This window comes from Micromonospora sp. MH99 (assembly GCF_021442385.1).
Taxonomy (GTDB): Bacteria; Actinomycetota; Actinomycetes; order Mycobacteriales; family Micromonosporaceae; genus Micromonospora.
In genome coordinates, this window is sequence record NZ_MUZA01000011.1 from 57,533 (window position 1) to 115,203 (window position 57,671).

General features: G+C 71.4%; 47 protein-coding genes (1 of these 47 cut by a window edge). 16 read left to right on the forward strand and 31 right to left on the reverse strand.

The annotated features are described in order from the left end of the window. Positions 1–128: 128 nt before the first annotated feature. Positions 129–1,463: a PHB depolymerase family esterase gene (locus B0E54_RS08630; RefSeq protein WP_234582749.1), complete on the reverse strand. Its 1,335-nt coding sequence runs from the start codon at positions 1,461–1,463 to the stop codon at positions 129–131. 363 nt (positions 1,464–1,826) lie between these two features. Here B0E54_RS08630 and B0E54_RS08635 point away from each other — a divergent pair, with 363 nt between their 5' ends. After that, a complete protein-coding gene (locus B0E54_RS08635) occupies positions 1,827–3,893 on the forward strand; it encodes a cellulose binding domain-containing protein (protein WP_234582750.1) in 2,067 nt (688 codons plus the stop codon). Positions 3,894–3,979: 86 nt separating this feature from the next. Here the strand turns inward: B0E54_RS08635 and B0E54_RS08640 are convergent, their stop codons facing one another. The 6 genes from B0E54_RS08640 to B0E54_RS08665 all read right to left on the reverse strand — a co-directional run bounded on the left by B0E54_RS08640 (position 3,980) and on the right by B0E54_RS08665 (position 9,620). Further along, positions 3,980–6,322 (reverse strand): VWD domain-containing protein, encoded by a 2,343-nt coding sequence (locus tag B0E54_RS08640; protein ID WP_234582751.1) that lies wholly within the window; start codon positions 6,320–6,322, stop codon positions 3,980–3,982. Between the two features lie 5 nt (positions 6,323–6,327). Next, positions 6,328–6,939: a hypothetical protein gene (locus tag B0E54_RS08645; RefSeq protein WP_234582752.1), complete on the reverse strand. Its 612-nt coding sequence runs from the start codon at positions 6,937–6,939 to the stop codon at positions 6,328–6,330. A 137-nt stretch (positions 6,940–7,076) separates the two neighbouring features. Next, positions 7,077–7,670 (reverse strand): hypothetical protein, encoded by a 594-nt coding sequence (locus B0E54_RS08650; protein ID WP_234582753.1) that lies wholly within the window; start codon positions 7,668–7,670, stop codon positions 7,077–7,079. 5 nt (positions 7,671–7,675) lie between these two features. Beyond that, complete coding sequence (locus tag B0E54_RS08655) at positions 7,676–9,007, reverse strand: EndoU domain-containing protein (protein ID WP_234582754.1); 1,332 nt, start codon at positions 9,005–9,007, stop codon at positions 7,676–7,678. 12 nt (positions 9,008–9,019) lie between these two features. Continuing rightward, positions 9,020–9,316 (reverse strand): WXG100 family type VII secretion target, encoded by a 297-nt coding sequence (locus B0E54_RS08660; RefSeq protein ID WP_234582755.1) that lies wholly within the window; start codon positions 9,314–9,316, stop codon positions 9,020–9,022. Then, complete coding sequence (locus B0E54_RS08665) at positions 9,309–9,620, reverse strand: hypothetical protein (protein WP_234582756.1); 312 nt, start codon at positions 9,618–9,620, stop codon at positions 9,309–9,311. Before B0E54_RS08665 ends, B0E54_RS08660 begins: the two co-directional genes overlap by 8 nt. A 171-nt stretch (positions 9,621–9,791) precedes the next feature. Between B0E54_RS08665 and B0E54_RS08670 the strand changes: the two genes are divergently transcribed. After that, on the forward strand, positions 9,792–12,335 hold the full coding sequence (locus B0E54_RS08670; RefSeq protein ID WP_234582757.1) for a WD40 repeat domain-containing serine/threonine protein kinase: 2,544 nt from the start codon (positions 9,792–9,794) through the stop codon (positions 12,333–12,335). Between the two features lie 10 nt (positions 12,336–12,345). Then, positions 12,346–16,611, forward strand: coding sequence for an FtsK/SpoIIIE domain-containing protein (locus B0E54_RS08675; protein WP_234582758.1), 4,266 nt, complete (start codon positions 12,346–12,348; stop codon positions 16,609–16,611). On the opposite strand, the gene B0E54_RS08680 is transcribed toward B0E54_RS08675, so the two are convergent. The 3 genes from B0E54_RS08680 to B0E54_RS08690 all read right to left on the reverse strand — a co-directional run bounded on the left by B0E54_RS08680 (position 16,538) and on the right by B0E54_RS08690 (position 21,274). Continuing rightward, positions 16,538–17,596: an endonuclease domain-containing protein gene (locus B0E54_RS08680; protein ID WP_234582759.1), complete on the reverse strand. Its 1,059-nt coding sequence runs from the start codon at positions 17,594–17,596 to the stop codon at positions 16,538–16,540. The genes B0E54_RS08675 and B0E54_RS08680 overlap by 74 nt on opposite strands. Positions 17,597–17,812: 216 nt before the next feature. Further along, on the reverse strand, positions 17,813–18,259 hold the full coding sequence (locus B0E54_RS08685; RefSeq protein ID WP_234582760.1) for a hypothetical protein: 447 nt from the start codon (positions 18,257–18,259) through the stop codon (positions 17,813–17,815). A gap of 213 nt (positions 18,260–18,472) precedes the next feature. Continuing rightward, on the reverse strand, positions 18,473–21,274 hold the full coding sequence (locus tag B0E54_RS08690) for a M14 family zinc carboxypeptidase (RefSeq protein ID WP_234582761.1): 2,802 nt from the start codon (positions 21,272–21,274) through the stop codon (positions 18,473–18,475). A 168-nt stretch (positions 21,275–21,442) separates the two neighbouring features. Here B0E54_RS08690 and B0E54_RS08695 point away from each other — a divergent pair, with 168 nt between their 5' ends. Further along, entirely contained in the window at positions 21,443–21,814 is a 372-nt protein-coding gene (locus B0E54_RS08695; protein ID WP_234582762.1) for a hypothetical protein, read from the forward strand. A gap of 45 nt (positions 21,815–21,859) precedes the next feature. Here B0E54_RS08695 and B0E54_RS08700 read toward each other — a convergent pair whose 3' ends face one another. The 4 genes from B0E54_RS08700 to B0E54_RS08715 form a co-directional block, all read right to left on the reverse strand. Beyond that, positions 21,860–23,185: a glycoside hydrolase family 18 protein gene (locus tag B0E54_RS08700; protein ID WP_234582763.1), complete on the reverse strand. Its 1,326-nt coding sequence runs from the start codon at positions 23,183–23,185 to the stop codon at positions 21,860–21,862. A 120-nt stretch (positions 23,186–23,305) separates the two neighbouring features. Next, positions 23,306–23,725, reverse strand: coding sequence for a PPOX class F420-dependent oxidoreductase (locus B0E54_RS08705; protein WP_234582764.1), 420 nt, complete (start codon positions 23,723–23,725; stop codon positions 23,306–23,308). 101 nt (positions 23,726–23,826) lie between these two features. Next, positions 23,827–24,294 (reverse strand): pyridoxamine 5'-phosphate oxidase family protein, encoded by a 468-nt coding sequence (locus B0E54_RS08710; RefSeq protein ID WP_234582765.1) that lies wholly within the window; start codon positions 24,292–24,294, stop codon positions 23,827–23,829. Between the two features lie 136 nt (positions 24,295–24,430). Next, positions 24,431–24,841 (reverse strand): VOC family protein, encoded by a 411-nt coding sequence (locus tag B0E54_RS08715; RefSeq protein ID WP_234582766.1) that lies wholly within the window; start codon positions 24,839–24,841, stop codon positions 24,431–24,433. A gap of 119 nt (positions 24,842–24,960) precedes the next feature. Between B0E54_RS08715 and B0E54_RS08720 the strand changes: the two genes are divergently transcribed. The 5 genes from B0E54_RS08720 to B0E54_RS08740 all read left to right on the forward strand — a co-directional run bounded on the left by B0E54_RS08720 (position 24,961) and on the right by B0E54_RS08740 (position 30,683). Continuing rightward, positions 24,961–25,854 (forward strand): NAD(P)-dependent oxidoreductase, encoded by an 894-nt coding sequence (locus B0E54_RS08720; RefSeq protein WP_234582767.1) that lies wholly within the window; start codon positions 24,961–24,963, stop codon positions 25,852–25,854. 48 nt (positions 25,855–25,902) lie between these two features. Continuing rightward, positions 25,903–27,276, forward strand: coding sequence for a hypothetical protein (locus B0E54_RS08725; RefSeq protein WP_234582768.1), 1,374 nt, complete (start codon positions 25,903–25,905; stop codon positions 27,274–27,276). A gap of 79 nt (positions 27,277–27,355) precedes the next feature. Beyond that, on the forward strand, positions 27,356–28,555 hold the full coding sequence (locus tag B0E54_RS08730) for a low temperature requirement protein A (protein ID WP_234582769.1): 1,200 nt from the start codon (positions 27,356–27,358) through the stop codon (positions 28,553–28,555). A gap of 164 nt (positions 28,556–28,719) precedes the next feature. Next, positions 28,720–29,616 carry an acetyltransferase gene (locus B0E54_RS08735; RefSeq protein WP_234582770.1) on the forward strand — a complete coding sequence of 299 codons (897 nt, stop codon included), beginning with the start codon at positions 28,720–28,722 and terminating at the stop codon, positions 29,614–29,616. An 80-nt stretch (positions 29,617–29,696) separates the two neighbouring features. Then, entirely contained in the window at positions 29,697–30,683 is a 987-nt protein-coding gene (locus tag B0E54_RS08740) for a carboxylesterase (RefSeq protein ID WP_234582771.1), read from the forward strand. Between the two features lie 73 nt (positions 30,684–30,756). Here the strand turns inward: B0E54_RS08740 and B0E54_RS08745 are convergent, their stop codons facing one another. Further along, entirely contained in the window at positions 30,757–31,872 is a 1,116-nt protein-coding gene (locus tag B0E54_RS08745; RefSeq protein WP_234582772.1) for an aldo/keto reductase, read from the reverse strand. Positions 31,873–31,980: 108 nt separating this feature from the next. On the opposite strand from B0E54_RS08745, the gene B0E54_RS08750 reads away from it, so the two are divergent. The 3 genes from B0E54_RS08750 (at position 31,981) to B0E54_RS08760 (ending at position 34,665) form a co-directional block, all read left to right on the forward strand. Beyond that, positions 31,981–32,595, forward strand: coding sequence for a TetR/AcrR family transcriptional regulator (locus tag B0E54_RS08750; protein ID WP_234582773.1), 615 nt, complete (start codon positions 31,981–31,983; stop codon positions 32,593–32,595). A gap of 54 nt (positions 32,596–32,649) precedes the next feature. Continuing rightward, the gene (locus B0E54_RS08755; protein WP_234582774.1) at positions 32,650–32,829 is read left to right on the forward strand and encodes a hypothetical protein; all 180 of its coding nucleotides are present in this window, start codon (positions 32,650–32,652) and stop codon (positions 32,827–32,829) included. 201 nt (positions 32,830–33,030) lie between these two features. Then, on the forward strand, positions 33,031–34,665 hold the full coding sequence (locus tag B0E54_RS08760) for an ABC-F family ATP-binding cassette domain-containing protein (protein ID WP_234582775.1): 1,635 nt from the start codon (positions 33,031–33,033) through the stop codon (positions 34,663–34,665). 50 nt (positions 34,666–34,715) lie between these two features. Here the strand turns inward: B0E54_RS08760 and B0E54_RS08765 are convergent, their stop codons facing one another. From B0E54_RS08765 to B0E54_RS08775, 3 genes are all read right to left on the reverse strand, one after another. Next, positions 34,716–35,324 (reverse strand): DUF305 domain-containing protein, encoded by a 609-nt coding sequence (locus tag B0E54_RS08765; protein WP_234582776.1) that lies wholly within the window; start codon positions 35,322–35,324, stop codon positions 34,716–34,718. Between the two features lie 74 nt (positions 35,325–35,398). Continuing rightward, positions 35,399–36,292: a DUF1996 domain-containing protein gene (locus B0E54_RS08770; protein WP_234582777.1), complete on the reverse strand. Its 894-nt coding sequence runs from the start codon at positions 36,290–36,292 to the stop codon at positions 35,399–35,401. 272 nt (positions 36,293–36,564) lie between these two features. Continuing rightward, on the reverse strand, positions 36,565–37,326 hold the full coding sequence (locus B0E54_RS08775; protein WP_234582778.1) for an SDR family oxidoreductase: 762 nt from the start codon (positions 37,324–37,326) through the stop codon (positions 36,565–36,567). A gap of 184 nt (positions 37,327–37,510) precedes the next feature. Here B0E54_RS08775 and B0E54_RS08780 point away from each other — a divergent pair, with 184 nt between their 5' ends. Next, on the forward strand, positions 37,511–38,398 hold the full coding sequence (locus B0E54_RS08780; protein ID WP_234582779.1) for a helix-turn-helix transcriptional regulator: 888 nt from the start codon (positions 37,511–37,513) through the stop codon (positions 38,396–38,398). Positions 38,399–38,404: 6 nt separating this feature from the next. Here the strand turns inward: B0E54_RS08780 and B0E54_RS08785 are convergent, their stop codons facing one another. After that, complete coding sequence (locus B0E54_RS08785; protein WP_234582780.1) at positions 38,405–40,288, reverse strand: Xaa-Pro dipeptidyl-peptidase; 1,884 nt, start codon at positions 40,286–40,288, stop codon at positions 38,405–38,407. 318 nt (positions 40,289–40,606) lie between these two features. Here B0E54_RS08785 and B0E54_RS08790 point away from each other — a divergent pair, with 318 nt between their 5' ends. Continuing rightward, positions 40,607–43,957, forward strand: coding sequence for a S8 family peptidase (locus tag B0E54_RS08790; RefSeq protein ID WP_234582781.1), 3,351 nt, complete (start codon positions 40,607–40,609; stop codon positions 43,955–43,957). Positions 43,958–44,008: 51 nt separating this feature from the next. On the opposite strand, the gene B0E54_RS08795 is transcribed toward B0E54_RS08790, so the two are convergent. Next, positions 44,009–44,494: a DUF2231 domain-containing protein gene (locus tag B0E54_RS08795; protein ID WP_234582782.1), complete on the reverse strand. Its 486-nt coding sequence runs from the start codon at positions 44,492–44,494 to the stop codon at positions 44,009–44,011. Between the two features lie 85 nt (positions 44,495–44,579). Continuing rightward, positions 44,580–45,596, reverse strand: coding sequence for an SEC-C metal-binding domain-containing protein (locus B0E54_RS08800; RefSeq protein ID WP_234582783.1), 1,017 nt, complete (start codon positions 45,594–45,596; stop codon positions 44,580–44,582). 117 nt (positions 45,597–45,713) lie between these two features. Between B0E54_RS08800 and B0E54_RS08805 the strand changes: the two genes are divergently transcribed. Continuing rightward, complete coding sequence (locus B0E54_RS08805) at positions 45,714–47,783, forward strand: phosphocholine-specific phospholipase C (protein ID WP_234582784.1); 2,070 nt, start codon at positions 45,714–45,716, stop codon at positions 47,781–47,783. 48 nt (positions 47,784–47,831) lie between these two features. Here the strand turns inward: B0E54_RS08805 and B0E54_RS08810 are convergent, their stop codons facing one another. From B0E54_RS08810 to B0E54_RS08855, 10 genes are all read right to left on the reverse strand, one after another. Beyond that, entirely contained in the window at positions 47,832–48,323 is a 492-nt protein-coding gene (locus tag B0E54_RS08810; RefSeq protein ID WP_234582785.1) for a DUF2231 domain-containing protein, read from the reverse strand. Between the two features lie 112 nt (positions 48,324–48,435). Beyond that, the gene (locus B0E54_RS08815) at positions 48,436–49,626 is read right to left on the reverse strand and encodes a HAMP domain-containing sensor histidine kinase (RefSeq protein WP_234582786.1); all 1,191 of its coding nucleotides are present in this window, start codon (positions 49,624–49,626) and stop codon (positions 48,436–48,438) included. Between the two features lie 4 nt (positions 49,627–49,630). Then, positions 49,631–50,299 (reverse strand): response regulator transcription factor, encoded by a 669-nt coding sequence (locus B0E54_RS08820; protein WP_234582787.1) that lies wholly within the window; start codon positions 50,297–50,299, stop codon positions 49,631–49,633. 41 nt (positions 50,300–50,340) lie between these two features. Then, complete coding sequence (locus B0E54_RS08825) at positions 50,341–51,177, reverse strand: aldo/keto reductase (protein ID WP_234582788.1); 837 nt, start codon at positions 51,175–51,177, stop codon at positions 50,341–50,343. A gap of 59 nt (positions 51,178–51,236) precedes the next feature. Beyond that, positions 51,237–53,036, reverse strand: coding sequence for a glycoside hydrolase family 15 protein (locus tag B0E54_RS08830; RefSeq protein ID WP_234582789.1), 1,800 nt, complete (start codon positions 53,034–53,036; stop codon positions 51,237–51,239). 30 nt (positions 53,037–53,066) lie between these two features. Continuing rightward, positions 53,067–53,543, reverse strand: coding sequence for a hypothetical protein (locus B0E54_RS08835; protein WP_234582790.1), 477 nt, complete (start codon positions 53,541–53,543; stop codon positions 53,067–53,069). 300 nt (positions 53,544–53,843) lie between these two features. Next, complete coding sequence (locus B0E54_RS08840; RefSeq protein WP_234582791.1) at positions 53,844–55,754, reverse strand: DUF2075 domain-containing protein; 1,911 nt, start codon at positions 55,752–55,754, stop codon at positions 53,844–53,846. A 137-nt stretch (positions 55,755–55,891) separates the two neighbouring features. Next, complete coding sequence (locus tag B0E54_RS08845; RefSeq protein ID WP_234582792.1) at positions 55,892–56,227, reverse strand: nucleotide pyrophosphohydrolase; 336 nt, start codon at positions 56,225–56,227, stop codon at positions 55,892–55,894. Positions 56,228–56,268: 41 nt separating this feature from the next. Further along, a complete protein-coding gene (locus B0E54_RS08850) occupies positions 56,269–56,472 on the reverse strand; it encodes a DUF397 domain-containing protein (protein WP_234582793.1) in 204 nt (67 codons plus the stop codon). Next, entirely contained in the window at positions 56,465–57,352 is an 888-nt protein-coding gene (locus B0E54_RS08855; protein ID WP_234582794.1) for a helix-turn-helix transcriptional regulator, read from the reverse strand. Before B0E54_RS08855 ends, B0E54_RS08850 begins: the two co-directional genes overlap by 8 nt. A 232-nt stretch (positions 57,353–57,584) precedes the next feature. On the opposite strand from B0E54_RS08855, the gene B0E54_RS08860 reads away from it, so the two are divergent. Then, a protein-coding gene (locus tag B0E54_RS08860; protein WP_234582795.1) for a DivIVA domain-containing protein crosses the window boundary here: on the forward strand, positions 57,585–57,671 show its 5' end (the start). 210 nt of this gene lie beyond the right edge of the window; 87 of the gene's 297 nt are visible here — the first part of the coding sequence; its start codon is at positions 57,585–57,587; its stop codon lies beyond the right edge, outside the window.

Genomic DNA, 57,671 nt, shown 5'->3' on the forward strand with positions numbered 1-57,671 from the left:
CCAGGACATTTGTCCCGCGGATGGCCGTCCGTCCACTGTGCGGCCGGGTCGGGTCGCCGATCCCCGGGGGACCGCGGGCCCGACCCCGGACGGATCTCGGGGCCGGGCCGCACGGTCGGGCTACCGCGTCAGCTTCTGGTCCACCGCTGGCTGGTCCCGCCGTTGCAGGTGGAGAGGACCACCGGGCTGCCGTTGGCGGTGCCGGCGGAGTTCGGGGTGAGGCACAGACCCGACTGGACCCCGGTGACCGTGCCGTCGGATCCGAGGTTCCACTGCTGGTTGGCGCCACCGTTGCAGTCCCAGATGATCACCCGGGTGCCCGAGGTCGTCCCGGCGCCCTCGGCGTCCAGGCACTTGGTGCCGTACACCTGGAGTTGCCGGCCGGCCGTCGACGTCCACTGCTGGTTGGTACCGCCGTTGCAGTCCCACAACGCCACCTGGGTGCCGTTCGTCTGCGAGCGGGACGGGACGTCCAGACACCGGCCGGCGTTGACGTTGCGCAGCGGCGCGGCCGTGCCGCCCGGCGGCGGGGTGGTGGGGGTGGTGGTGTCGAAGCCGAGGAAGCGGATGGCCTGGGCGGCGTCGAACGGGATCGAGTGGCCGTAGCCCTGGAAGCTGATCGCCTCGACCGGGGCGGTCGGGCCGGTGCCTCCGTAGCGGGTGCGGGTGGCGCTGGTCTGCGGGTAGTCGGTGTAGCTGGGGGTCTGCGAGACGCCCAGCACGTTGGTCCACTGTTTGATCTGTTCGCCGAAGTTGACGTAGCTCAGCGTGGTGTCCGTGGTGCCGTGCCAGATCTGGACGCGGGGGCGGGCGCCGGTGTAGCCGGGGTAGGCGTTGCGGACCAGGTCACCCCACTGCTGGGGGGTGCGGGTGATCCGTCCGCCGGAGCATTCGCTGTTCCATTCCGCGCCGTTGGTGGTGGCGAAGCAGCCGAACGGGACTCCCGAGGAGCTGAAGCCGGCGCTGAACAGGTCCGGATAGAGGCCGAGCATGACGTTGGTCATCATGGCGCCGGAGGAGAAGCCGCCCACGGCGATCCGGGTCGGGTCGACCGGGTAGCGGGCGCGGACGTAGTCGAGCATGGACTTGAGGCCGACGGGGTCGCTGCCGCCGTCGCGGCGCAGGGCCTGCGGGGAGGAGACGTCCCAGCACTTGCTGCTGCGGGTCACCGACGGGTAGATCACGATGAAGCCGTAGCGGTCGGCCAGGGCGCTGAGGCCGAAGCCGGTGTGCACGGCCGGGCCGCTGCCCGTGCAGTAGTGCAGGGCGAGCAGCAGCGCCGGGCGGGCCGCGACCCGGTCCGGCACGTACAGGTGCATCTGCAGGTTCGTCGGGTTGGTGCCGAAGTTGCTCACCTGGGTGAGCGTCGCGGCCGACGCCGGCGTGGCGAGCGTGACCACTGCCGTCATCGTCGCCAGGGCCGTCGCCAACCCGGCGGCCAGCAGCGCGAGCCTTGTTCTCATCGGCGGTTCCTTCACAGTGTGCGTGCGGCGGTGGCGGTGGGGCGTGCGGGAAGAAGGCCCGGACGCATCGACTGTGAGCGATAACATTCGGTTCGTCAAGGCGTGACGTATGACGTCAATTCACCCGTGCGAGCGGGTCCACTTGAGATCCCCGATTCGACCATGACATTCTTGGCCGTCGATAACTCGCTGCGCGCGGGGCTGACGCCCGTCCACTGGGCAGCCGGGACCGGACCACGGATCCCGGGGGACGGAGCACGAGCGATGGGGCGCCGGGGCCTGTCCGTCCACGAGTCCGCCCGCCGCCGCGCCGCTGCATGCCGGCCGGGTGACCCACTGTCGTTCACGCAAAGGAACCCGACCATGCGCAAACCGATCCGCCGTGCGGCGCTCCTGGCGGGCGTGCTGCTCGCCGCGACCGCACTCCCCGGCATCGACCCACCCAACGCCAGCGCGGCAGCCGATCCCGACACCGTCGCCGTGACCGTGAACGCCCGCGCCGGGCTGGCGCGGGTGTCCGACACCGCGTTGGGCGTCAACCACGCCATCTGGGACCAGAACCTGGGCACCGCCGAGACGTCCGACCTGCTGCGCGACGCCGGTGTGCAGATGATGCGCTATCCCGGCGGCTCGTACGCCGACATCTACCACTGGAAGGACCACACCGCGCCCGGTGGGTACGTCGCCCCGGACACCGACTTCGACACGTTCATGGCGGCGGTCAGGCGGGTCGGCGCCCAACCGATGATCATCGCGAACTACGGCACCGGTACGCCGGCCGAGGCCGCCGACTGGGTGCGCTACGCCAACGTGACCAAGGGCTACGGCGCGAAGTACTGGACGGTCGGCAACGAGAACTACGGCAACGGCCATTACGGGTCGGCGTGGGAGGCGGACGACCACCCGGACAAGAGCGCCAGCCAGTACGCGCGGCTGGTCGTCGAGTACGCCGACGCGATGAAGGCGGTCGACCCGAGCATCAGGGTGGGCGCGGTGCTCACGATGCCGGGGAACTGGCCGGACGGGATCACCGCCGGCAGCGACCCCGGCTCCTGGAACCAGACGGTGCTCTCAATCGCCGGCCCGAAGATCGACTTCGTGGACGTGCACTGGTACCCGGGTGGCACCGCCGCCGAGTCGCTGACCCGCACCAACCAGCTCCCGGACGCGACGTACCTGCTCCGGCAGCAGCTCAGCAGGTACGCGGGCCCGAACGCCGATCGGATCGGCATCAGCTTCACCGAGCTGAACGTCGGCGCCGGCCAGAACACCCAGCCCGGGGCGCTGTTCCTGGCCGACGCGTACAGCGGGCTGCTGGAGAACGGCGTCTTCACCGCCCAGTGGTGGAACGTGCACAACGGCATCGGCACCGTGAGCGAGGTGGCGGGCCAGACCGACTACGGCGACTTCGGCATGCTGTCCAGCGGCGGCTGCACGGCGGACGGTTCGGTGTGCGAGCCGCCGTTGAACACGCCGTTCGCGCCGTACCACGCTCTGACGATGATGAAGCTCTTCGCGAAGACCGGCGACCAGTTCGTGCGCGCCGGCACCGACGAGCCACTGGTCAGCGCGCACGCCGCCCGGCGGGGCAACGGCGACCTGGCCGTGCTGCTGATCAACAAGGACCCGGAGGCGGCCCACGACGTCGCCATCGACTACGCCGGGTTCACGCCGTCGACGGCCGCGCCGACGGTGTCCACCCTCACCAACGGCGCGACGGGCATCGCCACCGACCAGTCCGGCTCGGCGACCAGCCGGACGCTGCCGCCGTACTCGCTGACGACGCTCGTGCTGCGCCCGGCCGGCACGACCGCCGGGCGGCCGTCGGCCCCGGGCCAGCCCACCGCCAGCGGGGTCACCGACCGGGGCGCGACGATCACCTGGCCGGCGGCCACCGCCGGCAGCAGCCCGATCGCCAAGTACGAGGTGTACCGGCAGAACGGTGCGGTCAGCGAGCAGCTCGGCGAGACGGCGACGACGTCGTTCACGGTCGGCAACCTGGTGCCGGGCAGCAGGTACACCGTCAACGTGCTGGCCCGTGACACGGCCGGCCGGGTGTCCTGGGCCTCACCGCCGTTGACGTTCGCCACCGGCAGCCCGGCGACCAGCGCGTGCACGGTCCGCTTCACCGCCGCCAACGACTGGGGCAACGGCTACATCGGGGGCGTCGAGATCACCAACAACGGGACGAAGCCGATCACCGGTTGGACGCTCACCTGGACCTGGCCGACCGGCTGGCAGCAGGTGAGCAGCGGCTGGAGCGCCGGCTGGGAGCAGGTCGGCACGGCAGTGCGCGTCACGCCGACCGACGACAACCGGCAGATCGCTCCGGGCGCGAGCGTGAGCGCCGGCTTCGTCGGCGCCTACAGCGGGCCGAACGTGCTGCCCACGGCGTTCACCCTCAACGGCACCGTCTGCACGAGCGGCTGACACCGCCGCGATGAGCGTGATGCCTGTGCGTCATCTAGATGACGCACAGGCATCACGCTCATCAGGACAGGAACTGCCCGCCATGGTCAGCCCGCCTGTCGTACGGTCACCGTGGCCGACCCGGTGTCGTCCGCCCACGGGTCGAGAACCAGGGTGTACGTGCCCTTCTTCGGCAGCGGGCCCGCCTCGAACCTGCCGCTGCCGCCGATCACACAACCGGTGGCCAACGTCGCACCGTCCGGACCGTTCAGCAGCAGGATTCCGCACCTGTCGGACAGGCTGGCGCCGGTCACCTCGACGGTGACGCGGCGACCGGCGTCGGCGGGGAACCGCAGCCGGCTCACCGCGCCCGGCCGGCCGACGGTCAGCGTGACGGCCCGCCCGTCCGCGACGGTGTCGGCCTGCTCGTCGTGCGCGTCGCGCAGCCGCACGTCCGCCCAGCCGGTGTCGGTGGAGGTCCCGTCGACCTCCAGGACGTAGCGGCCCGTCGCCGGTAGGACGAACCCGTCCACGTAGCCCTGGCCGCCGATCACGCAGCCGGTGGCCACCTCCACTCCCGCCGGGTCGCGCAGGCCCAGCACGCCGCACCGGTCCGGCAGGGTGGCGGCGGTGACCTGGAGGAAGACCTTCTGGCCGGCACGCCCGTCGAACGCCAGGCGGCTCACCGCCCCCGGTTGGGCGAGCGTCGCCCGCACCGCCGGCCCGTCCAGCGTGAGTGTCTTCTCCTCGTCGGTGACGGTGACGACCCGTACCGTCGCGCGGCCCAGGTCGGCGTCGGCCGGGTCGAGCACCACCTGGTGGTCGCCGGTCTCGGTGAGCGTGGTGGTGTCGATGAAGCCGACACCGGAGATGACGCAGCCGGTCGCCAGTTGACGCCCCTGCGGGTCGAGCAGCAGCAGGATGCCGCACCGGTCCGGCGTGGTGGCGGCCGGCACCTCGACGAAGATCTTCTGACCGGCGCGGCCGGGCACCTTCAGGGCGGCGGTGGCACCGGGTCGGGTGACCTCCAGGGTGACGTCACCGACGCCGGGGACGTCCCGCTGGGCCCGCGCGGCGTCGGTGGCGAACGCGACCTGTCCGGTGAGGGCGACGTCGAGCGTGCAGTCGGCGAGGGTCCGCGGGTCGGTGACGCCGGCCCGCCGGCAGACGAGTTCGGCGGTGGCCCGGTTGGGCAGGTCGCCGACGGTGAGCAACCGGTCGGGGAAGCGCCGGTCGGTGAACGTGCCGGTGTCCTGACCCGGTTCGTAGTCGAACAGCGACCGGGGGGCCGCGACGCGCCAACTGTCGGCGAAGCCGGGGTAGAGCGCCTCGAACGTGGGCGGCTGGGCCACCCGCTTACCGTCGCGGACGGTCAGATCGTCGCCCGGGTCACCGTCGTGGTCACCGAGCAGACCCTCCAACGTCCCGGCCCGGGCGTCCGGAGCGCTGACGCTCACGCTCAGCCCCCACACGCCGAGGGGGTGCGCGGTGAGCCGGGTGCCGTCCGGCCAGTCCGCCGTCACCGTGCCGTCCCACCAGGTGGTGACCGTGCCGCCGTGCGGGAGCTTCGTCCCGGTCGGCGCGACGATCGCCGGTGCGCCGTTCACCCGGACGACCGGGCCGCCGGGCGTCGCGTACACGGTGACCCGGTCGCCGCGCACCCGTGCCGCGACCGCGGAGTTGACGGCCACCGTCGAGCTGGCCGGGAACATCGTCTGTCGGGTCTGGACCTCGAAGTCGTCGGTCGTCGAGCGGCTGAGCACGAACTCCCCGGCGGCCTGGAAGTCGTACCGGAGGCCGTCGTAGGTCAGCAGGTGCGGGTCACCGTTGCTGTTCGCGCAGCGGTAGCCCTTGCCGATCACGGAGATCGAACAACCCCCGCCCGAGGGCGGTCGCGGCGCAGGCGGGTCGCAGTCCTTGCCATTCGACGGCAGCTTCATGCCGCTGTACGTCGTGCGCAGCGGCAACCCGGCGCCTGCGCGGTACGCGTTCTCCGCCAGGACCGCGTGCACCTCGCCGGGATCCACGCCGCTGGCGAACTGGCCGCCCTGGGTGCAGAACTGACCCCGATCGGTGTCGTTGGCCAGGTCGAGAGCGTGGTTCATCTCGTGGATGAGGGTGGCGCACTGGTCCTCGGTGAAGTCCTTCCCCTCGCCCGGCAACGCGCGCCCGTCGTTCTCCGGCACCCAGTTGATCTGCACGTCGCTGCCCGGGACGTACGTCGTCGTGTCGCTCTCGTTGCCGACGATGGGCCGGCGCACCTTGATCGTCTTCTTGTGGGCCTGCAACGCGTCGAGCACCGCGCCGTTGCCCGAGCCGCGGATCTGCCCGACGCAGCCCGCGTACTCCGTCTGCACGTCGGAGTTGACGCTGATCACGGCGGACGCCGACTGGGGGGCCAGCAGCACCAGCACCCCGGCCAGGACCACGCCCAGACGGATCGCGCGCACGCCGGTCACCCGCCCCTCACCTCGAAGTCGACAGTGCCCTGCTCGGCCGTCGCGGCGCAGGCGTCCGCCGGCACGTCCGGCAGGGGTGCCCGCAGGTAGCCCACCACCAGCCGGTACGCCCCCGGCTGGTCCACCGGCCACCACGTCACCGTGGCGCCGCCGCGCCCGTCGGAGGCGGAGGTGGTCAGCGCCGCCCCGACGGGGCTCTGCGGGTCACTGCCGAGGGTCAGCTCCACCGAACCGCGCGGTGACACCGGGACCAGGTTCTCGATGAGGTACGCCGTGAAGTCCCGGTAGTAGGCGGCAGCACCGATGGCGGGGGCGACCGGCGCTCCGTCGCGCGTGAGCGACAGCACCGTCACCGCCCCGTCCGGCACCCGGCTCAGTCGGCACTCGGCGTCCCGGTTGTTGACCAGCTTGAGCCGCAGGTTGACCTGTTCACCCACCCGGTACGCGGGCTGCGAGGCCGTGACGGTGAGGCCGACAGTCGCCGTACCGCCGGAGGGGGCCGGCGCGGGACGCGACCGGCGGCATCCGACAGTCGTGGCCAGTAGCAGCACGGCGAGGCAGCCGGCGAGCGCCACCCGCCCTGCCGACCCTGCCCGGGGTACGCCCATGGGCCGCGCGCCTCCTCGGACCGACGTCCGTCGTCGGCGATCCCGGCCAGCCTGCGCCGCAGGTGCGGGTGAGCGCTGTCGTCATCCGGCCCGGCTGATGTCCAGTAGCCGACGCGCCCGACGGCCGGGCGCGGCCGTCAGAGGCGCCAGATCGTGGCCGCGCCGGCCAGGGCGGCTTCGTGGTATGGCGTCCGCGTTGAGCCGCCGGCGATGACCTCGACCGGCCACTTCTGCCGCAGTGTCGTCCACAACTGCGCCATCACTCCCGAGTACGTCGCGAGCTCGTCGGCGCCCTCGGCCACCTGCAACACGTACAGCCAGGCTGCGTTGTCCGGTGCGCCGTCGAGCGGCGCCCGCCAGACGCGGTGCAGGCTGCGGCCACCCCGACGCGGGGCATCGGTGGACAGGAGGTCGTCGGCAGGTGTCGGGTCGGGGGCGTCCGCCGGGCCGGTGGGGCTGAACCGGTACGGCGGGGCCGGCACCTCGGCGATGATCGGCACGTCGGCCAGGTCGCTGCCGTCCGGGTCACCGAGGAAGGAGCGCATCAGGGCCTTTTCCTCGGCGGTGATGCCGACCCCGTGGTACGCGAGGTTCAGCAGCAGCGTGTCGTCGGCCAGGTCCAGTTCACCTGCGGAGTAGTGCTCCCGCACGGTGCCGAGGGTGTCGTCGGCCAGCCGCCCCGCGAGGCGGCGGCACACCTCGGCGACCGCCGCGTACGACTTCACATCCATGGTGTTCATCTCTTGTTGTAGGGGCCGAGATCGGTCGTCGTGACGTTCCCCTGGGCGTCCTGGACAACCCTGACGATCCTTCTGCCCTTCGGGCCTTCCCAGGTCCAACTGCCGTCGCCGCCGACAGCGGGATTACTGTAACGAGGCGCGACGCTGCCCGGGACTCCCCGGGGAGCGGGGGTCGGCGCATTCGGGTTCTTGATGACGCCCGGGTCGCTCGGGTCCACCGGGTAGGACGTGCGTATCTCGCCGTCGGCGAGCACCGTCGTCTTGACCTTGACGCCGTCTACAACGCCTTCGTAGTCGTACGCCCACCGCTGATTGCCGTTCGCGTCCTTGGTCAGGTACGGCCCTTTCACCGGCGGGCCCTGCTGCGTCACCTGAATCGCGGCGTCGCGAATCTTCGACTCGTCCCAGGTCTTCGGGAACTCCGTCTTGTCGCGCAAGCCGGTGCCCGCGAGGTGGCCGCCCTGCCGGCCGCCATCACCCTCGATGATGTGCTTCTTCGACACATCGGTGTACCGAATGTCGCCCGGGTCCGGCGGCCGCGTCGGCTTGGGTGGCCGGATGGGCTGCGTCGACGCGGGCGGCGTGGGCGGTGCGCTTCGCTGCGTCGGCGCGGAGTTGGTGGCGCCCGAGCCGCTCGACCCGGCCCGGGGCCGCTGCTGCGACACCCGCACCGTCGTCGGGGAGCCACTGGAGATCGGCGGCCCTCCGGGCTGCGGACGGCCGAGGGGCGCCAGCGCCGCGCGGATCGCGGTGGCGCAGCGAGCCGCCGCGGCCTGATAGAGGCTCTTCGCCGCAAGCGCGGAAGCCCGAGCCTGCTCGCGTTCCGCCTCGCACAACCGCGCGGCCTGACCGATGCGGACGGCCATCGTGAAGACCGGCTCTCGTTGCCCCGCCGCGTACGACTCGTTGAGCCCGCGCCAGACACCCGGCCCGTAGGTGCGCCGACCGGTCAGGCCGCAGAACTGACCGAGCAGGTTCCGGTACTGACTGTCCGCAGCCATCGCGAGGCGTAGCGCGGCCCGGGACTGTGCCTGGGCACGCGCCAGCTCGTTCGCGAAGGCGGACAGGGCCTGTGCGCCGGCGAGGTAGGCGTCGGCCAGGGCCTTCGCCTGGTCGGGCAGTTGCGCGAGTTCGCGGTCCACGGTCGCGGCGAAGTCGCCCCGCAGGGCCAGCGCGCCGCTGCTCGCCGCGATGGACCGCAGTCGGACGTGGTGCCCGTTGGCCGCCGCGGCCCGGCGCTGGAAATCGGCCGCCATGGCCTGGATCGAGGCTGGTTCGCCGGGGGTCGGATCACCGTCGTAGAGGTCGAGGACCTGCCAGTCGTCCATGTCGGCAGGTACTCAGCCGTTGATGCCCCCGGCCAGCCGGGCGTCCAGCTCCTGGTGCTCGCGGACGACCCCCACCAGGAACGACGACATGCCCTCCAGCCCACCGATCATGTTCTGGGCGCCGGTGGTCCACTGCTGGTAGGAGTCCTGGAAACGGCCCGACGCCAGCTGGGTGCGGAACTCGCTGTTGACCAGTTGGTCGATCATCGCCTTCAGGGCGTTCAGCTTCTGGGTCATCTCCTCCTGCCCGCTGGTCAGGCTCCGGGCCGCCGACTGGAGACCCTCGTAGCCGACGCTGACGTCACTCATGAGTCTTCCCCTTCGAAGGTTGGTTGGTCGGCAACTGACTGCCGAGTGCGCTGTCGAGCTGGGCGTGGCCCGCGACCACACCGTCGAGCCGGGCCGCGGCCGCCGCCACGGCAGCCAGCAGGCCGGCCCGGTGCCGCGTCGCCGCCGTCGTGAAGTCCGTGAGGGCGACGTCGACGTCTCGCGAACCGGTCGCCGCGAGGCGCGGGGTCTGCTGCCCGGTCGACTCCAGATCCGAGCGTACGTGCGTCAACTGTCGGGCGGCGTCGACGACCGCGTCCCGATCAAAACCGAACCCGGTTGCCATCGCCCCGTGACCCTTTCGGGAAGCCGTGTCTCCGGCGATCGGAGTCGGCCTCGCGGACCACTGGCGACGGACCCACCGGGCGGGTCGGTCTGTTGTGGACGGACACCGGCCCGTGACCGGGCGGAGTATCGTACGCGCCGACTGTAGTGCTCGACGGCAAGGAGCGCGAGGGTGTCAGATCCCCAGCCGGCGCAGCGGCTCGTCGCGGGTCGCTACCGGTTGGAGAGCGTGCTCGGCCGGGGTGGCATGGGGGTCGTGTGGCGCGCGACCGACGAGCTGATCGGGCGCGTCGTCGCGGTCAAGGAGGTCCGCGCACCGGCCGGTCTGACCGGCGAGGAACGCCTGCTGTTCGGCGAGCGGGCGCTGCGGGAGGCGCGGACCGCCGGGCAGATCAACCATCCGGCGGTCGTGGCGATCCACGACCTGGTGCCGGCCGGCGGTGACGACGAGGCCGTCTACATCGTGACCGAGCTGGTGGACGCCCCCACGCTGGCCGACCTCCTCGAACGGGAGGGGGCGTTGCCGCCGGCCCGGGTGACGGCGATCGCCGTACGCATGCTGGACGCGCTGGACGCCGCGCACTCGGTAGGTGTCGTGCACCGTGACGTCAAGCCCGGCAACATCATGGTGCTCCCCGGCGACGCGGTGAAGTTGCTCGACTTCGGCATCGCGCAGGCGGTGGGGGACGCACGCCTGACCCGGCACGGCATGATGGGCTCGACCGGGTACCTCGCACCGGAGCTGTTCCACGGCAGCGAACCCACGCCGGCGGCCGATCTCTGGTCGGCGGGCGTGACGCTCGCCCAGGCCGTCACCGGTGAGCTGCCGTTCGAGCGGGCGTCCACCGCGGCCACCCTGCACGCCGTCCTGTACGACGACATCCCGGCCATGACGTGTGGGGAGCCGTTGGCCACGGTGATCAGTGGCCTGCTCACGCGGGATGTGGCGCACCGGCTCACCGTCCAGCGGGCCCGCGATCTGCTCGCCGTTCCGGTCGACGCCGGGGCGACCGGCCGCCGGGACACCGCCGCCTCCGACCCACTCGCCTCGGACGGCGTCGAGGCCGACGCCGACGGCGACGCCGACGGTGAGCCGGTGGGCGAGTCCTGGGAGCGGCAGGCCACGACCGTGCACCCGGACCGGTCCACGCCACCTCGCCAGCGGCAGAGCGCGGCGTCATCACCACCGTCGACCGGGGCGGTGGCGACCACGTTCCCGGTCGAGGTGCCGGAGAAGACCCGGGGCGCCCTCGTCCTGGCTCAGCTGGCCCTGATCGTCCTCACGATCTGGGCGGTTGTCCTGTTCGTCGAGGTGGTGACGGCAAGCGTCCTCCCCGAGTGGATGCCGATCCCCGCCGCCCTCACCATCGGGGTGCTGGCGTTTTGGACGGCGGCGGATGCGATCGTCGACCCGTGGCACGGCACGCTGCGGTTCGGCCCGGATTCCCTCCGCTTCCAGGGCGCGCGCGGATCACCGCCCGACCTGCCTTTCAAGCATGTCGCCAGCATCGCGGTGTGGCCCGGCGCCGGGTCGTCGACCGGCACCTCGCGGCTGGGGATCGAGCTGTCGGCGCGTACGCCCGCGCCGGCGCACGGGAGGGTGTTCCAGGGGCCCCCGCAGCGGGACGGCCGGGGGCCGATGTGGATCGTCGGTGACATCGGCATGGGCCCGAAAACGATGGCAGCCAGACTGGGCACCCTCGTCCCTGAGCACGTCCGGATCGATCAGTCCCCGGAGGTGCCGGTCTGGGCGGCTCGGGCGTTCCAACCGCTCGGCCCCCGGCGGCCGGGGCTGCTGCTGCGGTTCGTGTTGGTCGCCAGCCTCATCCTGGGCGGTCATCTCCTCGTGCACCAGCGGAATTCCACGATGGTGACGCTGGACGACGCCGAGGTCAGCGCGGTGGCGTTCAGCCCGGACGGCGTGACGCTCGCCAGCGCGGACGCCGGGACCTTCGCGATCACATTCTGGGATGTGGCGACGCGCAAGACGGCAGCCGTCGCCGCGGGGCACCGCGAGGAGATCAAGGTGCTCGTCTTCAGCCCCGACGGCAAGACCCTCGCCAGTGGTGGGCGGGACGGTGTCGTCAAGCTCTGGGATGTCGCCAGCCGGCAGGTCCGGGCGACACTCGTCTTCGGCGAGTACGACACGGTGACCCGGCTGCTGTTCTCTCCCGGTGGGGACAGCATCGCGGCCGTCGGTTCCGGCGACGTCAAGGTGTGGCCGATGGCGTCGTTGGGCAAGCCGGTCGACCTGTCGGCGGGGGACATGGGGGTCCAGACGATTCGCTTCACTCCGGACGGACGTGTTCTCGTGGGCATCGACGGGCAGGGCGGGGTTCGTGCCTGGGAGGCGACCAGTGGCCGCAGCGCCGCCCGGATCACCGGGCCCATCGCGCCGTGGGCGGAATTCAGGTCCGACGGTGACACGGTGATCCGTGCCTCCGGCACCGGCGCCGTCGTGGCGACCCTGGACGGCGGGACGACGCCCCCCGACGCGGCCGCGTTCGGGCCAGGCGACCTCTTCGTCACGGCCGAGCGGGGCGAGGTGCGGATCTGGCACACCACCACCGCCCGGACAGTCCACAGGTACAAGGAGGGCTTCCTGGACTCCGACGTCCTGCCGTCCGAGGCGGTGGTGATGGCGCCGCGCGGCGAGGTCGTCGCCCTCGGCGGCGACGAGGGGCTGCGGCTGTGGACGTACGGCCCGTCCCGGTGAGGACTCGGCGATGATCCTGCGAATGACCGTGCGGGACGCCGACACGGGGGCGACGCACGACATCGAGGTGAGCGCCGCACCGGCCACCAGCGTGCGATCCCTGCTGGCCGCGCTGCCCATCCCGGCCACGGGCCGGCGCTGCTTCGCCGGGGCCGTCGCGCTGGATCCGGCCGCGCGTCTGGCGGACACCCCGCTGCTGGCCGGCTCGGTGCTCAGCGTGGGTGGCCCCGGACCGGCCGGTCGTCTCGTCACCGACGGCGCGGTGGGCGTACTCGAGGTGGTTGCCGGCCCGGACGCGGGCCTGGCTGTCGCGTTGCGACCCGGAACCCACCCGATTGCTCGCACGTCCTCGGCGGCGCTGCCGCTGCGCGACGCGGACGTCTCCCGCCGCACGCACGCCCTGCTGGAGGTGTCGGCGGACGGCACGGCCACCCTCACCGATGGCGGATCGAGCAACGGCACGTTCGTCGACGGTGCCCGGATCACGCACCCGACCGCCGTGGCGTCGGCCAGCGCACTCCAGATCGGCGGGAACGAGGTGCGGTGGACACCCCTGCCCGCCGAGGCGCGGCGGACGGTCCGGGCCGCGGATGGTCGGGTCGACTTCGACCGCGCCTTCGCCCGCGCACCGGTGATCGGAGTCGTCGAGGTGTCCATGCCGGTGCGACCCATCGTCGCCCGGGGGCCGGTGGCCGCCGGGATCCTGCTGGGCGGCGCGGGGTCAGTGGCGACCGCCCTGTTCACCCACACGCCGATCCTGCTGCTCGGCGCGGCGATCTCCGTCGGCGCTCTCCTGCTCAACCAGTCGGCGCAGGAGAAGCAGGACGCCGAACGCCAGGCCGAGTTCACCAAGGCGAAGAAGGCAGTCGAATCGGCTGTCGCCGCCCAGGTCGAGGCCGAGCAGCGGGTACGCCGGACGCTCGCACCGAGCCCCGCCGAGATCGTCGAGATCGCCGGCGGTGTGCGGTCCGGCCTGTGGACCCGCCGCGCCGGGGCACCGCACGCGCTGGCGCTGCGGGTTGGCGTCGCCGACGAGCCGGCGTCGGTGACGGTCCGCGGCGAGCCCTGGCCGGAGTTCCGCACCCCGAAACTGTCGGCGGTCCCGATCACCGTGGACCTGGGCGTCGTCGGTGTGCTCGGCGTGACCGGCGCGGACGAGGCGGTCCACGACGTCCTGCGCTGGCTGCTGCTGCAACTCGCCACCCTGCGCGCCCCCGACGATCTGCGGATGGTGCTGCTCAGCGCCGCGGAGGTCGGCGGCCTGACCTGGGCGCGCTGGCTGCCGCACATCGACGCGGGTGACGCGGCGGCGTACTCGTGCCGGATCGGCAACACCGCCGGCACCCGCACCGAGCGGGTACGGGAGCTGCGTACTCTCGTCGCGTCCCGGCGTGCCGAACGCGACCCGCAGCGGTTCGTGGACGTGGTCGTCGTCCTCGACGGCGCGCTGGCGCTGCGCGACCTGCCCGGGATGGACGAGGTCCTGCGGGACGGGCCGGCGGTCGGGGTGTACCTGATCTGCGCCGACCGGCACAGCATGAACGAATGCCGGGGGCTGATCGAGACGTCGGGCGACTCGACGCGCCTCACCGCCAGCCCGGACGGCCAGGCGGTGACTGTCGACGCCGACGGGGTCGACGCGACGACCGCCGAGCGGCTGGCGCGGGCGTTGGCGCCGATGCGGGACCGGGCGACCCGCGGGGCGGCCCAGAACGCCATCCCACGGTCGGTACGCCTGCTGGATCTCCTCGACCTCGGCACGCCCACCGCCGCCGACGTGCTGGCGCTGTGGGAGCGGGGTCGGGGTCCGCGGACCCGTGTGCTGCTCGGCGCGGACGCGACCGGGCCGGTGGCCGTCGACCTCGCCGGCCAGGGCCCACACACCATGCTGGGCGGCGCGACGGGCGCCGGAAAGAGCATCCTGCTGCAAACCCTGGTCACGTCGTTGCTGCTGGCCAACCGGCCGGACGAGCTCAACCTGGTGCTCGTCGACTTCAAGGGTGGCAGCGCCTTCCTGCCGTTCGAACACTGCCCGCACGTCGTCGCCCTCATCCGGTCCACCGGTGAGACCCCCGCCGACGTGTTCGACGACGCGGCGGCGGCCCGGGTCCTCGCCTCGCTCCGGGCGGAGGTGAGCCGGCGCGAGTCCCTGCTGGCCCGCCACGACGGCGAGATCGACAGGTACTGGCAGAAGCGCCTGGGCGGGACGGCCCTGCCGCCGCTGCCCCGACTGGTGCTGATCTTCGACGAGTTTGGCCGGGTGCTGGACGCCTCTCCCGACTTCGTCAGGGAACTGGTGAACGTCGCCGCGAAGGGCCGCTCGCTCGGCATGCACCTCGTCCTGGCCACGCAGTCGTTGCAGGGCAAGCTGTCGCCGGAATTGAAGAACAACGTGTCCCTGCGGATCAGCCTGCGGCAGAACGAACCTGCCGACAGCACCGAGGTGCTCGGCGTGCCGGACGCCGCCAGCATCCCGGGCGTGCTGCGCGGACGCGGCATGATCCTGTGCACCACCGCCGAAAGCCGCGTCCCACAACCGTTCCAGTCCGGCTATCTCGGCGACCCGCCGCCGGCGGGCGGTGCCACCCCGGCTCTGGTCCGGGTCCTGAGCGCGACGGACCTCGGCGCCGCGCGACCCACCGCCGCGCCGAGAGCCGGCAGCGGGCCCACCGACCAGGAACTCGCCATCGCGGCGATCGAGGAGGCCGCACAGCGGTCCGGGCTACCGGCCCCCTTCCGACCGGTGCTGCCCCCGCTGCCGGCCACGCTGACGGTGGACGAGCTTCCGGCACAGTGGACCGCCGCCGCGCCGAGGACTGCCGTACCATTCGGCCTCGCCGATGACCCGGCACGCCAGGCGCAGCCGGCCGACTTCCTCGACCTCGCCGGGGCCGACCGGCTCCTCGTCGCCGGTGGCCCGCAGTCCGGCCGGACGACCTTCGCCCGGACCCTGATCACCGGCCTGGTCGGTCGCTTCCGGCCCGACCAGGCCCACCTGTACGTCGTGGAACGGCACCCGGCGGGCCTGGCCGAGTACGCGGGTTTGCCGCACTGCGGCGGGGTCTTCTCGCCCGCCGAGCCCGACCGGATCCGTCGCCTGGTCACCTGGCTCGACGAGGAGATCCAGCGCCGCGCCGGCAGCGCGTCTCCGCCGGACACAGCCCGCCCGTACATCGTGGTCGTCATCGACGGCTGGGAGCACTTCGAGGACCACGGCGACCCGACCTTCGTCGAGACGTCCCTGGTCGCCACCCTGCGCGGCGTCATCAGCGCGGGTACGCCGCTCGGAGTGCACGTGGTTCCGATCGGCGGCCAGGACATGCTGACCCACCGGTTGCCGACCCTCTACAACCGTCGGCTGCTCCTGCCGTTTCCCAAGGAGGAGACCCGGCGGATGCAGCTGCTGACCAGCATGACCAGTCCGCCCGTCCTCCCCGGGCGGGCCATCGACGCCGGCAGCGGACGGCACGTGCAGATGTGCCTACCGACCCGGTCGGTAGCGGACCTCGCCGCCGAGCCGCACGACACGCCCGCGCACCGGCGGCCCCGGCGGTTCCCCGCCCTGCCGTCCCGCGTCGATCTCGCCGCGCTCGACACCACCGCGGCCGGCCAGGGCCGGTCGACGTGGATACCGCTGGGTGTCGGTGGGCCCGACACGACCACCATCGGCGTCGACCTGTTCGAGGCCGGGCCGCACCTGATGCTGATCTCCGGGACCGGCGGGACCGGCCGTACGACGGCCGCCGCCGCTGTGGTCCACGCGCTTCGCCGACGCGGCATCGGCGTACTCGCCGTCGCGCCGCCGCAGTCTCCGCTGCCGGGGCTGCTCTCCGACGACCCCGGGCTCCGGGTGGTCACCGGCGTCGCGATCAGGGACACCGACCTCCGCGAGGCCGTCGCGGCCTTCGGCGACATGCCGTACGCAGTGGTCGTCGACGACGTCGACCGGATCACCGTGCTGCCCACCGAACAGGGCTTCGCGAGCAGCCCCACGCTCCTCGACGACATCGTCCAACCGGCGGCTCGCGGCCGGCGGGCCCTGATCGTCAGCGCCGACGCCGCGCCCCTGTTGACTGGTTTCCCCAGCCCGCTCACCCGCCTGGTCAACGCTGTCATGCTGGCCGGGACACGCCTCGTGCTGGCCCCGAGCAACCGGACGACGGCAGTGGCCCACAACATCACCCTGGAGCCCGACCAGTACCTCACCGGCCCTCCCGGGCGCGGCTACCTCTCCACCGGTCGTACCCCGGTGTTGGTGCAGGTGGCAGCACCCTGAGCCGCGCCGGACCGCGCCGGCCGTACCTCGGAGTGCGTTGAGGTTGGGTCCAGCCGCCCGCGACGAGAGCCCGGCGGACGGCTTCGGCGACCTCCTCGGGGCGGGCGCGGACCAGCCAGGCCGGGAAGCGCAGGATCCGGTCGCCGCTGGTCCAGACGTCGTTCTGCCGCCGCATGTCGGCCGCCCACTGCCGGGCGTCCATGTGGTGCGCGTCGTCGATCTCCACCTGCACCCGCCATTTTTTCCAGTACGCGTCCAGCCAGCGGTTGCGGCCCGCCGCGTCGACCCGGTGTTGTTGCAGGTCCGGTGCGGGCAGCCGATGCTGTCGGCACAGCCGCACAAAGTTGATCTCGGACAGCGCCTGCGCGCCGCCGCTGATGTCGCCGACGGTCTGCCGGATCAGTCGTCGGCGGGGTGCCCGGGGCAGGACGTCGAGCACGGCATCCAGCTCCGCGGGCAGCACGCGGCGCTGTTGGCAACCGGCGGCCAGCACCCCCTGCGCCTCGTCCACACCGGCCGCCCATCCGGCGGCGTCCACGAGGGCGCGTGCGGTCGTCGTGCGCGGCGGGCGGGCGAGCTGGAGATGAGCGTCGGGGAGGACCGTGGTGCGATGGACCAGCACGGCGGGCATGTCGATCGGAAGCCGCCGCAGGCTGGTCCGCGCGGCGCGACGGTCGGCGGGCACCAGCAGGTGCAGGGGTTCACGCCGCAGTCCCCGTACCCCGGCCTCGGCGGCGGCGGTCGCCCCAGCCAGGACTGCTCCCGCGCCCGCCGCCAGCACGGCCACCCACAGTTGCTGGTCGCGGGTCAGCCGGCCGTTGCCGGTCAACAGGACCCCTCGGCACATCGACCGCCAGCGGCCGGTGCGGATCCGGCTCCGCACCAACCCCTCGCCGAGCAGTCGCGCGGCTTGCGCGGTCGTCAGCACGCCCGCCTGCTCGAAGGCGAGCCATTCGAGAGCGTCAGCGTCATCGGCGGGCAGCATGTCGTCGAGCGTTGCGGTTGGTTGGTCCCCGCGCCACCAAATCTTGGACAGTTACCGTCCGCGGAGGACGGTAACTGTCCAAGATCTGCGCAGACGCTGTTCCCGGTCGACGTCCCGCCTGATTCGTCGACGATGTCAGCTCCACAGCCTCCGAACTCCACTACCGCCCCGCGAGGCGACGTGGTCGGCATCCTCGGTGCTGGCGAGCGTTTTCGGTCAGCCGTCGATGCTTTGGAAGGTGGTGTAGTTGCAGGAGTAGCCCAAGTAGTCCGTAGGACCGTTCGCCCCGCAGATCTCCATCCGGACCACGTCGTTCGCGTAGACCTGAGCCGGGTCCCAGATGACCGAACTCCCGGATCCGCCGCCGTTGTACTTGGTGTCCCGCAGGACGCCGTTGACGTAGACCCGGCCCAGGACCCCGTCGCCGTTGGCGCAGGTGTCCTTCACGACGAAGTAGTCGTCGTTCATGCCGCCGCCGGGTGCACCCTCGCCGTAGTCGACGAAGTCGAGGCGACCGGCCTGGCACATCGTGTAGTCGTCCCAGTAGGTCACGTAATGGTCGTCGTTGCCGGCTGCGGAGGCCGGGGAAGCGCCGACGACCAGGGCGCCGGCGACCGCCGTGACCGCCATCGACATGGTGAGCGCGAGACGCTGGACCTGCATGTGCGACCTCCACGAGTGGTGCTGTCGGGCCGACGGATCCGTCGGCCGGCACCAGCGTATGGACGCGATTTGACAGGTTTCCAGCATCGACGTCTGTTCCGCACAGGCGGCGTCCCGCCCGGCCCGGTCAAGGGCGAGTTCGGTCTTGTCCCGAACGATGTGTTCGGGACAAGACCTGGCCACTCACTCGGGCATCTCGCTCTGCGGGGTCGGTCAGGCGACCACCGACCGCAGTGGCACTCCGGCGGTGCGCAGCGCGCGTACCAGATCGTTCGTGAAGGGGTGTTCGTCGGCCTGGAGGCCCTGCGGGTTGGGGATCACGACGTACGCCGAGGTGCCCTTCGCGGACGTCCGGGCGTCGGTGGTGAAGCGTTCGACGATGGCCCGCGTGCGGGCCAGGTCCGTCGCCGCGACCTCGATGGTGGTCGGTCGCCAGCCGCCGCCCAGGTCCGCCGCGACCGGCGCGGCGGCGGCGCTGGCGCGCGCCGCGTCGGTGCCGGGCGTGCGTCGGGCGTCGGGTGCGCCCGGCGGGTAGAGCAGCGCGTTGGCCACCAGGTGCAGACCATTCTCGTTGTACGCGCGAAAGAGCGGGTTGAACGCGAACAGCACCGACCTGCCGGCGCCGGTCGGCTCGTCGACGACGGCCGCCGTGCCCTTGAGGATGTCCGCGCCGACGGTGTAGCCGTTGGCCCAGAACGTGTCGCCGGCCGGGTAGGTGAGCACGTTCGTCCCGGTGGTGCTGGGGTTGAGGATCGGGTCGCTGTTGTTGAACTCGAAGTCCTCGGCGGGGCGGCCGAGGGCGACCGGGTTGTCGGTGTCGACGTCGACCCGCAGGTGCGAGCCGATCACCAGGTAGTCGGCCGGTTTGGTCTTCTCCGTGGTGGAGGTGAGCCCGGCGGCGCGGGCCAGCCGGGTGCCCTCGTTGCGCAGCCCGACGTAGGTGTGGCCCTGGGCGATCCAGTCGCGCAGGTTGGCCTGCCCGGCGGCGGTCAGACCGCCGGTGGCGTTGCTGCCGTCGGGGACCAGCAGCACCGTACGCCCGGTGAACGCCGCGGTGTTGTCGTTGATGTCGGCAGTGGTGACCGGCGTGAGGTCGAGGCCCCACCGCTTGCCGAGCACGTACCGGGCCTCGCCGTGCGAGCCGGACGTGGTGGAGATGCCGGTGCCCTGGAACAGCCCGACGTCGGGCAGGTCGAGGCGGGTCCCGGTGGGGCGCCCACCGGGGGTGAGGGTGACCCCGGCGGCCTCGGCCAGGTCGTCGACCGTACGGCTCAGCCGGCTCGCCGGGATCGCGACGCGGCTGGTGGTCAGGTCCCGCACGAGCGGCACGCCGCGGCCGAGCAGGGTGAAGGTGAACTCCGCGGCGGCTGCCGAGTCCAGCGGGTACGTGTAGGAGCCCCACGGCCACGCCAGGCCGCTCCGGCCGCCGGTGATCTCCCGGACGAGCTGGGCGTTCGGCCGGACGTTGTCGCCCGTGTAGATCGTGGACACGCCCATCAGCAGCGGGTTGCTCCAGGAGGACACGTCGTAGAAGTACGGGAACGGCACGTACGGGTCCTCGCCCATGATCGCCTGGATCCAGTGTTTCTGCGGCTGGTCCATCGGGATCCAGTACGCCCCCTTGGGCACCGTCACGTTTGTGGCGCTGCGACCGCCGAAGACCCGGGCGGTGGGCACGCGGGTGGGCTTGCGCACCTCGTACACCTCGACGTCCATGCGGCGTAGCCGCTCGACGAGCCGGCGGACATCGGCGAGCTGCCGGTCCGGCAGCAGGAAGTACGAGCGGATCGTGATGTCGGGCACCGGGAACTGGACCTCGTTGGTGGGCTGCACCACCTCGTTCGGCTCCAGGGCGCCCGCCCGGCCCTCGGCGAGCGCGTCGGTCCAGATGTCGAAGTAGCCGTCCAGCACCTCCCGCTTGTTGGCGGCGGCCCAGCCGAGCGTCGACCACTGGGTGTGGAACTGCTGCTGCACCCGGTCGGCGACGGCCGAGGCGCTGCCCTTCTCGTACGTCATGCCGGCCGCGCCGAATCCGGTGGTCGGCACGGTGTCGCCGTACCCCATGAAGAACATGTCGTACGTGTCGTAGTTGAAGTAGCACTCGGTCGTGACGGTGTCGTCGCAGGCGCCGTTGTAGCCGAAGCCGGCCTTGTTGGCCTCGCCGATCCGGTTGATCCAGTCCACCGCCTCGCCGGCGATCTCGTGGTGGATCGGGTCGGCGTTGGGCGGGAAGAAGTACTGCCGGCCGCCCATCTCGTGCGCGTCGATGAAGACCTGCGGCGGGTAGCGGCGCAGCAGTTCGAGTTTGCCGTCCGTCTCCTGCTGGGTGCGGGCGAACCAGTCCCGGTTCAGGTCGAAGCCGAACTCGTTCTGCCGCCGGGTCGCGTCGCGGCCGTCCGGGTTCTGGGTCGGAACGATGATGGTGACCAGGTTGTCGTTGCGGCGCGCGATCTCGCAGGACAGGCCGGCGGCCAACTCGTACAGCGTCTTGAGGGCAGCGTCGGTGCCGCTCTTCTCACCGCCGTGCACGTTCGCGGTGACCCAGACGATGGCGGGGCTGTCCTTCGCCGTCCGCGCGGCGGTCCGTGCGCTGGTCCGGCGGGGGTCACGCAGGTCGCGTACGTCGTCGGCGATCTTTCGCAGCTCGGACGGCCGCACGTGGCGCTCGTTGGACACCACCGCGTACGGCAGGGGCTGGCCGAGCACGCTGGTGGCCGTCACGCCCGTGACGACGCGGTCGGAGGCCCGGTCCACGGCCCCGAGGTAGGTGCGGACCTCGTCGTTGGTGACGACCCGCTCCTGTCCCGTTCCGAGGGGGAAGCCGAGCACGGCCTCCGGGGTGGGTACGCCGCCCAGCCGTGCGCCCGGGTCGGTGCTGCATCGCGACGGTGGGGCGGCGCTCGCGGATGGTGTGCCGCCGAGCAGGGGAGTCGTGCCGAGAAGGAGCGCGATCGCGGCGACGCCTGCCAGCCGCCTGGGAGGGACCGTCCAGAACGGACGCGATGATGGGGCCATGTCTCGGGTTCCCTTCTTGGGGGAAAGCCTCGCAGTGGCCGGAGCCTATGAATGGGCCGACGCGGCGGTCAAGGTCTGATCGACACCGATGACTGCATGGGATGCCGGCTCCGGGAGCGACTGGCAGGATGGTGGTGTGACTCAGCGTCGTCCTGGAGGGAGCAGAACGTGCCGGAGGCGATCACGATCGCGGTTCGTCCGGATCTTCCGTCCGCCGATGTCCAGCGCTCGCTTGCGTCCTGGCTGCGCGCCGACGACCGCCTCCGCGACGGGGTCGCCCTGACGCCACCGGAGGGGGCATCCGAGGGCGGCGCGGACGTGCTGCGGGTGGCGGCCGAGGACGCCGGCACCGCCATGGTGCTCGTGCAGGCGGTCGCCGGGTGGCTCACCCACCGCCGCGACGACGTGTCGGTGGAGTTCAGCCGGCGGGACGGCTGGTCGGCCGACCTGGACGTGCCCCGCGCGCGGGACATGACCCAGGTGACCGCGCTCATCGAGGCCACCGTGCGCGCGGTGACGCCGGAGGCACGACGCCCGTGACCCCGTGCGGCGCGCGCCGCACGTGATCACGGGCGTCGGGTGCGCCTACCGGGTCGTCAGGCCGAGGTCGATCGTCCTGGTCAGGGTGGCGTTGTCGTCGTCGCCGTCGAGTGACCAGACCATCGCGCCGGCCAGGCCGGCCCGCCGGATGTAGAGCGTCTTCTGCAACACGACCGCCGGGTCGTCGTACGTCCAGAAGGTCGTACCGTCGAAGAGCCAGGCGTGCCCGGCCCGCAGGTCGCGGTGTACGGTGTAGCCGTTGCCGGCCAGGGTCTTGAGGTTCTTGTAGTCCTCGTAGCCGGCCTCGAAGGTCGCCGGCGCGGGCCCCGTGGCCGGCTGGAACAGGCCGGTGCCGCCGCCGGTGACGCCGGTCCAGCCGCGACCGTAGTAGGGGATGCCCAGGACCAGCTTGCCGCGCGGCGCTCCACGGTCGATCCAGCCGTCGATGGCCACCTCGACGGAGAAGTCCGGGTTGTCCGGCGAGCCCGCCGGCACGCGCAGCGCGGACTGCTGGTTGGCCACGGCCTCCCAGCCGCCGTGGAAGTCGTACCCCTGCACGGTGGCGAAGTCGAGGTACTTGAAGATCTTGCGGCCCTCGTAGCCGGCGTCCATCGTGGCCGGGTTGGCCGGCAGGAAGGCCGTCAGCGGGTGGTGCGCGCGGGTCGTGCGCCCGTACGCGTCGAGCTGCCGGCGGAACTCGGCCAGCAGCTTGGTGAAGTTCTCCCGGTCCTGCGGGCGGATGACGTTGCCGGGCTCGCCGTCCCAGTTCGGCCACTCCCAGTCGAGGTCGACGCCGTCGAAGACGCCCGCTGCCGCGCCGGGTGCGCCCGGCAGGTTGCCCTTGAGGTAAAGGTCGATGCAGGACGCGACGAACGCCTTGCGGGAGGCGTCGGTGCGGGCGGCGTTGGAGAAGTACGTCGACCAGCTCCACCCGCCCAGCGAGATCAGCACCTTCAGGCCGGGGTGCTTGGCCTTGAGCTTGGCGAGCTGGCCGAAGTTGCCGTTGAGCGCCTGACCGGGGGCGTCGGCGACGCCGTCGACGCTCTCGTCGGCGGAAACCGGCCGTTGGTAGTCGGCCCAGGCGTCGCCCTCGCCCGGCCCGCCGTCCACATAGCAGCGGCCGTCCTCGCTGACGTTGCCGAAGGCGTAGTTGAGGTGGGTGAGGCGGCTCGCGGCCCCGGAGGCGTCGAGCTTCTTGATCGTGAAGGCCCGGCCGTAGATGCCCCACTGGGTGAAGTAGCCGACCCGGTGGTAGCCGGGCTGGCGGTCGGGCCGGGCGGCGGCGCTCGCCGCGGTGGACGGGGCGGCGGTGAGCAGCAGGGTCGCCACGGCGAGGACGGCGGTGAGGCGGCGGTGACGCAATTGTCGCATCGGCACTCCCACGAGGGATCAAGCAGAATTAGTAAAGACACTTATCTGATTGATGAAGTTAAGCCGATCACGCTCTGCGGTCAAGAGCCGCCGCTGTGCCGCCGTCCCCGCGTCGGACGGTCAGCCGACCTGGCTGTTGTCCTTGAGCGAGCCCCAGCCGTGCCAGCGGTCGATCTCGATGAGGGCGCTGACCCGACCCCGCTCCCGCCGCGGGTAGGCATTGCCCGTGTAGTGCCGGGACAGCCTGTCGATGTCGGCGAGATCCTCGTCGGCGCGCAGCTCGGCGACGTGCCCGATGATGCTGACGTGGGTGTACCAGCCGGCCTCGTCCAGCACCGTGAGCGAGACCCGAGGATCGTTGCGGACGTGCTCCAACCGGCGGCGGCTCTCGTCCATGTTGACCAGGATCCGGCCGTCTTCCCACAGGTACCAGGTCGCGGCGGACACCGGCTGACCACCGTTGCGGAGCGTGGTCATGACGGCCGGGTTCGGCTTGCGCAGCATCTCGACCGCGGCCTCGGGAAGCGGTGGCTTGGACATGAAGGCTCCTCCTCGCATGAGCGTTTACCCCTGCACGGTACGCACCCGCCCGACCCGCGTACGGCAGGACGCGGATCGCGGCGGGCGGGAGGCCGAAGGGCTCAGTCGAGCCAACTGCCGTCGCGCATGAGGACGCGTCCCCGCAGCTCGTTGGCCTCCCGCCAGGCCAGGATGCGCCGCGGCCGGATCACGAAGTACTGGTAGGGCTCGGCGATTCCGCTCGGGTCGAAACCGGTCCTGGTGGCGAACGCCGCACGCCTCTCGTCGCCGAGTTCGGCGGTGTCCACCGGCTCGGCGGCACCGTCGACGATGACGACGTCGCGCGTCGTCCCCAGGCTGAGCCGCACCCGACCGTCCCCGAGCAGGTTGCGGCCGGTGACCGAGGCGCGCGGCGTCGAGATGAGAAACACGCTCCCGTCCCAGAGGTAGGAGAGCGGGACGAGGTGCACGCCGTCCTGGGAGCCCGACGTGGCGACCCAGAGGTCGACGTCGGTCTCCAGTCTCCTGCGCGTGTCCCTCAGCCGCTCCTCACGCCCCCGCGGTGGCGCGCTCGCCACACCTGCCCCCATCGACCTCGTGCTCCCCGATCGGTTCGGTCGCCCCCGCCGCGACCAACGGCACGTCCGGCACGTTGCGCAGCCGTGCGAGGTCGTTCAGGCGCTGCTCCTCGGCGCGTGCGCGCCCCCAGGCGGTGAGACACATGGCTCAGCCCAGTTCCTGGATGCGGACCATGTTGCCGGCGGGATCGCGAAAGGCGCAGTCGCGGATGCCGTACGGCTGCTCGGTCGGCTCCTGGACGACCTCGGCGTCGCCGGACTGGATCTTCTCGAAGGTGCCGTCCAGGTCCCGGGTCGCCAGCAGGATCCACCCGTAGGTGCCCTTGGCCATCATCTCGGCGATGGTGCGCCGCTCGTCCTCGGTGATGCCAGGGTCGGCGGCCGGTGGGGCCAGCAGGATGGACGTTCCGGGCTGGTCGACGGGGCCGACGGTGATCCACCGCATCGTGCCCTTGCCGACGTCGCTGCGGACCTCGAAGCCGAGGACGTCGCGGTAGAAGGCCACCGAGGCCTCCGGGTCGACGTGCGGAAGAACTGTCGTGTGAATGGTGATGTCCATGCTGGCCATGCTAGGTAGGGCCGTCGGCGCGTACTTCTCGATTCCTGATCGATGCGGCGGTGCCGGGCGCGGCCGCACCCGCGTGCGGCGTGCCCGGGCCGGCCGGAGAGGATGGGACCATGACCGATCCTGTACTGCCCGGACGCGTCGTCGTCACCGGCGCCACCGGCAAGCTCGGCCGGGCCGTGGTCGCCCACCTGCGCGGCCTGGGCGTGGACGTGCTGGCGATGGACCGCGTCGGCGGGCGCGACCCCCGCGACGTCGACGGCGAGTTCCTCCTGTCCGACCTGACCGACTACGGGCAGGTGGTCGAGGCGTTCACCGGCGGCACCGACGAGCACGCCGGTGGTGTCGAGGCGGTCGTGCACCTGGCCGCGGTCCCGGCGCCCGGGCTGCTGTCCAACGCGGCCACGTTCGCGAACAACTCCGCCGCGACGTACAACGTCTTCGCCGCCGCCCGCGCGGCCGGCATCAAGCGGGTGGTGTGGGCGTCCAGCGAGACGGTGCTCGGGCTGCCGTTCGACACCCCGCCGCCGTACGCGCCTGTCGACGAGGAGTACGCGCCCCGGCCGGAGTCGACGTACTCGCTGAACAAGGCCCTCGAGGAGGAGATGGCGCGGCACTTCTGCAGGTGGGACCCGGAGCTGGTCATGGTGGGCCTGCGGTTCTCCAACGTGATGGACGTCGAGGACTACCTGCAGTTCCCCTCCTTCGACGCCGATCCGCGCTCGCGGCGGTGGAACCTGTGGGGCTACATCGACGCCCGCGACGGCGCCCAGGCGGTCGAGCGGGCGCTCGCGTACGACCAGCCCGGCGCGGAGGTGTTCATCATCGCCAACGCCGACACCGTCATGACCTCATCGAGCGCCAGCCTGATGGCCGAGGTGTACCCGGGTGTCGAGATCCGCAAGGAGCTGGGCGAGCACGAGACCCTGCTCAGCATCGACAAGGCGCGACGGATGCTGGGCTACGAGCCCCGGCACTCGTGGCGCGACCACGTCGACCAGTTGTAGGCCCGCTCGGCGCGTAACCGGGTTGTGCCGCACGGTCAGAATGTATGCGTGACCCTCGATATCGATCACGTGTACGTGCCGGTCAAGTTCGACCTCGGCGGCACGGTGCAGGACGTGGAACCAGCGCTCCCGCTGCTGGCCAGACTGGGTGCCACCTCGGTCGATGTCGTTCAGCACGAGGAGACCCGGGCCTACAACATCTCCTACCTGGCCACCCATCCGCCGGTGCTGCAGATCTCCCTCGGCACGTCGGCGGTCCGCATCGGCCGTACGACGTGGGCGACCAGCACCCAGATCGTCATCTACCCGGCGCTCGGTGTGATCTCGGTGGACCTGCGGTTCGCCGCGCCGGGGCCCGCCGTCAGCACCGAGGACATCTGCCGGTTCTACGACGATCTCGTCCGCGAGAACACCCTCGACTACTTCCGGCACCTGCGCGACCTGGACACCTTCCCGCCGAACCTGGCCGGGCACCTGAGCATGATCGAGGCCGAGCCCCGGGAGCACGGCGGGCTGACGGTGTCCGCCCACGTCCAGGCGGTCCGCGCCATCCTGCGCGAGTCGGCCGGCTTCGAGCCCCGCGAGCGCCGCTACCCGTTCCAGAACATGCGCCAGTTCTTCGTCCTGCGCGGTCCCGAACGGTCCGAGAACGACCCACTCGTGGAGTCGCTGCTGCGGCTCTCCGCCCTGCCGGTGACCGCGGGCGCGGCGGCCGACGACGGGCCGCTGCGCCTGCCCGGCCTGCTGGTCCGCACCACCGGCTGGTCCACCGTGGCGGTCCTGCACGACGGGGTACGGGGAGCGTCGGCGGCGGCCCGCATGGTCCAGGACATGTACGGCCAGATCCACGCCCAGTGGTTCTTCTGCCAACTGTGGGTGGGTGTGGACCCGAACGACCGCGACGAACTCGTCGGGCCGGGGCACTCGCTCGGCGCACGCATCACCCAACTGGCCCGGGTGCAGTTGCAACTGAGTCGAGGGCTGGCCGAGGTCGGCAACGTGGACCTCATGTACCGCGACCCCATGCGCATCGCGGTGGCCACGTTCCTCATCGACGGGCTGCGGGTTCCCCGGCACCTGCAGGCCGCCCGGCAGCGCCTCGAACTGCTGCGCAGCAATCTGAGCCAGCTCTTCGGGTTGCAGACGGCGCTGTTCCAGCAGCGCCTCCAGTGGCTGTTCTCGGTCACCGCGGTCGCCGGCGTCGCGGCGCTGCTGCCCGAGATGCTCCAGGTCAACAGCATGCGCTGGCGGATCGTGACCATCGCCCTGTTCGGCACGCTGGCGCTGTTCTGCTGGCTGCTGATCCGGCTGCTCGGCCGCGCCGGCCTGCGCGCGGACCGGCGGGCCCGGACGAGGCGGCGGACCGCCCGAACGAGGCGCTGGGGGCGCGGCGCCGACAGTCCTCCAGTCGATCCGGCATAACCACCGGGCGTACCGACAGACCGGGATAAAGTCCCCTCAACGGGTACGAGGCGGGACCGGTCGGCGAGGGGGTGCGGCCATGCTGACGCGCACCTGGATGCGCGGGCTGGCCGACAGCAGGAGCCCACGCTCGGCGACCGTCCTGGAACTGCTCTTCGACATCGTGTACGTCTTCGCGCTCGCCCGCCTCGCCGGGCGGGTCGCGGACGACCTGACCATCGTCCGGCACACGCTGCTGTCCGAGGCGGGCCAGACGCTGCTGTTCTTCACGGCGATGTGGATGATCTGGTCGCTCAACGCGTTGCTGGCCAGCACCTACGACCCGCGCCGGGTCGAGATCCAGGTCGTTCTTCTCGCCACGATGTTCGGCACCCTGGTGCTGGCGGTCTCGCTGCCGCAGGCGTTCGGTCAGCGCGGCATGATCTTCGCCTGCACGTACGTCGTCATCCAGCTCGGCAGACCGCTCTACCTGGCGCTCGCCCTGCGGGGCCACCCGGCCCAGATGTTCTCGTTCCGGGTGTTGGCCTGGCACTCGGTCTCCGGCGTCTTCTGGATCAGTGGCGGCATCGACGGCGGCCTCGGCCGTGGTGTTCTCTGGACGCTCGCGCTCGCCGTCGAGCTCGTCGGCGCGGCCTCCGACTGGCCGGTGCCGCGTATCGGCCGGGTGCCGCTGGGCAACCTGATCACGGTCTCCGAGGTGCACCTCGCCGAGCGGTACAACCAGTTCTTCATGATCGCGCTGGCCGAGGTGGTGCTCGAAACCGGCGCCGCCGTCAGCTTTCCCGGCTTCTCGACCGAGCGGACCCTCACCCTCGTGGCCGCCTTCGTGGCCACGGTCTCGTTCTGGCGGATCTACTTCTACCACGTGGGGCCGGGCCGCCGGGCCACCGCCAGCGCCAGCGGTGAGGGCCTGCAACTGTCCCGGTGGGCGAGCTACAGCCTCCTGCTCATCGTCGGCGGCATCATCTGCACCGCAGTCGGCTTCGGGCAGGTCATCGAGGATCCACACCCGCCCATCGACTGGGCCCTGGTGGCCATCATCTTCGGTGGCCCGGTGGTGTTCCTGATCGGGCGGAGCTACCTGGAGCGGACGCACAAGTCCGCGCCGCGCTGTTGGATGCTGTTCGTCGGCGCGCTGGTGCTGGTCGTGGCGGCGCTGCCCAGCGTCCTTCTCCCGCCGGTCGCCGTGACCGCCGTGGCGGCGCTGATCCTGGCCGGGATCGCCGTCGCCGACGGGCGGCTCCACCAACGCGGCGCGGAGACCAACCCGACGTTGTGAGCCGGGCCAGAAAGACATTGTGGGCTGCTGGCGGTTGGCGTAGGTTGGCGGGCACGCCGTCGAGCCGAGAGGAGGTCAGAACAATGTCCGATGTTCTGCGCCCCCTCCGCGCACCGGCGTCCACGCGGATCTGACCCGGGGCGCTCGCTGTCCGGAGGTCCGCCATGACCAGTCTCGTCATCCGCCCGCTCGTCGCGGGCGAGGAAAACCTGTTCGACTCCATGACCGACCCGCTGCCCCAACTGCGGCAGATCGCGTATGCCGACGGCATCGCCGGCGGCGGCTACCGACCCGAGAACACCTGGATCGCCCTGCGCGACGGCCGGGTGGTCGGGCGGGCGGCCTGGCTCCTCCCGCCCGGAGCGGTGGGCGCTCCCTGGCTGGAGCGGTTCGACCTGGCCGCCGAGCCGCAGGTCGGGGCCGCGCTGCTGCACGCCGCCCACGAGGCGCTGGGAGGTCCCGGTCGGTACTACGCGGCCCTGCCCGCGCACTGGCGGCGTCGACCCGAGGTGCTGGCCGTGGTCACCGCGCCGATGGAGGCGGCCCGACTCGCCGGCCTGGTCGAGGTGGGTGAGCGGCTGCGGTGCTCGTGGACGGGCACGCCGCTGCCGACGACCTCCGGCCGGTACACGTTCCGACCGCCCGTCGACGTGGCGGAGATCAACGCCCTGGTCGCCCGGGTCGCCCAACCGGACGCGCTGACCGGCGCGGAGATCGCGCGCGCCGTCAGCGGCGTCGACCTGGCCACCGATCCGTTGGCCTGGCTGGGGGAGTCGACCGACCAGTGGCGCGTCGGCGTGGCGGGCGGGCAGCCGGTCGGCCTGGTCGGCACGGCCGGCGACGCCTGCTACCCCCTGCTGGCGTACCTCGGTCTGCTCGACGAGGCGGCGCGCGGTGAGCTGCTGGCCGAGGCGGTCCGGGTGCTCGCCGCCGGAGGCGCCCGGGAGGTGATCGCCGACGTGGACGCCCACCGCGTCGCGGTGCTCGCCGAGTTGGAGCGGACCGGGTTCCGGCAGCTCCGCTCGCGCGTGCTGTTCGCGCCGCCGGCCGACAAGGCGTAGCCCGTCGGGGGTGCGCCCCGCGTCACCCGGGGCGCACCCCGCACCGGCGGCACCGCCGGCCCCTGCCAGGATCTGTGCCCATGCCGGAGATCATCGCCCTCATCGTCGGCGGATCGGCGCTGGTCGTGGCGGCGGTCGCCGGGCTCTACCTCTGGCCGCTGCGCCGCCGCGAGCTGCGGCTCGCACCGGGCGATCCGCTGGACTTCGCCGCCGCCACCCGCGTCGCCGAGACCATCAGGGCGGCGGAGACCGCCGATCCGGAGATCCGGCCGGAGTCGCGCAGCCGCCTGCTGAGCCACGGCTCCCGTACCGGCAGGGCCGTGCTGCTGCTGCACGGATACACCCTCGCGCCGGAGCAGTACGACGCGTTGGCCGAGGTGTTCTTCGCCCGGGGCTACAACGTGTGGATTCCGCGGGCCCCGCACCACGGCACCGTCGACCGGCGGGCCCACCACCGGGTCGAGGCCGCCGAGCTGACGACGTACGCCGCCCAGGCCGTGACCGTCGCGGCGGGCCTGGGGGACGAGGTGGGTGTCGTGGGCATCTCCGGCGGCGCGGTGCTGGCCGCGTGGCTGGCCCAGGTCCGTGGTGACGTCGTCCGGCGGCTGTTGCTGCTGTCGCCGTTCTTCGGCCCTGATCCCCGCCAGGCGCCGGCCTTCGCGGTCCGACCACTCATCACGCTGTACGGGCGTCGCCTCCTGCGCGACCGCGTCAACTCGCGGGGATACTCGTTCTCCGCCGTCACGCAGTACCTGACGATCGCACGGACGCTGCCGCGTCCGCCACGGCGCACCGGCCTGCTGAGCGCGGCCGTGGCGATCAGCCCGCTCGACGCGGTGGTGGACCCCGCCGCGGCGGTGCGGGTGCCGCGCCGCATCGCGCGGGCGAACGGCGTCGCGCTGCGGGTCTGCGCGCTGCCGCAGGCGTGGGGTGTCCGCCACAACACCCTCGACCTCACCGCGCTCGGCACCGACGCCGACGAGCTGCTCCGCCTGTACGTCGACCTCTACGAGGGTGGTCCGGCGTCGACGTCCGGGCTCGTCGGGACCGTCAGCGTCGGCGGCTGAGCGCGATCGCTCACCCGGCGGCGCACCGCGGAGTCGTCCACCTGCCTCCGCGGCGCACCGCCGTCCGCGGCGACTACCGCGCCGCCGCCTGTCCCGCTTCCCGGGCACCGTTGAACACCGGCGGGGCGTAACCGGCGGGCTTGTCGCCGATGCCGAGGCCGGGGCTCACCACCCAGGACTGGTACTGCGGGGTGAACATGCCATAGGGCGGCCCGAGGGTCGGGGCACTGGCCTCGTCGAGCCGGCGGCGGGCGTCGGCCGGGATCTCGAAGTCGAGCGCGCCGAAGTTGCCGCCGACCTGCTCCGGGCTGCTCGCCCCGATGATCACCGAGCCGACGGCGGGCTGGGTGACCACCCAGTTGATCGCGACCTGCGCCATGCTGCGACCCAGATCGGCGGCCACGCTCTCCAACGCGTCGATGACCTTCCAGTCGTTGGGGCTGATCTCCCGACCCGCGGCGTTGGGGGTGGTCAACCGTCCGGTACCGCTCAGGCCCTCGCTGGTGCGCCGGTACTTGCCGCTGAGCAGGCCGCCGCCGATCGGGCTGAACGCGGTGATCCCCATCCCCAGGGTCTGGGCCATCGAGACGAACTCCGCCTCGATGTCCCGCATGACCAGGGAGTACGGCAGCTGCAGGTTGATCATCGGGGCGAGCCCGTGCGCCTCGGCGTAGCTCTGCGCGCGGGCCGCGTACCAGGCCGGAACGTCGGAGAGGCCGGCGTACCGGATCTTGCCGGAGCGCACCAGGTCGTCGAGGGTGTGCACGACCTCCTCGACCGGGGTGATCCGGTCCCAGGTGTGCAGCAGGTACAGGTCGATGTAGTCGGTGCCGAGCCGGCGCAGCGACGCCTCCACGGCCCGCATGACGTGTTTGCGGCCGTTGCCGCTGGCGTTCGGGTCGGTCGGGTCGACGGTGTTGGTGGCCTTGCTGGTGAGCACGAGTCGTTCGCGGACGCCGGCCTTGTCGATGAGGCGGCCGAGGATCTTCTCGCTCTCCCCGGCGGTGTAGAAGTCCGCCGTGTCGATGAGGTTCCCGCCCGCCTCCAGGTACCGCCGGAAGATCGGCTCGGCCTCCTCCTCGGTCTTGCCGTACGCGGCGTGGAACCCGTCGACGCCGAAGTTCATGGTGCCCAGCGCCAGTCGGCTCACCCGCAGGCCCGACCGTCCGAGCAGGTAGTAGTGGTTCATCGTGGTGCCCTCTCGATCGTGATGGGGGCGCGGAGCGGACCGCGCGGACCCGACCTTTGCTCGCCAAAAATGGACCTGCAAGTCCAAAACCTGCGCTACGGTGGGGCCATGACACGCGCGTTGACCCGCAAGGGTGCGGCGACCCGGGCGCGGATCGTCGCCGGCGCCGCAGCCGAGATCCGCGAGCGCGGCGTCGACGAGGTACGTCTTGAGGACGTGATGGCCCACACCGGCACCAGCAAGGGCCAGCTCTTTCACTACTTCCCGGACGGCAAGGAGGAATTGCTGCTCGCGGTGGCCCAGCACGAGGCCGACCAGGTGCTCACCGACCAGGAGCCGATGCTCAGCAACCTGACGTCCTGGCCGGCCTGGCAGGCGTGGCGCGACCGGCTCATCGAGCGCTACCTCGCGCAGGGCGTGAAGTGCCCGCTCAACGGCCTGCTCGGCCAGACCGGCCGGCGGGCGCCCGGCGCGCAGGCCATCGTGACCGGGCTCATGTGGCGGTGGCAGGAGGCGATCGCCGTGGGTATCCGGCACATGCAGTCGGCAGGTGACATCGCCCCGGACGTGGACGCCGACCGCGCCTCGGCGGCGTTGCTGGCCGGCATCCAGGGCGGCGTCCTGCTGCTGCTCTCCACCGGCAGGATCGACCACCTGGAGGCCGCCCTCGACCTCACCATCGACTCCCTGCGGGCCGGCGGCGACAGCCCTTCCCGCGCCTGACGGGAGGGTGGGACGATCGCCCGTCTGCCGGTCTGCTGAGTGTGGAGGTCGAGGATGTCGATGGGAACGATGGTGGCGCTGCTGGGCGGCGGAATCGTGCTCGGTGCGGCGCTCCTGCTGACGATCATCGGGATGCTGGGCCGTCGCGCACGCGCGGGACGACTCGCGGGTCGCTACACCTCACGCCGGGGCAACTCGTCGGACAACAGTTCGTCGAGCATGGGCGGAAGTTGAGCCGCGGCCGGCAAGTTATTCTTTCGCCCGAGCAATCGGAGATCGGAGCAGGCATGGCAGGTGACGACGACATCTCCGGGTGAGATCCCGGACCGGCCGCCGACCGGCGCGTGATCGCGCCCCCGTCGCCGCGGCCCCTGTCGTCATGCCCTGCTCCCGGGCCACCCGTGTGCCCCCGGATCGTCCTTCTCCGAGGTCACCATGTCTGTTCAACCCCCGCTCATCGCCCATGACCTGGTGCGCGTCCGAGGTGAGCGCCGCGTGCTCGACGGCGTCTCCCTGACCGCCGCCCCCGGCCAACGGATCGGCCTGATAGGTGAGAACGGCACCGGCAAGACGACCCTGCTGCGGGTCCTCGCCGGTGTCGACGAACCCGACTCCGGCACCGCCGCGCGTCCGCCACGCCTCGGCTTTCTGCACCAGGAACTGCCCCACACCCCGTCCGCGACCGTCGCCGCCGTCCTCGACGACGCGCTGCGCGAGGCCCACGAGGACCTTGCCGAGCTGGATCGACTGGGTGCCGCCCTGGCCGACACGCCGGAGGGTTCCGACCGGCACGGCGGGCTGCTGACCGCGTACGGCGAGGTTCTGGAACGTGCACAGGACCGCGACGCCTGGGATGCCGACCGGCGCGCGTTGGCGGTGCTCGACGGCCTCGGCCTCGGCGGGATCGGTCCCGACCGGAGACTCGGCGCGCTGTCCGGCGGGCAGCGTGGCCGCCTGGCCCTCGCCGCCCTGCTGATCCGCCGGCCGGACGCGCTGCTGCTCGACGAGCCCACCAACCACCTGGACGACGCTGCGGCGGTGTTCTGTGAGGATCAGCTGCGCGCCATGCCGGGCGTGGTCGTGGTGTCGAGTCACGACCGGGCGTTCCTCGACGCGGTGTGCACCGACCTCGTCGATCTGGACCCGGCGGTCGAGGGCCCGGTCCGCTACGGCGGCGGCTACTCCGCGTACCTGACGGCGAAGCGCGCCGAAGCGCGGCGGTGGCGCCGCCGCCACGAGGAGGAGCAGGCGCAGCTCGCGGACCTGCGGGAGGCCGCCGCCGTGACGGGCCACCGGGTCGCGCACGGCCGTGGGCCCCGCGACAGCGAGAAGATGGGGTACGGCCACACCGCCGGCCGGGTGCAGAACCAGATCTCTCGTCGGGTCCGCGACGCCGCCCGGCGGCTGGAGCAGCTAGAACGGGACCAGGTCGCCGCACCGCCGGAGCCGTTGCGTTTCCACCCGCCCGCGCTCGCTGCCGACGGTGGCGACGAACCCGTTGTCACGATGTGCCAGGTGGAGGTCCCCGGTCGGCTGCGGGTGGAGCGGCTCGTCCTGACCGCCACCGACCGGCTGCTGGTGAGCGGCCCCAACGGCGCGGGCAAGTCGACGCTGCTCGCCCTCCTCGCCGGCCGACCATTAGGCACGGGAACGGTGTGGCGACGGCCGGGTCTGCGCGTGGGTCTGCTCGCCCAGGACACCGTCTTCGACTCTCCACAGCGGACGGCTCGGGAGATCTACACGGGTACCGTCGGCGCGGAGCGGGCCGAGACTGTGCCGCTGTCGTCGCTCGGCCTGCTCGCGCCGAGGGATCTGGACCGGCCGGTCAACGCCCTGTCGGTCGGTCAGCGCCGTCGGCTCGGACTCGCGGTGCTGGTCGCCGATCCGCCGGAGCTGCTCCTGCTGGACGAGCCGACCAACCATCTCTCCCCACGGCTCTGCGACGAGCTGGAGGAGGCGCTGGGAACGGGACCGGGCGCGATAGTCGTGGCCAGCCACGACCGCCGACTCCGCTCCCGCTGGCCGGGCCGACAGCTCACCCTCACCGCCCGCCCACCGATCCGCCGGTGATCAAGAGGTTCGCGTCACGACACGCCGCTGGGATGACGCGAACCTCTTGATCACCGGGGCGGGGTGGGGGAGGTGGGGGTGGGGGACAGGTTGTTCAGGTTTTGCTGGTGGGTGGTGTTGGATCGGATCACCGTGGTGGCCAGTGTGGTGGTGGCGGGGTGGACGCCGTTTTTCTGCTCGGCGGTGGCGACTCGGACGGTCTGCGTGAGGTACGCGCGCAGGTGCGCGGCGAGCAGGCGGTGGAACGTCGTCCCGGTGGCCGACCGCAGCGCGGTCAACTCGTCCGTGGTGATCATGCCCGGCATGTCGTGGCCCTCGTGCGGGTTGGTCGTCGGCGCTCCCGCCTCGCGCAGCAGTTGGCAGGACCGGGTCAGGTCGGATCGGTTGCTGGCTCGCACGTCGGCGGCCAGCCGTCGCCAGGCGGGGTCGGTGGTCCGGGTCGGCACGAGGTCCAGCACCGGTAGCAGCCGGTCCGTCATTGCGGCGGTCAGTTGCAGCCAGGCGATGTCGGTGGGGCTGAAGGAGCCCGCCGATCCGACGCTCGATGGTGTGGACGCGGCCGGCGCGACAGTGGGTGGCCCGGCGCTGTCCGCGGGTGTCCCGCCGGCGCAGCCGGCGAGGAGCACTGCCGTCGTGAGCAGCGCGGCGCGGGCGCGCATACGGCCTCCTTCCGCCCGCGGCGGGCGGGCCCGGCGTGACCGGACCCGCCCCCTTCGGGTGCGACGGTGTCGGCTCAGATCGGTCGGCCGTCGTGCCCGCACTTGATGACCGGCCGGATGCAGTCCTGGACCCGGCGGGCCATCTCCGCTGTGGGCCAGGCGTTGAAGAAGTCGCCGTGCATGGTGTAGCCGGGCCCGGAGGCGAGCCGGAAGTGCGACGGGTCGCCGTTGACCGGGTACCGCAGCACCTGCCGCAACTTCGGCACGTGCACCGGGTGGGTGCTCGGGCAGGCCTGGTTCACCGGGTACGCCAGGTGGCTCTTGTGGTCCGGCGAGTCCAGGTCCCGACCGTTCCAGCACTGCGGGAAGTCCAGGTACGACTCCAGCATCGTGCCGGCGGGGCAGGTGACGAAGTCCTTCGACGGGGGCACCTGCCCGGCGTGCAGGCAGGACCAGCGGGCGATGCTGTCGTTCGGCCCGGTGGCCTTCGCATTGCCGGCGACGAGTCGCAGGCCCTGCGGGATCGGTTGGGTGTTGGCGACGACGTCGGCGCGGACACCTTCCCCGAGGTAGTAGAAGGTGGCGATGGCCGGTTCCACCGCGACGTTGTCGCGGTAGAGGGTCGGCACCCAGTACGACGAGACGTCCACCGCCGGGTTGCAGGTGCTGGTGGATTTCACCAGGTCGGGGAGCGTGGTGTTGCCGTTCGTTACCGTGCTGCCGAAGAAGCTGTGCATGTGTGAGGCCCCGGGCAGCCCGGGAAAGACGATCGGATCGTCGGGCAGCCGGTGGCTGTACGTGCAGTCGGCAGGGAATTCGGCGACCCGGATGACGTTGGCGACCGGGGCGGCGTCGGCCCGGTCGGTGGTGGAGACCAGGTACGTGCCGAGGAGCGTCAGCAGGGCGCCGATCGCCGTGGCGAGGCGTAGCCGGCGGGGGACGTGGGAGAGGGGTGCGGCCCTGTCCATCTCGTGACTCCTGTCGGGGACGGGTCAGGGACAGCTCCGACGCCGCCGCCGAAAGACGTCGGAGGGTGTCCCCGGCCAGACGGGTTGGTGGCCCGTGAACCGGTGCGAGAGAGCGCTCTCACCGCTTCAGCCTGTGCCCGATGTCGAAACTTGTCAATACGTCCCGCACTTGGTGGGAAGCCGGGCCGGCCTCCCGTCACGAGAGGCCGGCCCGCACCGTGCTCGCCCACCCCGGCACGGTGAGCGAGAAGGCCGTCGATCGGTCAGGAGTGTCAGCCCTCGCGGCCGGGGAGCATGGCCAGGGCCTTCGAGCGCTGCGCGACGAGGTCGCCGTAGGTGCCGTCGCGCTCGGCCCAACGGTGCATCAGGACGCCCTTGACCAGGACCTCGTGCGGGGTGGGGTTCGCGGAGAGCAGGTGCATGACCTCGGTGGCGAAGTCGTCGAGCGGCAGCGCGTGCGGGTTTACCTTCTCCTGGCCCGCGGTGGCGACGGCCGGGGGGACGAGCTCGACGACGCCGACACCGGTGCCGTCGAGCTGCGCGCGCAGCGCCTCGGAGTAGGCGTGCACCGCGGCCTTGGAGGCGGCGTAGCTGGGCATGGGCGGGAACGGCAGGAAGGCGATGCCGGAGGTGACGGTGATGAAGGTGCCGGCACCCCGACGGACCAGGTGCGGGGTGAAGGCGTCGATGACCCGGATGGTGCCGACCAGGTTGGTGTCGATCGTCGCCTGCGCCACCCCGAAGTGCGCGGGGTCGCGCAGGTCCTCCAGGAGCATGACACCCGACATCGTCACCACCGTGTCCAGCTCGGGGTAACGGGCGAGCACGGCGTCCCGGGCAGAGGCGACAGAGGCGCCGTCCGTGACGTCGATGCTGAACGTGCCGAAACCCTCCCCGGCGAGCTCCGACAGCGCTTCGGGGCTGCGGCCGCCGACGGCCACGGTGCTGCCCGCGGCGGCGAACCGCCGGGCCAGCTCCCGCCCGATACCCGAGGTTCCGCCGACGATGAGAACGGTGCGGTTGGAGAGATCCACGAGATCTTCCCTTCGATGCAGACGGCGCCGACGCGTTTTACTCGCGGCGAAAACAGTGATGCTCGCTGTCCTTGAACAGGGCAACCGCAAGTCTTGACGCAATTCGTTGGAGGTGGCAGGCCCCCGTTTTCCCAGGTCCTACCAGGGCCCCTCTGCGCCACTCGCGCCGCATTACGGTGTCACCATGGGGGATGGGGAATCGGACGACGGCCACCGGCTCGGCAACTACCTTCGTGCCCGGCGCGAGCTGGTCTCACCGGCTCAGGTAGGACTTCCGACCGGCGGCCGGCGCCGGGTGCCGGGCCTCCGACGTGAGGAGGTCGCCCTGCTCGCCGGAATCAGCCCCGACTACTACCTGCGCCTGGAACGGGGCCGCGACAAGAACCCCTCACCGCAGGTCCTCGAATCACTCGCGCGCGTCCTGCAGCTCGACGACATCGAGCGGGCGTATCTGCTCGACCTCGCGGCAGCGCGCCCCAGGGCACCGCGCCGAAAGCGGTCCGAGCACGTACCGGCGCGGGTGTACGAGCTGCTCGCCCACCTTCAGATCCCCGCGTTCGTCGAAGGACGCGCGTTCGATGTGCTGGCCTCCAACCCCATGGCGCTGGCGCTCTCCCCGCGCCTGCGGCCCGGCCAGAACCGGCTCCGTTCGCTCCTTCTGGACCCCGAGGAACAAGCCTTCCACCAGGACTGGACGAAGGCCACCGCCGACTTCATCGCCACCCTTCGCACCACCATCGGCGACGACATCGACAACCCCCGGTTCGTCGAGCTGGTCGGCGAACTCGCACTGTCCAGCCAGCGGTTCCGTACCCTGTGGGCCCGGCACGACGTCCGCAGTCTCGACGGAGGTACGACAACCGTCCACCACCCCGTCGTCGGCGACCTACGCCTGCACCGGGACAAACTCCCCATCGGTGACGTCATCCTCGTCGTCTACTACCCCGACAAGGACAGCGACAGCGACGAGAAACTGCGGCTCCTTGCCGCCCTCGCGCACACCGGGAGCACAGCAGATCAGACACCGGCGGGGCGGCCCGACGCGTCGTCGGACCGCCCCACCCGTTCTTAGAGCTGATCAGAAACCGAGTACGCCCCGCCCGCCGACGACGGGCAGCCGCACCTCGCTGTCGTTCGGAGCGACCCGCAGCTCGGTGCCACCCAACGGCAGCAGCGTGTACTCCTGGTCGCTGGAGAAGACGACCACGCCGATCCGGTGCCCCGCCGGGAAGATGTAGTCCTTCGGCTCCATCGTCCACCGGTAGTCGTACAGCTTGCCCTGCTTGACCGGCTCGGTGCGCGCGGCGCTCTTGCGGTTCTGCGGGTCCATCCAACCCCGGGTCACCACTGTCGGCGCGGCGCTCGACCCGGCCGGGCCGTAGTCCACCAGGTACGCGGTGAGGTTCGCGTCGGGCTTGTTGTCGATGGCCATCCGCAGCCGCATCTCCGGTCGGCCCGAGATGCGCACGCTCTGGGTCAGCTCGGGGGAGCGGTACGCGAGCCGGTTGGGGCTGGCCGTGTCCGGATCGGCCACCAGGGTGTCCGGGTGGATGGTCCGGCCCTCGTCGACGAAGCTCTGCTCGATCTTGGCCTTCGGCGGCTTGCCAGTGGTCAGAGCGCCCGGCGCGGTGGCGTCGGTCGCCGCGAACCGCAACCCGACCGCACGCGCGGCGGGGTCGGGCCAGTTGGCGTACGTGGTGTAGGCCCGGTCCTCGCGCTGGAGCACCGCGGTCGGCTCGTCCATGATGCCGTTGCGCACGTTCCACAGCCAGAAGTCGAACCAGCGGTTCTCGGTCTGCTTGTAGGTCCAGGTGTGGCCGTCCGGCAGGGTCACCGAGGCGTTGCTGCCCGGACCGCCGTGCCCACCCTGGTGCAGCCAGATCTTGCGCGGCACGTCGCGCTTCGCGAGCTCGTCCCACCAGCCGGCGAAGTGCTCGGTCTTGACGTTCCAGTCGTTGAGGCCGTGCACGACGAAGACGCTGGCCTTGACGTCGCGCGCGTCCAGGTAGTCGCGGTCCTTCCAGAACGTCGAGTAGTCACCGGTGACCCGGTCCTGCTCCTTCGTGATCGTCGCGAGTTCGTCGGCGCACTGCCCCTCGGCGCGCGCCTGCCCGGCCGTGTACTGGGCCAGGATGTCCAGGTCCTCGCCCTGGAACGTCCCGGGCGCGACCACCAGGCCGTTGGCCCGGTAGTAGTCGTACCAGCTGCTGATCGCGGAGACCGGCACGATCGTCTTGAGGCCCTTGACCCCGGTGGTGGCCACCTGGTTGGGCAGCGTCCCGTTGTAGGAGACGCCGGTCATGCCGACCGCGCCGGTGGTCCAGCCGGCGGTGACCGGGGCGCCGTTCACGTCGTACGCCGTGGCCCGCCCGTTGAGCCAGTCGATGACCGCCTTGGTGCCGAGCGTCTCGGCCTGGTCGCCACTGGTCGGGCAGCCGTCCGAGTCGCCGGTGCCGACACTCTGGCCGAGCACCACCGCGTACCCGCGGGGCACGTAGTAGTCGTCCAGTGAGCCGGGCAGGTTGGCCTTCGCCTCGGCCCGCTGGATGCCCATGTCGAGCGCCCGCCGCCCGGAGCGGTCGGTCTGGCCGTTCTGCGGCAGGTCGTCGACCAGCACGCTCGGGTACGGCACGTCACCCCAGGTGCCCTTGCGGTACGGGCTGTGCTCGAAGATGACCGGCACCTTGAAGCCCTGGGTGGCGGTCTCCCGGGGCCGGGAGATGTCGATCGCCACCCGGTCGGGACGGCCGTCGTGGTCGGTGTCCACCGGGGTCTGGACGTACACCCGCTCCTCGATGGCGTCCGCGAGCGAGAACACCGGCTGGGTCATGCCGTCGGCCACCACGATGCCGGTGGGCGCCGAGGGCGCGGGCGGCGCGGCCGTCGCGGTGGGGGCTGCGCTCAGCACCAGGGCGCCGGACACGCCGACGCTGAGAAGTGCGAGATGGCGGGGTCGACGCATGCGCGTCTCCCTTCGGTCGGGCTGGCTGCCGGGTCTCGGCACGGACCAATCGCGAAGATCCATTCGTCGCCATGCTAGGTGCGGGTGGGCGTCGCGTCGATCCCCTCGGGTGGTCACCGCCGGCCGTTTTCCGGGCCGGGGAGGCGGCCGCAATCGAACCGACATCGAACCGGGCACGGTGCCGACACACGGCGGAAACCCTTGCCCGGTGGGAAGAAAAAGTGCTCGTCGCAGGCTGCCGAAGATCGCGTACCGAGACATATGATCTTGCAAAAGTCGCCCAAGAGGCGCATTTGTCCACATGAGACAGGGAGCGAAATGCTCAGAAGAACACGCTGGCTGCTGGCCGTCGCCGTCACGGCCACGGCGCTGACCGCCGTGCCCGGCGGCACCGCCACAGCCGGTCCCGGCGCAGGAGTCCTGCCGGGCACACCCGGCGCCTCCGCCGACTTGAAGACCCACACCGTCACCCTGCTCACCGGGGACGTGGTGACCGTCCGAAGCACCGGCTCGGGATGCCCGCAGGCCACGGTACGGCCCGTCGACGCGAACACCGTGCTCCGCCAGACCTGCGGCCCGGACGGCCACCTGCACGTCCTGCCCGCCCGCGTCGAGTCCCAGATCGGCTCGACCCTGGACCCCGACCTCTTCGACGTCACCGCGCTGATCGCCGACGGGTACGACGACGAGAGCACCTCCACGCTGCCCGTCATCGTGCAGCCCGCCACCGCCTCGGCGCGGGTGGCCGCGCTCGGCGACGTGCGCTCCCTGCCCAGCATCGGCGCGGTGGCCGGCCACGTACCCAAGAAGAGCCCGGCCTCCGCGAAGCTCGCGACCGACTCGCTGCTCGCCGGCGCGAAGAAGGTCTGGCTCGACCGCAAGGTCCGCGCCACCGTGCTGACCGGCGGCGCGAAGCCCGCCGGTCTGGACCGCAACCTCGACCAGATCGACGCGCCGCAGGCGTGGAAGGCCGGCTACACCGGCAAGGGCGTGCGGGTCGCGGTCCTCGACACCGGCGCCGACTTCACCCACCCCGACCTCGCCGGCCGGGTCGTCGAACGGGCCGACTTCACCGCCGAGGGCGGTGACGCCGTCGACCACAACGGCCACGGTACGCACGTCGCGTCGACAATCGCCGGCACCGGCGCGGCCGCCCACGGTCAGCGTCGCGGTGTGGCGCCGGACGCCGGGCTGGTGATCGGCAAGGTCCTCGACGACCACGGCTCCGGCGCCGACTCCGGCATCATCGCCGCCATGGAGTGGGCCTCCACCCGGGCCGACGTCATCAACATGAGCCTCGGCGGCAGCGAGGCGGACGACGGCAGCGACCCGCTCTCGCTGGCCGTGGACCGGCTCAGCACGTCCACCGGCGTCCTCTTCGTCATCGCGGCGGGCAACAGCGGCGCGCAGATCTCCTCGCCCGGGTCCGCCACCAGCGCGCTCACCGTCGGCGCCGTCGACCGCGACGACAAGCTCGCCGACTTCTCCAGCCGCGGACCGCTGGTGAACAGCCACGCGGCCAAGCCGGAGCTGGTCGCGCCCGGCGTCGACATCGTCGCCGCCCGAGCCGCCGGCACCAACCTCCAGGACCCGATCGACAGGTACTACGAGGGCCTCAGCGGCACCTCGATGGCCACGCCGCACGTCGCCGGTGCCGCCGCGCTGCTCGCCCAGCGTCACCCCGACTGGACCGGCGCGAAGCTCAAGGCGGCGCTCGTCGGTGCCGCCGACCCGCTCAGCGGCGTCGACGCGTACGCCGTGGGAGCCGGCCGGCTCAACGCGGCCCGGGCCCTCGGCGGCCCGACCAGCGACCAGCCGGTGGTCAACCTCGGCACCTTCGCGTACCCGCAGTCCGGCAGCAGCACCACGACGTTGAGCTGGACCGGCGGCGCCACCCCGGCCACGACGGTCCTCGACCTCGACGTGTCGGTCGTCAACCACGACGGCCAGCCGGTGCCGCGCGGCGCGGCGTCGCTGTCGACGAGTCGGGTGATGCCCAGGCACGGCGCGACGGCGGAAGCGACGCTGCGGATCAACCGCGCGGCGTTGGCCAGCCGGCCGGGCTTCTACCTGGCCACCGTCACCGCCCGCACCGGACGCACTGTCGTCGCGGTCACCCCGGTGAGTTTCTACGTCGAGCCTGCCAGCTACGACCTGACGATCAACACGAAGCCGCTGCCGGGTCTGCGGGACGGCGCGGAGACCTGGATCAACCTCATGGTCGCCAACCTCACCGACCCCCAGATCTACTACGGCGGCGGGTCCGGCACTCCCGGGGAGACCTTCACCCTGCGGGTTCCGGCCGGCCGGTACTCGGTGCTCGGTGCCTCCGTCGCCTACTACGTCGACAGTGACGTGCTGGAGACGACCCTCACCGCCGACGCCGACCTGGACGTACGGACCGCCCGCACCGTCACCCTCGACCCGGCGAAGGCCAAACCGGTGACGGCCACCGTCGACGGGGTTCCCACCACGCCCACCCGGGTCGACTTCACGAATTTCCAGACCGCGGCGAACGGCCTGTCCTGGTGGCACCAGATCAGCGGCTTCGGCAAGCTGACGACGGTCCGCAGCACCGCGCTGCCGCAGCCCTCGATCGGGTCGCGGCGGACCTGGGCGGCAGTCAACCTGGACTCGCCCGCCGGCGCGGCCGAGCCGTACCGCTACAACCTCGTGCACGAGTACGCGGGCGGCGTGCCGGCCGACCCGGCGTACCGGGTGACCAGGGCGGAGCAGGCCAGGCTGGCCCGCATCGACGAGCGGTTCCACCAGACCGACTCACCGGAGATGTTCACCCAGCTGGTGCGACTCGGGTCCACGGTCGACGGTGTACCGGTGACCCAGACCTACGAGGGGCCGCTGCCGCCGACGCGCACCGACTACCTGTCACCCGAGATCGTCTGGGCCGACGAGGGTGTCTACGGCGGGTTGGCGGCCCAGGAGGCGCCCCGCAGCTACCAGCCGGGCAGTCGACAGAGCAAGGTCTGGGCGCGGCAGCCGCTGCACTCCGACTGGTACGACGACCCGGCGGGCGCCGACTCCAGCTGCGCCACCGCACCGGCCCGGACGCGGGGCAACCTGCACCTCGACCTCGTGTCGTTGACCGACCAGCACCAGCGGGCCGACTGCCTGCGGGGCGAGGCGATCGGTGTGAAGCGCACGCTGTCGCTGTACCGCGACGGCAAGCTGGTCGAGCAGCGGCAGGGCCCGTTCGGCGACTTCACGGTGCCGCAGGCGATGGCCGACTACCGGGTGACTCTCGACGTCGACACGAGCCTCATCCTGCCGATCTCGACCAGGGCCACCACCTCGTGGACGTTCCGGTCCGCCGGGCCGGACGGGACTCAGAGCGTGCCGCTGCCGCTGCTCGCTGTCGACTACGCCCTACCCATGGACCACGACAACCACCCGGTCGGCGGAACTGCCGAGCTGACCGTCCGCCAGGCGCACGGCGTGCGGGCGCAGAAGGTCACGTCGATGCAGGTCTGGACGTCGACCGACGACGGCGCCACCTGGAAGACCGCCCGGGTCACCGGCAGCGGCGACACCTACCGCGTCGACCTGCCGAAGGTCGCCTCCGGGCAGGCCGTCTCGCTGCGGGTCAAGGCCGCCGCCAACGGCGGTAGTGGCATCGACCAGACCATCATCCGGGCGTACCACGCCGGCTGACGGTCACCGCGCGGGTGCGGTCCGGCTCCGGCCGGGCCGCGCCCGCGCTCGTCACTGGCCCTCCCAGACCGCCTTCGCGCCCGAGTCGCCGGTACGGACCACGTAGTACACGGCGATGCCGGCGGCCACCACCGACAGCACCTGCAACACCAGCGTCAGCGCCCGACCGCCGCGCGCGACCTGCGCGCCGCGCGGCGCGACGAACCAGACCAGCGCCAGTGCCACGACCCCCAGCCCGATCGCGGCGTAGAGGGTGAGGTCGCCGAAATCCTGGTGCGCCTCCAACTTCGGCACGAACTCGGGCGTGACGCGGTTGGCGGAGCGCATACGCGCGAAGAACGCGTCGCCGGTGAGCTTCGCCAGCAGGGCGGCGACCGGTGCGCCCACGGCGAGCAGGCCCAGCACCCAGCGCGTGTGCGGCCGGATCGGCGCGACCAGCGCGTACGCGACTGTCAGGAGGGCCAGCAGCGGCACGAACACGACAGCGGCGTGCAGCACGAGAGGGTGAGCGGGGATGCCCAGGAACTCTTCGAACATTCGGCGACTCCTCCGGCCATGGCGGATCTCGATGATCCAGGCTTGGAGGCTATCGGTACCGACTGGGCGTGCCCAGAGCCGACGATCAGCTGCGCGAGCGGGGCAGACAGTCCTTCTTGTACTTCAGGCCCGAGCCGCACCAGCACGGGTCGTTGCGCTCCGGTGGCCAGGGCACCCGCGAGCTGGGTCGCGCCGACACCTCGGCCGCGTAACCGGCGCGGATCGCCGCGTCGGTCGCGTCGCCGTCGCGTCGACCGGCGAACGCGTGCAGGCCCGCCACCGTCGCCCTGAACACGCCCAGCCCGGTCCGGCCGGCAGCCGTCAGCCGTACCAGCTCCTTCTCCAGCCGGGCCCGGTGCGCGTCCCAGTCCGGCCCGTACACGTCGGTCAGCTCGGGGTGCGCGGCGAGCAGACTGTCGAACTCCTCCCGGGGCCAGAGGAGCAGATCGGTATCACCGCCCTGACGCTCCGCCGCGCGGCGGACGAGCTGGTTCTCCAGGCGGTCGGCCAGATCGTCCTGCCGGTCGTGCGTCAGGTTGAGGTTCCGGCGTACCCGGTGGCGCTGTTGCAGCAGGGAAAAGAGCACACCCGGCGCGTCCGGCGGACCGACCTCCGGGTCGGCCGTCACTCCGGTCCGCTCACCCAGCAGACTGTCGACCGCCTCGCTCAGCCATGTCTCGGCGATCGCCGAACGGCCGGCCGCGTCCAGCGCCGCACTCACGTAGGCGGGCGCGTCGGGCTGCGTGAGCAGCAGCGGCCGCAGCGCCGTCAGCTCCGCCATCGCCTCGTCGTCGCGGTCGCCGGCCTGGAACATCACCCGGGCCCGCAGCGCGCGGACAACTCCGGCCCGGGGATCGTCGGCGGACGGGTACGCCGCCAGCGCCTCGTCCGCGTACCGCATCGCGGCATCGGGCCGGGCCCGGATCTGGGCGATCTCGGCGGCCAGGGTCAGCGCGTCCCCGGCGTCGTCCGGATCCTGGAGCCGGCCCTGCCGGGCCGCCTCGGCCACGTCGGCGGCGACACCGAGCGGGTCGGCCGTCCCGAGCACCGAACGGCGGAGTTCGGCGAGGTCAGCCTTGGTGAGTACGTCTCTCGTCGGCACGACCTCACGGTACGTCGGCGTGCTTCCGCCCGGCCGAATTATGGCCATCTGCCGTCAACCAGACCTCGATAGCGTCCGGTCGCCAGTTTCTCGACCAGATCGCACAAAGGCGGAGTTATGGGCACGGTGGATCGCCGTACGTTCCTCAAGGCAATGGGTGTTCCCGCGATCGGTGCGGCGCTCCCGCTGGACCTCAGCAAGGCGCTCGCCATCCCGGCGAACAACCGGACCGGCTCGATCAACGACGTCGAGCACGTGATCATCCTGATGCAGGAGAACCGGTCCTTCGACCACTACTTCGGCACCATGCGCGGCGTACGCGGCTTCGGCGACCCGCATCCGGCGACACTGCCGTCCGGCAAGGACGTGTGGCACCAGCCCAACGGCGTCGACGAGCTGCTGCCCTTCCGCCCCGAGGTGAAGGACCTCGGCCAGACCTTCCTGCCGGACCCGCCGCACGGCTGGAACGACGGGCACGCCGCCTGGAACGACGGTCGGTTCGACGGGTGGGTGCCCAACAAGGGCGTCACGGCGATGACGTACCACACCCGCCAGGACCTGCCCTACCACTACGCGCTCGCCGACGCCTTCACCGTCTGCGACAGCTACCACTGCTCCCTGATCGGCCCGACCGACCCGAACCGCTACCACATGTGGAGCGGCTGGGTCGGCAACGACGGCAAGGGCGGCGGTCCGGTCATCACCAACGCGGAGGCCGGCTACGACTGGTCGACGTACCCGGAGCGGCTGGAGCGCAACGGCATCTCCTGGAAGATCTACCAGGACGTCGGCACCGGCCTCAACGCCGCCGGCTCCTGGGGTTGGACGAACGACCCGTACATCGGCAACTACGGCGACAACTCGCTGCTCTACTTCCACCAGTACCAGAACGCGCAGCCCGGAACGCCGCTGGCCGACAGGGCCAAGACCGGCACCGAGATCCGCACCCAGGGCCGCGACCCGGAGGCGCTGCTCGCCGACTTCCGGGCCGACGTGGAGGCGGGACGCCTGCCGCAGGTCTCCTGGATCACCGCGCCCGAGGCGTACACCGAGCACCCGAACTGGGAGCCGGCGTACGGCTCCTGGTACATCTCGCAGGTCATCGACATCCTCGCCGCGAACCCCGAGGTGTGGAGCAAGATGGCGCTCTTCATCACGTACGACGAGGAGGGTGGCTTCTTCGACCACGTGGTGCCGCCGACGCCGCCGCAGACGCGTGAGCACGGGCAGTCGACAGTGCCCACCACCAACGAGATCTTCCCCGGCGACGCCGACCACCCGGCCGGCCCGTACGGCCTGGGCATCCGCGTCCCGATGATCATCGTGTCGCCGTGGACCCGCGGTGGCTACGTCAACTCCCAGGTCTTCGACCACACCTCGCTGATCAAGTTCCTGGAGACGCGGTTCGGGCACGGCCGGGCCGACCTGGTCGAGAAGAACATCACCCCGTGGCGGCGGGCCGTCGTCGGTGACCTGACCACGGCCTTCGACTTCCGGCACCCGAACCGGTCGCGCGAGGTGAAGCTGCCGGAGACCGACGACTTCAAGCCCGACGACCTGGTCCGGCACCCCGACGAGGTGCCGGTGCCCCCGGCGAAGGGGCGGCTGCCGAAGCAGGAGCGCGGCGTACGCCCGGCGCGGCCGATCCCGTACACCCTGCACGCCGATGGCCAGGTCACCGACGGCGCGTTCCGGATCGACTTCCGCAACACCGGCGGCGCTGGCGCGGTCTTCCAGGTCCGCCAGGCGGGCAGCACGGCGGCCCCGCGCAGCTACACCGTCGAGCCGGGCAAGCGCCTCACGGACACCTGGGCGATCGAGTCCTCCTACGACCTGTCGGTGCACGGGCCGAACGGCTTCTACCGCCGGTTCACTGGCGGCCGGTCACAGCTCGACGTCACCGCCGCGTACGACGAGCACGACCACAAGATCGTCCTCACGCTGGGCAACCGGGGCGCGAAGCGGGTCGAGGTGACCGTCCGGGACGGCTACCACTCCCGTCCGGTGACGCTGGCGCTGCGGCCCGGCCAGGCGGAGCGGGCGACGTGGGAGCTCACCCGCACCCACGGCTGGTACGACCTGGCGCTCACCGTGGCGGGTGACGCCGGCTTCGAGCGCCGGTACGCCGGTCACGTGGAGAACGGCAAGGACAGCATCAGCGACCCGGCCCTCGGCGGGCTCGTCTGACCGACGCCGCGGCACCCGGGTCGCTACCGGCCCGGGTGGCGCGGCGTTTCAGTCGTCGTCGCCGTGCCCGGCGGAGGCAGCCGGGGTGTTGCCCCACACGGCCTTGGCCCCGGAGTCACCCACCCGGTAGACCTGCACCAGGTTCGCGACCGCCACGACCACGGCCAGCACCGCGACCACCACCGCGAGAGCCCTCGGCGTCCGGCGGGAGTCGCCCGGCCGGGTGTCCCGGCGGTGCAGCCAAAAGAGCGCGACGGCGGTGACCAGCAGGGGAATGGCGAACCAGAGCAGCGTGTCACCGAGTTCGGCGTGCTCGCCCGGGTCGCCGACCCGGCGCTCCAGGCTCTCCCCGCTGGAGGTGGCGAGTGGGATCGCGGCCGTCGCCAGCGCGGTGATCAGAACGACGAGCCCACCGTAGCGGCCCCGCCAGGACGGCCGGACGGCCAGCGCGGCGACACCGAGCGCGGCCAGCGGCAGGAGGACCACCACCGCGTGCACGACGAGTGGGTGCAGCGGCAGTCCGTTGACGGTGTCGGGCACGGGGTCTCCTCGGCGCTCGGGATGTCACTGCCCGTCACCATATTGCCGATTTCTTGCGAAGTTCTTGCGGTGTCGAACGTCATCCGACCCAGCGGCGGCGTCGGTGGGTCGCTCAGGCTGCCGGCAGCAGCAGCGTGAACGTGGCACCCGCACCCGGAGCGCCGGCCACCGTGATCGACCCCTGGTGCGCGTGCGCGACCTGCTGCACCAGCGCCAGGCCCAGCCCGAAACGGCGGCCCGCGCCGGCCGTGCCGTGCGCGAAGCGCTCGAAGAGCCGGTCCGCCTCGGCCGGGTCGAGGCCCACACCGTCGTCGGTGACCTCGACGGACACCTGACCGGCGTGCCGTCGCACGGTCACGGTGACGTGCCCGCCAGCGGCCACGTGCCCGATCGCGTTGTCCACCAGGGCGGTCGTCGCCCGGCGCAGCGCCGTGCGCGCTCCGACGACCGGGGCGGTGCCGGAGGTCTCCACGCGCAGCTCGACCCTCCGCTCCCGGGCGTACTCCCGCATGCTCGCGACCACCTCGCGGGCCACCTCGCTCAGATCGACGACCGCGGCCGGTGGCGGCTGATGCTCGGCAGCGGCGGACACCAGCAGGTCCTCGACCACGTCGCCGAGCGCCCGGGTGTCCGCCACGAGTTGGTCGAGCTGGTCGGTGAGTCGCGCCGCCGGCTCCGTCTGGGATCGTCGGGCCAGCACCTGTGCACGGGTGTGCAACACGGTGAGCGGAGTGCGCAATTCGTGCGAGGCGTCGGCGACAAAGCGGCGTTGCAGAGTCAGCGCGGTGGCCAGGGGCGCGACCGCCCGTCGGGCGAGCAGCGCCGCGGCCACCACCGCACCTGTCAGGCCGGCCAGTTCGGCGACCAGCAGCGCGATGCCGAGTTGCCCCTGGCGTTGACGCAGCGGCGCGAGGTCGGCGGCGACGGCCCAGCGGCTGCCGTCCGCCCGGTCGGCGACCAACACCCGTACCCGCTGGTCGTCTCCCGCATCCGTGTCGAAGCGCCCCGGCTGCCGTTCCAGCGCATCGCCGAGGACGCGGGTCAGCTCCGGCGAGGCGCTCTCGGTCACCTCGGCGGCACCGGAGCCGGCCGCCCGATGGGCCAGGAACTCGCCGGGCGGCGGGTCGTCGGTGTCCTCGGCCATCGTGAGCACCTGCGCCAGTTCGGTGTTCAGCGCCCGCGATTCCTGCCGACTGGTGAGGACGAACATCAGCGCACCGACCAGCAGCAGCACCACGCCGATCGCCCCGGCGGTCTGCGCCACACTGCGCCGTCGGGCCTGAACCAGTCGGGCCTCGTCCACGCCGTCAGACCGCGCCGATCCGGTAGCCGAGACCGTGCACCGTACGGATCGCCCCCCGACCCAGTTTGCGACGCAGGTGGTGCACGCAGGCGTCGACGCTGCCCGGCGCGTCGGCGTGGTCGAACGCGCTGCTCAGCAGCTCGGCACGCGTGAAGACCTTCGTCGGCCGGCCGGCGAGGGCGCGCAGCACGGCGAACTCGCGGGCGGAGAGCGGAATCTCCTCGTCCTCGTCGAGCACCTGTCGGTTTCCCACGTCCAGCCACCGTCGCCGCCCCAGCGGCAACCGGCCCGCCGCGTCCTGGTGTCGACGGCGCAGTGCCCGCAGTCTGGCCAGCAGTTCAGGGACCTCGAAGGGCTTGACGAGGTAGTCCTCGGCACCCGCGTCGAGCCCTTCCACCCGGTCGTCCAGGGTGCCCCGGGCGGTGAGCAGCAACACCGGGCACGTCACACCCCGCGCCCGCAACCGGGTGACCAACCCCAGCCCGTCCAGCACGGGCAGCCCTCGGTCGACCACCAGCACGTCGTAGTCGCGGGCCAGGGCACGGTGCAGGCCGCTCTGCCCGTCGCCGGCCACCTCGACCTCGTACCCCTCCTCGGTGAGCAGGTCGGTGAGCAGCGCGCTCAGCGCGCCGTCGTCCTCGACCAGCAGCAGGCGCGGGCGGTCAATCTCCACCCGCCCAGTATTCCCCCTGGCCACGATCCCGCTTGGGAGGCTCAGAACTCCTCGTACACCGCCGGGTCCTGGTCCGCGAGCCGCCCGTCCGGGCGGCCCAGCGCGGTGATGGCCTCGACCTGCGCGTCGCTGAGCGTGATGTCGAAGACGTCCAGGTTCTCGATCTGCCGCTGCGGCGACGCGGCCTTGGGCAGCGGGATCACCTGGCGGGCCACGTGCCAGGCGAGGATGGTCTGCGCCGGGCTGACGCCGTGGGCGTTCGCGATCTCGGTGATGACGGGATGCCGCTGCAGGTCGTTGCCGTGGCCGAGCGGGCTCCAACCCTGCACGAGGATCCCGTGCTCCCGGTGGTAGGCGAGCGCCTCCCGCTGCGGGAAGTACGGATGCACCTCGATCTGGTTGACCACCGGAGCGACCCCGGTCTCGGCCACCAGCCGATCGATGTGCTCGGGCAGGAAGTTCGACAGACCGATGTGTCTCACCAGCCCGCGCTCCCGTGCCTCGATGAGCGCGCGCCACGCCTGCACGTACCTGTCGACACTGGGGTTCGGCCAGTGGATCAGGTACAGGTCGATCCGGTCGAGGCCGGTGCGGAACACACTCTCCTCGATCGTCGTCAGCGCCTCGTCGAAGCCGTGGTGCCGACCCGGCAGCTTCGAGGTGACTACCAGGTCACCGCGTACGTCGCCCGCCGCGCGAGCGGCCCGACCCACCGCGCCCTCGTTCTCGTAGTTCACCGCCGAGTCGAGCAAGCGGTAACCCGCCCGGATCGCCTGCCCGATCGCGTCGACACCCGCCGAGCCGTTCAGCCGGTACGTGCCGAGCCCGATCGCCGGCAGTGTGGTGCCGTCGGCGGCCGTCAGGTGCGGAATCGTCATGATCGAAACCCTACCCGCGCGAGCCGCCCGCGGGCCGTGCCTCCCGCCCGGACGGTCCCTCAGGACGACCCGTCACCAGTGGGGGCGTCTCGGATGGCGAGCGCGGCCTGGATGAGGGCGGCGTGGGTCAGCGTCTGAGGGTAGTTGCCGAGGTGGGCGCCCGTCGCGGGGTCCACCTCCTCGGGGTAGAGGCCGAGTGGGCTGGCGTAATCAACAACGGCCTGGAACAGTTCGACGGCCTCGCCGCGACGCCCGGTGCGGGCAAGTCCCTGAACGAGCCAGAACGAGCAGGGCAGGAACGCGCCCTCGGTGCCGGGGAGGCCGTCCCGGCCGGGCGGATAGCGGTAGAGCAGCGGACCGCCGGCGGACAGCCGACCCCGGATGGCGTCGATGGTGCCCCGTACCCGGGGTGACCCGGTCCCGTCCAGGCCGAGCAGCGGCAGGACGAGCAGCGCCGCGTCGAGGTCCTGCGACCCGTAGCTGCGGACGTAGCTGGCCGCCGTCGGGTCGAAGCCGCGCGTGCGGACCTCGGCGGCGATGGCGTCCCGGGCCTTCTGCCAGCGCCGACGTTGGCGCTCGGGTAGGCGGTGCCGGTCGGCGATGGCCAGGGCGCGGTCCAGCGCGAGCCAGCCCATGAGCTTGGAATGGACGTGGTGGGCGGGCTCGCGTACCTCCCAGATGCCGGCGTCCGGCTCCTGCCAACGACCGGCGACGACGTCGGCGAAACCGCGCACCGCCCGCCACGTCTCCGGGTAGAGGCGGTGTCCGGCCTGAGCGAACGCCCAGGCGGCGTCGATCACCCAGCCGTAGCCGTCGAGCTGGTGTTGGCCGGCGGCGCCGTTGCCGATCCGCACCGGACGGCTGTCGAGGTAGCCGGGCCAACCGACCAGTTCCCGTTCCGCCGGCACGTGCCGGCCGTGCAGGGTGAGCAGCGCCGGCAGGCGTGGCCGTTGCAACCGGCTGGCGTGCAACAGCCACGCGAGGAAACCTCGGGCCTCGTCGGTCTTGCCGACGCTGAGGAAGGCGCTCACGCCGATGCTGGCGTCACGGGGCCAGACGTAGCGGTAGTCCCAGTTGCGTACCCCACCGGGGTCCTCGGGCAGTGACGTGGTGGGCGCGGCCACCGGCGCTCCCGACGGCGAGTAGGTCAACAGCCGCAAGGTGAGCAGGCTTCGTGCGACGTGTTCGCGGAACGGCAGCCGCTCGTCAATCTCCGCCGTCCACGATCGCCACCGGGCCTCGTCCGCGACGAGCAGTTCCCAGGCGACAGTTGGCTCGACGTGGATCACCGGTTCGCGGTGCGCCACGGCCAGCACGAGGGTGACCGGCCGGCCGGGCCGGACCGTGATCGAGGTGGGCCGACCCGGTTCGATGCGGAACCTGGGCGTGCTGTCCAGCGCGACCGCGAGCGCCCCCCACTCACACACCAGGCCCTGGCGTCGGTGGTGGACCCGGGGCCGGCGGCGCCGAGCGCCAAGGCGGGGATCGAACTCCACCACCGCGTCGACCGCCGACTGCTCGGCCGACAGTCGTCGCACGACAAGTGTCGTGGGCAGCAGACGACCGCTGACCTCGGCCACCATCGCCTCCGTGAGGCGGAGCCGGCCGCCGCCCACCGCCCAGGTCGTCTCCAGGGTGGCGGTGTGCTGCCGGTAACGCCGCTCGACGACAGTGGCCGGCCCGGCCGGGCCGACCCGGAACGTTCCCGCGTCCGGGCCCCCGACCAGTCTGCCGAACAGGGGATCGCCGTCGAAGTGGGGCACGCAGAGCCAGTCCATGCCGCCGTCACTCGCGACCAGGGCGGCCGTACGCGTGTCACCCAGCAGACCGTAGTCGCCGATCGGCGGCCTATCGGTCATGGAGATCGCCCCGTGACGACTCGGGTCGGGTCACCGGGCTTGCAGGAGCAGCCCGAGAAAGACCCCGTAGACGACGTGGACGACAGCCGTGACCACGGGAGTCTGGATGCCGTAGTTGACGGCGAACAGACCGGGCGGCTCCAACACCGCAGTGCTGGCCGGCCCCGCTCGCTGCGAGGCCATCCGCGGGTGGACACCGGGAAGCAGCGGCAGAATCACCGTCAGCGCGATCCCGACGTGCACAATCCCGAACAGCGCGCCGATCCACCAGGTTGCGCGGTGCAGCAGCGCGAACGCGGCCGCGTAACCGAGGGCGAAACCCTGACCGGTGCAGAGGTGCAGGAAGAACCCGACGACCCGCGCCCGATCGGGATCCTCGGTGACGAAGGTCCCGAGCACCAGGGGAAGGTCGAGCCGCGTGAGGCCGGCCAGTTGAGCGGTGATCATCGCCGCGGTGAGCGCCGCGGTGGCCACCAACCCGAACAACGCCCATCCGGCCCAGTCCATCTCAGCAGTCGACGACGTCGCGGGCGTTCTCGGTCATCGGTCCACCCTCCGGCTGAGCAGCGTGAATCCCACGGCCCGGACCGGACACCCGCCCACCGGGTGCCCGGTTTCTCACCATAAGCCACCGGACCTTCTGCACCGACCCGCTCGCGCAGACGCCCCTCGACGAGTTGGCAGCGCGACGGGGCAGCCAGACAGGGCCGTGCCCCTACCTCAAGCAGGATCTCCACCACGTCAGCACGCAGCGACCGGGTGGCGAGCGTTCTTCGCACGTGATGGGCTGCCGCTCTCAACCGTGCGTCAGCCGAGGTCGCCTTCGATGGCCGTCTCGTACACCGTCTCGACTGGCCGGGTCGCCTTGACCATCGAGGCGAGGTACTCCCGTGTCTCCCGATCGGTCGAGTAGATGATCGTGCCCTTCATCCCGCGCGTGAACAGGACCTTGTAGGTGTTGCGGATCAGCAGATCCGCTTCGGCATCGCTGACCGTCTTGCGACTGCGGAACGCCGGATCCTTCGACTCCTCGCGTCGGGTCACCAAGTAGCCGTCCCTGGCAACCAGGTCCGGCCCGATGATGACGCCCGACCAGTCGTACTCGAAGCCCTGCGCCGTGTAGACGCAGCCGACCTGGCCGAAACCGTTCGGATCCGTGGCCCAGAACGCGCTGCCTGGTGCATCTCCGACGCTGCGGTCGCTCTTGACGTTCCATGGCCGCGACCAAGCGCTGATCTGGACATCCGGCACCAGGCTGTCGTCCGGACGCGGATCGCTCCACGGCCAGCAGTACCCAGCGGACATTCTGGCGTTGACGCCGGACGCCTGTCTGCTGGCGAGGAAGGCTTCCATCTCCTCCGGAGACTCTGCGAGACGCAGGTCGACCCTGCCGTCGCCGGTCCAGACCGACGGCTCACCCCCGTCGAGACCGAGAAAGTCGACGACCCATTGCTCGTACGTTTCGCTGCCTCCGCAGCGGAACTGGCTGTGCAACGACACGACCTCAACCTCAAGGTCGAGTTGCCTCGCGTACGACGAGATGACCTCGACATTGCCCAACTCTCCCGGCTTCACCACTTGGTGCTCGTCGAGTAAGAAAACCGGCACCCGAGCGGCGGCGATGAGTTCGTCAATCTGCCGACGAGACTTCTCCCGCTTGGCTTTCGGGGTGAACCGGTTGACTGAGGTCTCCCGGATGCGGTGGGCCTCGTCGCAGATCAGGACGTCCAGCCCGTTGCGTTCGGCGGACATGAAGCTGTTGAAGTAACCAAAAAGATTCTTCAGCCGGGTCGACCCCTTGCCGGCGTACCGACGCAATGTCTGAGTGAACGACCGCGAGCCGGTCGCGTGCATGACGGAGCGGTTCTGACGTGCCAACTCACCGAGCACCGACAGCGCGATCACACTCTTGCCGCTGCCCGGTCCGCCCGAAACGACCACGACAGACTTGCGATCCGCCGATCGCGCCCGCTCAACGGCGTGTAGGACCAACTCGTACGCCACACGCTGCTGGTCCAGCAGCGTGAAGTGCGAGCGGTCCTTCAGCTCCTGTGCGGCGTACCTGAGTAGATGGCGGCTGGGCCGGACAGAGCTGGTCAGGAAACGGTCTGCGGCGCCTGCGCCTGATGCTGGGGCTAGGTGGCTACGTAGGTAGTCGAGAAACTGGCCACGCCGCTGTTTCGTGAAGATCCGGCTCTGCTCGGTCGCCGGCCGGTCGAACAGGTCACTGATGTCGCGGTCGACCGCGTTGTGCAGGTAGGCGACCCCACGCACCGGGTGGTGATGCCCGGCGAGGATGCCGAGGAAGTCCGTCAGGTACTCGCAGTACTGCTCGACCTGGACGCCGGGATGCAGCCGCGGGCCACTCGCGTGCTCGATCGCCACGAGTGTGTCGGAGCCCTCGTAGGACTCGGCGTAGGACCACTGCTTCAGCTCTACAACCACGTACGAGTCGTCAGACGTCCTCGGGTCCACACCAGCCAGCACCACGTCGACCCGCTTGCTGGTCAGCGGTAGCTGGTACTCGATGAGCATCTCGACCCGGCCCAGCCCTGCGTCGGCGAGATCCTGACCCAGCACCTCAAGGCTCCGCGACCAGGCACGGCGTTCCGCCGGGCTCACGTTGCGGCCAATCTGCTCGACGATCCGGTCCGCGAGTGTGCCGCTGCCGACCAGCCGCAGCAGACCATCGGCGGACGTACGGAACGCTGACAACACTTGCCCCCGGGCAGCACGAAGTGATCGTGCGCATGGGGGGCGTGTCCGGCAGATGCCGGAAGCCCGTCGTGACGCGCTCCTACGTGATGGACTGTAGCGAAGAGATCAACTCAGCGCCATGGTGGCGCTGCCGCCAGCTATCGCTTCGCGGCCGACCCGCGAGCCTGGTCGACCGGGTAGCGACGAGCCACTTCCTCGAGTTTGCTCGAAGCCGCCTCGACCAGGTCGATGCCGAGGACATCAGCGAGCCGGGTTAAATAGATCATCACGTCGCCGATCTCGGCCTTGACCCGGTCACCGGCCGTTCTGTCGGACATGACGGCCTCGGCTTGCTCAGGTGTGAGCCACTGGAATTCGGCGATCAGCTCACCGACCTCACCGGCGAGAGCCATCGCCAGGTTCTTGGGCGTGTGGAACTGCTGCCAGTCCCGCTCTTCGGCGAACGCCCGTACGTGGCCTGTCAGGTCATCCATGGCTGGGAGCATCGCAGATGTCATGTACCGCCCGCGTTCTCCTACTCGGGGAGGCTGGCCGATTTCACGGCGGCTGTGAACATGAGCCAGGCACGGTGCTCGAAGCGAAGAGCTGGCCCGTCAAGATGTTTGGAATCGCGTACGGCGACCAGGTCGGGCATGTTGGTGGCGACCTCGACGCAGTCGCCGCCGTTGTCGCCACTGCGGGTGCTCTTGCGCCAGACGGCGCCGGTCAGGTCAGTCATGCCGCATCTCCCCAGCGATCCGCTTGATCATGTCAGTCGATTCTGCCTCGCTGAGGGCCAGCGCATCCAGCCCTCGCCAGACGCGCTCGTAGGCGGCCAACTCGTCAGGCTTGTCGAGGTACAGGGCACCGGTCAACGACTCGCTGTAGACCACGGACGGTTCCGGCGCGGTACGACCGCCCTTGGTCGCCGGGAAGTCGAGGATCACGAAGGATCCCGCAACCGCGCCAGGCTGTGGGCCTGCTGCCAGGGGCAGCACCCTGACGCTGACGTTCGGTAGCTCGCACAGCTTGGTGAGGTGAGCGAGCTGCTCGGCCATGACCGGCGAGCCGCCGACGCCACGTCGAAGCACCGCCTCAGACAGCACGGATTCAACCCCGGGGGCTGCCGGCAAGCGCCGAAAGAGCAATGCCTGCCGTTGAAGTCGGACCTGTACCGCCCGCTCGCGATCCTCCTCATTTAACATCCCGCCAAGGCGATAGAGCGCGCGAGCGTACTCCTTCGTCTGAAGGATCCCAGGGATGAGCGACTCGTCATAACGGCGGAGGTGGGCGGCGGCGGATTCCAGACCGACGTACAACTCGAACCAGTTCGGCACCGCGTCCCCGTACGCGTGCCACCAGCCCTTCGACTTTGTCTCCACGGCCAGCCCGCGCATCGCCTCGGTCATCTCGGGCGACACCCCGTACAGCTCGCACATCGCCTTGACGTCGAGCACCCGGACGGAGCCCTGGCCGCATTCGAGGCGCCAGATCTTCTGCCGGCTGTATTCGAGGGCCTCGGCGGCGGCGTCGAGGGTCACCCCGGCCTCGTTGCGGAACTGCCGCAGCAGTCGGCCGAGCTGCCGACGCGGCACTGTCGATCCGATGTCTTCGGGCATCCGCACACTCCCTGGTTCCATAACGCAACGCTGCGTCACGTGCTCATGCAACTCCTACGGGTTTCAGCAAAGAAAGTCAATGCACACCGGCGAAATTGCGGTTTAGAACGTTGCGTTTCCACTGCGGACTGTCGCAGGCTGGTCACAGCACGGCGGCCGTCCGGTCCCCCCGAACGGCCGCCGTGCCTCCCAGCGCACCCCTCGCCCCTCCGCATGAGGAAGGCAGGCAGACATGAACGCCAGAAACCAGCGACCGGAGCCGAGCGGCCGAACGGCGTACTGCTCCGCCCCGTACACCAGTCTGTTGCCGTGGCAGGTG

Coding starts and splice junctions, on each gene's coding strand:
- B0E54_RS08630 (WP_234582749.1), bottom strand. CDS start 1,463: ATGAGAACAAGGCTCGCGCTGCTGGCCGCCGGGTTGGCGACGGCCCTG.
- B0E54_RS08635 (WP_234582750.1), top strand. CDS start 1,827: ATGCGCAAACCGATCCGCCGTGCGGCGCTCCTGGCGGGCGTGCTGCTC.
- B0E54_RS08645 (WP_234582752.1), bottom strand. CDS start 6,939: ATGGGCGTACCCCGGGCAGGGTCGGCAGGGCGGGTGGCGCTCGCCGGC.
- B0E54_RS08650 (WP_234582753.1), bottom strand. CDS start 7,670: ATGGATGTGAAGTCGTACGCGGCGGTCGCCGAGGTGTGCCGCCGCCTC.
- B0E54_RS08655 (WP_234582754.1), bottom strand. CDS start 9,007: ATGGACGACTGGCAGGTCCTCGACCTCTACGACGGTGATCCGACCCCC.
- B0E54_RS08660 (WP_234582755.1), bottom strand. CDS start 9,316: ATGAGTGACGTCAGCGTCGGCTACGAGGGTCTCCAGTCGGCGGCCCGG.
- B0E54_RS08665 (WP_234582756.1), bottom strand. CDS start 9,620: ATGGCAACCGGGTTCGGTTTTGATCGGGACGCGGTCGTCGACGCCGCC.
- B0E54_RS08675 (WP_234582758.1), top strand. CDS start 12,346: ATGATCCTGCGAATGACCGTGCGGGACGCCGACACGGGGGCGACGCAC.
- B0E54_RS08680 (WP_234582759.1), bottom strand. CDS start 17,596: ATGCTGCCCGCCGATGACGCTGACGCTCTCGAATGGCTCGCCTTCGAG.
- B0E54_RS08685 (WP_234582760.1), bottom strand. CDS start 18,259: ATGCAGGTCCAGCGTCTCGCGCTCACCATGTCGATGGCGGTCACGGCG.
- B0E54_RS08690 (WP_234582761.1), bottom strand. CDS start 21,274: ATGGCCCCATCATCGCGTCCGTTCTGGACGGTCCCTCCCAGGCGGCTG.
- B0E54_RS08700 (WP_234582763.1), bottom strand. CDS start 23,185: ATGCGACAATTGCGTCACCGCCGCCTCACCGCCGTCCTCGCCGTGGCG.
- B0E54_RS08705 (WP_234582764.1), bottom strand. CDS start 23,725: ATGTCCAAGCCACCGCTTCCCGAGGCCGCGGTCGAGATGCTGCGCAAG.
- B0E54_RS08710 (WP_234582765.1), bottom strand. CDS start 24,294: ATGGGGGCAGGTGTGGCGAGCGCGCCACCGCGGGGGCGTGAGGAGCGG.
- B0E54_RS08715 (WP_234582766.1), bottom strand. CDS start 24,841: ATGGACATCACCATTCACACGACAGTTCTTCCGCACGTCGACCCGGAG.
- B0E54_RS08720 (WP_234582767.1), top strand. CDS start 24,961: ATGACCGATCCTGTACTGCCCGGACGCGTCGTCGTCACCGGCGCCACC.
- B0E54_RS08730 (WP_234582769.1), top strand. CDS start 27,356: ATGCTGACGCGCACCTGGATGCGCGGGCTGGCCGACAGCAGGAGCCCA.
- B0E54_RS08735 (WP_234582770.1), top strand. CDS start 28,720: ATGACCAGTCTCGTCATCCGCCCGCTCGTCGCGGGCGAGGAAAACCTG.
- B0E54_RS08740 (WP_234582771.1), top strand. CDS start 29,697: ATGCCGGAGATCATCGCCCTCATCGTCGGCGGATCGGCGCTGGTCGTG.
- B0E54_RS08745 (WP_234582772.1), bottom strand. CDS start 31,872: ATGAACCACTACTACCTGCTCGGACGGTCGGGCCTGCGGGTGAGCCGA.
- B0E54_RS08750 (WP_234582773.1), top strand. CDS start 31,981: ATGACACGCGCGTTGACCCGCAAGGGTGCGGCGACCCGGGCGCGGATC.
- B0E54_RS08755 (WP_234582774.1), top strand. CDS start 32,650: ATGTCGATGGGAACGATGGTGGCGCTGCTGGGCGGCGGAATCGTGCTC.
- B0E54_RS08760 (WP_234582775.1), top strand. CDS start 33,031: ATGTCTGTTCAACCCCCGCTCATCGCCCATGACCTGGTGCGCGTCCGA.
- B0E54_RS08765 (WP_234582776.1), bottom strand. CDS start 35,324: ATGCGCGCCCGCGCCGCGCTGCTCACGACGGCAGTGCTCCTCGCCGGC.
- B0E54_RS08770 (WP_234582777.1), bottom strand. CDS start 36,292: ATGGACAGGGCCGCACCCCTCTCCCACGTCCCCCGCCGGCTACGCCTC.
- B0E54_RS08780 (WP_234582779.1), top strand. CDS start 37,511: ATGGGGGATGGGGAATCGGACGACGGCCACCGGCTCGGCAACTACCTT.
- B0E54_RS08785 (WP_234582780.1), bottom strand. CDS start 40,288: ATGCGTCGACCCCGCCATCTCGCACTTCTCAGCGTCGGCGTGTCCGGC.
- B0E54_RS08790 (WP_234582781.1), top strand. CDS start 40,607: ATGCTCAGAAGAACACGCTGGCTGCTGGCCGTCGCCGTCACGGCCACG.
- B0E54_RS08795 (WP_234582782.1), bottom strand. CDS start 44,494: ATGTTCGAAGAGTTCCTGGGCATCCCCGCTCACCCTCTCGTGCTGCAC.
- B0E54_RS08805 (WP_234582784.1), top strand. CDS start 45,714: ATGGGCACGGTGGATCGCCGTACGTTCCTCAAGGCAATGGGTGTTCCC.
- B0E54_RS08825 (WP_234582788.1), bottom strand. CDS start 51,177: ATGACGATTCCGCACCTGACGGCCGCCGACGGCACCACACTGCCGGCG.
- B0E54_RS08830 (WP_234582789.1), bottom strand. CDS start 53,036: ATGACCGATAGGCCGCCGATCGGCGACTACGGTCTGCTGGGTGACACG.
- B0E54_RS08835 (WP_234582790.1), bottom strand. CDS start 53,543: ATGGACTGGGCCGGATGGGCGTTGTTCGGGTTGGTGGCCACCGCGGCG.
- B0E54_RS08845 (WP_234582792.1), bottom strand. CDS start 56,227: ATGGATGACCTGACAGGCCACGTACGGGCGTTCGCCGAAGAGCGGGAC.
- B0E54_RS08850 (WP_234582793.1), bottom strand. CDS start 56,472: ATGACTGACCTGACCGGCGCCGTCTGGCGCAAGAGCACCCGCAGTGGC.
- B0E54_RS08855 (WP_234582794.1), bottom strand. CDS start 57,352: ATGCCCGAAGACATCGGATCGACAGTGCCGCGTCGGCAGCTCGGCCGA.